This is a genomic window from Duganella caerulea (genome assembly GCF_040362985.1).
Classification (GTDB): Bacteria; Pseudomonadota; Gammaproteobacteria; order Burkholderiales; family Burkholderiaceae_D; genus Rugamonas; species Rugamonas vulcania.
This window is the reverse complement of sequence record NZ_BPWJ01000006.1, coordinates 1-54544: the sequence shown is the minus strand read 5'-3', so window position 1 is coordinate 54544 and position 54544 is coordinate 1. Positions and strand designations below refer to the sequence as shown.

Below are 54544 nucleotides of genomic sequence, written 5' to 3'. Positions count from 1 at the left end.
GCCGCGTCGACCACAAAGCGCAGCCGCAGCCCCCACTCCGGCGCCGAGGCGAATGGCGTCAAGTGCACCGTGTACGGCCCAGGGTGAAAGCACAACGCCGTCTCGCCCTGCTCGCAGGCCACCTTCCCTGCGGGTACGCGGCGCGCATGGCCGCCGGCATTGAACACGACAACCGTGCTGCCAACCGGCGCGGAGTCGCCCGCATCGAGCCTGAGCGCGATGAGCGTGACTCCCAGTCCATCGGTGTCGATAGCTGGCTTGCGGCGCCGGGAAAATATACCCATGGTCTAAGGCGTCACCGGCTCGACGGCGAAACCCGCGCCGTACATCTGAAAGTGCCGCGCCGGTGCGGTGGCGAAAGGCCAGCCGCACTCGCATTCGCCGTCCGAGTCCAGCCGGCCCTGCAGGACGATCGCCCCGCCGCCGTCGATCACGCGTACCATCACGTGCTCGCGCAGCAGGCGGGCGGCGAACGGCGCCTCGGCGGACAGGCTAAGAATCACTTGCCAGCCTTCGCCTTGCGGCAGGAAGTGCAGCGTCCAGCAGCCGTCGTCGGTGGCCAGCGATTCCAGCTCGGTGGCGCTGGAGGCCGCGCGCAGCATGCCGCTGCTGCCGCTCCATACCGGATCGTTGGCGGCCTGCGGCAAGCGCGCCGACGCCTGCCGCTCCAGCGACAGTTGACGAAAGCGCCGCAACGTCAACGGCGACGCGGACAGCGTTTGCCGCTCGTTCGACGTCAGCACCCGGCTGCCGTCCAGCGCCGCCAGCAGCGTGGCGTCGGCCAGCATCAGGCGGTCGCCTGGCACGGCGCGGGCCAGCAGCGCGCGCTCGCGCAGCCGGGCGTCCAGCTTATCTTGTGCGGATTTCAAATCGTTCTCCTTCATTTCGCCGGCGCGGTGTTGGCCGCGTACAGCTTGTCGATCGCTTCGTTGCGGCGCTTGCGCAGCGTCGGCATCGAAATCTGGTCCAGCGCCGCCAACTGCTGCAGGGTCGGCAGCTCACCGGTGGCCGGGTCCAGCCAGGCGTCCGGGTAGGTGTCGTCGGCTGCGCCCAGCAGTTTTTGGTAGACCGCCAACCGGATCGGCAGCGATTCACCGCCCAGGATACGCAGCGTCCAGCTACCGGCTTCCTGCGCGGCCCGCGCCAATTCCAGATAGCGGGGGGGCAGGGAAAGCGCGCCGGCCAGCGACTGTTCCACCGCCAGATCGTGTGCCTCCAATTCAGGTTCCGGCCCGGCGGCGCCGTCCATCGCATCGTCGGGCACGTCGTCCGCCAGGTCGGCTTCGCGGTCCTCCGCCGGCTCGGGCAGGATACGGTCCTCGTCCAGCGCCTCGCCCTGTTCGGACTCGCCGATCACGCGCCAGTAGTCTTCCAGCCACAGGGCCGCCTCGCCGGCGTCGCCCGACCAATCGTCGGCGCGGTCCATGTTGGCGGACAGCTCCTCATAGTCGCCGATTTCCGCCAGCATCGCCGCGATCTTGTCCGGACTGTTTTTCAGGCTGGCGAAACGCTTTGATTTGGTGTGCAGCGGCCCGGGCGAGCCGGCATAACGCTCCTGCGACTCGCTCCAGCGGATAATCCATTCCGCCTTGCAGCCGCCGATGGACTTCATCTGCCGCGTCTCAATCGGGCTGCCGTCGATCGTCCGTCCGAGGATGGCGCCCACCTGCTCCGCGTGCTGCTGCCAGTCCGCGAACAGGCCGGCGATCTCGCGGTAGGCGGTATCGAGCATACGGTATGTATAGATTTTGTTGGGCGAGCAGTCGCGGCCCGTGGTGACGATGTAGTTGTCGGCGTCCACCTTGTCGCGCAGGCCGGCGTACATGTCGTTGACCTTCTTGCGCATCACGCCTTCGGCGGCGGCGTCGAGCCAGAAGGCGCCGCTGCGCGCATACTCGGCGGCGACGGCGGCGGCGAACGCCAGCCAGAACGCGGGCTGCGCCTGCAATTCGAACAACAGGCTAAGCGACAATTCATAGACGCTGTCGCCGTAGCTGTTGCCCTCGGCCTCGGCGCGGGCCGAGCGCGCGCCTGCGCGCAGCGCCGCAGCCACCGCGTCGGTGTAGCAGTCGAGCAGCGCGGCGTGCTGTCCGGCGTCGGCTATCTGGTGCATCTCAAGCCGCCGGAACGCCTGCAGCGAGCAGTGTCCCAGCAGCTTGCGCACTTGTTCCCAGCCGTGCTCCTGATACCGGGTTCCTGGCAAGCGCATACAGTCCTGTCAATAATAGAAAAACGAAAATGGGCGCGCTATGGCGGACGCCTCGAAATCATGCCACAAAAGCGGCGATTTCATTATCCCGTTTACAAGCCTATTTCCCCTTCTGTTCGCGGTTCTGCGCCGCCAGCGTGGACAGCACCGCCGCCAGCACCGGCGCAGCGTGCTCGCCGCCGGTGGCGTCGGAGTGGCTGGCGAAGGCCGCCATCGCCAGCCGGTGCGTCTGGCCGGGCAAGGTGCCCGGTTCCAGCCAGCCGGTGAACCAGACGGTGGCCGTGTCGTCGCCGCTGGGCGCGGTGCCGGTCTTGCCATACAGGCCGCGCCGGACGCCGGCCAGCGCCGCGCCGCCGAACGCGCCGGCGCCGGTGCCGACATCGACCACGCCTTTCATGCCGGCCTTGATGCGATCAAGGCGTATGCCGACCGGTTTCATCTCCGGCACCACGCTGTCGGTGCGGCCCAGCGTGAGCAGCATGCGCGGCGCCACCACCTTGCCCTGCCCGACCGCCGCCGCGGCCAGCGCCATTTGCAGCGGCGTGACCTGCATGCGCAGGCCGATCGACATCTGCCGCAGCTCGTGCCGCGTATGGATAGGATCGATGTGCGCCGGCGTCGCCTGCAGCGCATCCCAGCTGCGCCAGTTGAAATCGGCCGGCAGCAGGCCGCCGTCCAGGCGCAGCGTTTGTTCGAAGCCCAGCCGGTGCGCGGCGGCGACGATGGGGCGCACCGCGTCGAGCGCGTCGGCATCCAGCGCCTGCAAGTCCGGGGCGCCGCCGTCGGCGCGGCCGAACAGGCTTTGGTCGCTCAATTCGCCGGACCAGGCGAACCAGGTATTGAGGCTGTAGGTCAGCGCTTGCGCCAATCCCAGTCGGCCCTCCTGCGCGCGGCGGTCCAGGCTTTGCTCGTGGTAGTTGGTGATGTGGGCCAGGCGCGGATTGAGCGGGTAGCTGGCGGCGTCGGTCTGGAAGCCGAAGCCGCGCTGCCGCGCCAGGCGGTTGATGGCCGGTAGCGGCATGCCGCCCAACAGGGCATCGATCTGCGGATCGCGCTGCGCGGCCAACTCCAGTCCCAGCGCGCTGACCACCTTGAACGTGGAGCCTGGACTCTGGTGCGCGCCGCCGTCGTGCTGCAGGGCCGGGAGGCGCAGGGGGCTGCGTGCGGGGCTGGTGCGGTCGAAGTCGCGCACCTCGGCCCAGTTGGCGGCGCTGACGTTGCCCGCGCCGGCGCCGGCGGCCGCCAGCACGTCGCCGGTTTCGGTGTCGAGGATGACCAGGCCGGCATGGCGCCCTTCCGGCGCCGGCTGGCCGCCGATGCATGCCTTGCCATCCCATCGGCCGCGATGCATGCCGATGCACTCCAGCACGTGCTGGCTCAGGGCTTGCAGCGGCAGGTCCAGCGTGAGACGCGCGCCGACCGCCGCGCCGGATGCGCGCGAGACGGTGGCGTCGGACACCGGCAAGCGTGCCAGCATGCCGGCCACGCTGTTGGCATGGTCGCCGCTCACACCCAGCAAGGGCGCGAGGCCGGCGTCGATGGCGGACTGCGTCGGTGCGCCATCAGCCCACAGCGGCGTGCCATTGCGGTCCTCCAGCTGCACCGGCGACGGCGCGGCGGGCCGGGACACGCCGGGTGCGGCTTCGCCTGCGGCGGGGGACAACGCCTGCCACACCAGGCGGCCGGCGGCGATGCGCAGGTGGCGGTACTTCTGGTCCTCCGGCGCATTGAAGTCCAGCGGCTGGGCGGTGAGCTGCACGCTGTGCGCGCCCGCTTGCAGGGTGAGCGTGAGTTGCTGGACATCCGAAGCGCTGGCGCAGGCGCGGCCGGTGCAGGCAGGCGCCAGCTGCGCGCTGGCGCCGACCGTGCCGGTGACGCGGCCGGCCACCAGCACCTGCATCACCTCACCGCCGGCTGCGGCGCGGGGCAGCGCGAGGGTGAGGCGCACAATGGGGCGGGCGCCCTGCCCTTCGGCCGCCTGCGGCCAGCGGGCCACACGGGTCCACGGCTGCCAGCCTTGCGGCAGGGAGGCGAACAGGCGCGAGGCGGCGACCGGCATCTGGCTGGTGGTGGCGACCATCGACGGCACGCTGCCGGACGAGGCGTCGCTCCCGGCGCTGGCGCTCCAGTCCAGCGCACGGCCTGCGGGCGCTTTTACGCGCCAGGCCAGCAGGCGGCGCTCGCTGTTGTAGATGTCGATCTGCTGGCGGACGTAGGCGCCATCGGCCTGGTAGTAAAGGCGCTTGAAGAGTTTGTGCGTGGCGGCGCCGGGCTTGACCTGCTTCCAGTTGTCCAATTCGGCGGCGCGTTCGGCGGCGCCTGCCGCCTGCCACTGCGGCAGGTCGCGTGGCGCCAGTTCGATGGCGCCGGCGGCGGTCAGGCGCACCAGGCCCTGCTCCTGCAGCTCGTTGAACAGCGATTGGTCTTCCAGCGCGGCCGGTGCGGCGGCGGGCACTTGATACGAACCGGCAGCGAGCGTCGTACTCACCGCCCTGCCGCGCGCAGGGAAGGCAACCACCAGCGCGCCGGTGGGTACACCGGTGGCGCCAGCGGACATGCTGGCGGCAGCGGCAGGCGGCGCAAGGCGATACATCTGCACCACCAGTTCACCGGCTTGCGGGCACATGGCATTGGCGCGTCGTTCGATGCGCAACGCCGACGCGGTGCCCCACAACAGCCATCCCTGCTGGCGCAGCGCGACCTGGCCGCTGGCGCCCTGCTCGACCTGGCCGAAGCTGGCGTCGCTGATCCAGCGCGCGCCAGCTTGCGCGCTGCGCCAGCTCAGTTGCAGCGGCTCGCTCAGCGGATCGGCGAAGTCCGCGCGGGCGGTGCCTTCGATTTGTATTTCGGGGACGGCGTCGGCGCCGCCGTCGGCCACCAGCAGCACGTTGCGTAGCGAGATACGGGCGTCCGACTCCTCGTTGCGTTGGACCCAGCGCTTGACGTCGTCGAACCGGTAGCCGAGCCGCAGCGGCAGCAGCCGCGCATCGGTGGGGCTGCGCATCTGGCTGCACAGGTCCACGCGCACCGCCGGCGCGGCTTGCATCCCGGATGCCACCAGCATGACGCCGCCGGGATGAATGCTGGTGCTCAGGCCAGCCTGCGACGGTACGGTGAAGGCGACGCCCGGCAGTACGGATTGATAGGCGTATGCCGCGCGCACGCTGTTGAGCGCTTGCGGCGTGCTGACCGTGGCGGCGGCCAGGTGACGCGCGTGGCCGGCGATGAGCGCGCCCCCGCCCGCCAGCACGCAAACGCCCGCAATGGCGATCCACATGGCCCGCTGCCGGCCGAGCGTCCGCGCCGCGATCGCTCGGCCGTCCACCACGCCGGCTGGCGCACCGCGTGACCCACCGGCGGCTGCACCGGCTGGCGCACCCCGTGATCCGCCGACGGCTGCACCGGCTACCGCACCGCTTGACGCACCTGCCGCCGCTCCGCGTGATGCAGCGCCTGTCGCACCACTGGACGCGCCGCTTCCCCCCGGCTGGCCCCCGGCGCGTGTCGATGGCACCAGGCGCATCGACTGGCGTCCGCGCGCGCCGGCGCGCAGATTGGCCTGCCGGCGGCGCGCGCGGCAGCGGTCGGCCCAGGCTTGCAGGATGGTGGTGATGAATCGCGGCATAAGCCCCTCGCGCTGGTGGACGGTATCTGCCCAGCCTTAGCGGAGGGACCGGGAAAACCCAGCCAAGGAAGCCCCTTATCGCGCCAATCTGCATTTTGGGCCGCCAAAAGCGCGGCTCGTCGCAATCCCGTGGCGGCTTGACGGGCCTTTGCATAAAGTGAGCACATCGAAACACACTTTTAACCACCGAAAGGAAGCAAAATGAACGTCCTGAAAAACTTCGAAGCCCTGTTTGTCGTGACCCTGGGCCTGGCCTGCGCCGCCAACTACGTCCTCGACGAAAACATCGCTGCCCCAGCGCCGGTACAAGCCAGCTACACCGCGCCAGCCGCGAAGGACATGCAAGTGATCGTCGTCAGCGCAAAGCGCCTGAGCGCCGAAGAGAAAAAACAATCGCTGATCGACGAAAGTAAATCCGTGCTGGCCGCCGACACCACCGCAGCGAGCAAAATTTGAAGGCCCGTGAACCCTTCGCCTGTACGCGCTTCCGACATGCCGCGTAACAGGCGAAGCCTTTCCCCGCCTAGCTCCGTTTCAAGCACCGCCCCCGCCTCGCTGTCCTCTGTGCGCCATCGCACATAACACCATCCTCGTTTGTGTCAGATGTAAAAAGTTGCATCTTCGGGAGTCATCCGAGACGCCCCTTGCTATAGTTCGTTCCAAGCGTTGTACCAAAACGCGCAAACGGAGAACATCATGATCAAGCGCTCGCATACCATCTACGCCGCCGCCATGCTCGCCATGAGCGCTGCCGCATTCGCTCCCGCCATCGCGTCCGCGCAGGTCGGCGTCAGCATCGTGATCGGCAATGCGCCGCCTCCGCCGCGTTTCGAAAGCATCCCCGCGCCACGCCGTGGCTACGTCTGGGCGCCGGGCTACTGGAACTGGGACGGCTATCGCCATGTGTGGCTGGCCGGCCGCTGGGAGCAGGAGCGCATCGGCGCGCAATATCGCCCCGCCGAGTGGATACGCGATGGCGGCAACTGGCGCCTGAGTCCCGGCGGCTGGGTGACGGTCGACGCAGGCCCGGGCCGCGTGGACTATGTGACCGTCGCCCCGCCGCCGCCACGTTATGAGCGCGTGCCGGCTCCGCGCGTCGGCTATGTCTGGGCGCCGGGATATTGGGATTGGCGCGGCAACCGCCACGAATGGATAGGCGGCAGCTGGGTGGCTGAACGGCCGGGCTACGTGTACGCGCAGCCGCATTGGGTTCAACGCGAAGGCCATTGGTGGCGCGAGGAAGCACGCTGGGAGCGCGGCCCTTACGGCGACCGCGATCATGACGGCATCCCCAATCGCTACGACCGGCACGACAACCGGGGCCACGGCCGTGGCGACAGGGACCACGACGGCGTCCCGAACCGCTACGACCATGATCGCGACGGCGACGGCGTGCCTAACCGCTACGACCGCCATCCGGACAATCCACGGCGCGATTGATGAGCGAAACTGAATTCGAAATGCTGGCCACGGCCGCCTACAAGGGCGAGCGCGTGGCCGCTCGTCGTCTGGCGGCGCGTTCCAACGTGAGCGAGGCGCAGGCGCTGCATCAGGTGTTGACGCAAGTGGCCGGCGCGCAGGGCCTGCCGATGCTGCTGGCCGGGCGCGAGGCCTTGCGTGTGCGCGAGCAGGAACGGCGTTCGGCACGGATCGCGGAGAAGGCGCGGTTGCTGGAGCAGCGTGCCGCGCGCATGCGGCCGGCCGCCGATGGCTGGCGTGGATGGTTCGACGGTTCGGCGCATCCGAATCCGGGGCAGATCGGCATCGGTGCGTTGCTGTGCGGGCCGGGTGGCGAGCGGGTCGAGATCAGCCGCCGCGCGGGCCACGGCAATAGCGGCGAGGCGGAATACCTGGCGTTGACGGCTTTGCTGGAGGCGGCTGGACGGCTCGGCGCCACCGGCCTGGTGGTGCATGGCGATAGCCAGGTGGTGGTCAACGATGTGAACCTGAGTGCGCAGGCGGTGGCCGCCGGTCGCGGTGCGAAAGGACTGGAGGCGCATCGGCTGCGCGTGATGGCGTTGCTGGAGCCGCTGGGCGATGTGAGCCTGCGCTGGGTTCCGCGCCACCGCAATGGTGACGCGGATCGCCTGTCGCAGCAGGCGATCGCGGGATCGCCTGCGCCAAGCGCCCCCGGGATGCCTGCGGAGCGGGAGTCCGTTTAGCGCCGCGTCGCCGGTGGCTTCGTATGCGATCCCGCCTGCGCAGGAATGACGCGGTTCAGGCGGTGCTGGTCAATCGCAGCGCCGAACGGCCAGCCGTTGCGCGCGCCGGCGTGGCGCGCGAACGCGAGGCCGATCCATCGACCTTGAACACGCTGACGGCCTGCGCCAGCGCCGCCGCTTGCTGCTGCATCGATTCGGCCGCCGCAGCCGCCTGCTCGACCAGCGCCGCATTCTGCTGCGTCACACCGTCCATCGCACCGATGGCCTGATACACCTCGTTGATGCCGGCACTCTGTTCGTTGCTGGCCGCCGTGATCTCGGTGATGATGTCGCTGACGCGATGCACACTGGTGACGATTTCGTCCATCGTCGAACCGGCATCGGCCACCAGCTTGCTGCCCTGGTTGACCTTCTCCACCGAGTCGCCGATCAATTCCTTGATCTCCTTGGCCGCCGAAGCGCTGCGCTGCGCCAGGTTGCGCACTTCGGTCGCGACGACCGCGAAGCCACGTCCCTGCTCGCCGGCGCGGGCGGCTTCCACCGCCGCGTTCAGCGCCAGGATATTGGTCTGGAAAGCGATGCCGTCGATGACCGCGATGATGTCCACGATCTTGCGCGACGACTGGTTGATCGAATCCATCGTATCGACCACCTGCGACACCACCTGCCCGCCCTTCACCGCCACCTGCGCGGCCGATGCCGCCAGTTGGTTGGCCTGGCGCGCGTTGTCGGCGTTGTGCTTCACGGTCGACGTCAGCTCCTCCATCGAGGACGCGGTTTCCTCCAGCGCGCCGGCCTGCTGCTCGGTGCGGCGCGACAGGTCCTGGTTGCCCGCCGCGATCTCGCTCGACGAGGTGGTGATATGGTCCGTACCGCTGCGCACCTCGGTGACGATGCCCAGCAGGCTGGCGTTCATCTCCTTCAAGGCGGTCAGCAGCTGGCCGGTTTCGTCGCGCGCGCTGTCGTCGATATGGCCGGTCAGGTCGCCGCCGGCGACGCGGCGCGCCGCCGTCACCGCCTGCTGCAACGGCCCGGTGATACCGGTGGTCAGCAGCCACGAACTGACGGCGCCGAAGGCCAGCACCAGCAAGGCCAGCACGTACAGCAGATTGCGGCTGCTGGACGCCACCTCGTCGATGTGGAGGGCGCTGGCGTCGATCTTCGCGCGCTGCATCTTCAACAGTTCCTGCATCAGCGCCAGGTAGCTGGTGGAACCAGGAACGAACACGCTGGTGAAGACCTTGTCGGCAGCCTCCGGATCGCCAGCGCTTTTCAGCTTGGTCACCTGGTCGCGCGACGACAGGTAGATCTTGCGCTGCTCGCCGATGCGCTTGAACAGCTCCATCTCGTCGGCATCGACGATCAGGGCTTCCACCTTCTTCTGGTATTCCGCCGAGATGGCCGACGAAGCCTTCGCCTCGTCCGCGAAGAAGGCCGCCAGCGAGGGATCGCTGCTGCGGGCGATGGCGGTGGTGCGGCGGATCGCGCTGTCGATTTTGCTGGACCAGTCGGAGATCATGCGCTCCTTGGCCAGCGGTACCTGCATCATGTCGCTGGTGGCGGTGGCCACGCCCTGCAGGCGCCACACGGAGATCCCGGTGATCAGCATGGCTAACGCCAGGATGATGGAGAAGCCCAGCGCCAGGCGCTTGCCGATACTTATATTGGCCAGCATGCCCATTACGCGGCCAGCGCGGTGGTTTCGACCAGGCCCATGTCGGCGCTCGACATCAGCTTGTCGATGTCGATCAGGATCAGCATGCGCTCTTCCAGCGTGCCCAGGCCGACGATATGGTCGCTCTTCATGGCCGCGCCGATTTCCGGCGCCGGCTTGACCTGCTCGGGCAGCAGCGTGGTCACGTCGGAGACGCGGTCCACCACCATGCCCACCACGCGGTGGCCGATGTTGAGGATGATGACCACGGTGAACTGGTCGTACGACGGCGTGCCCAGGTTGAACTTGATGCGCATGTCGACGATCGGCACGATGATGCCGCGCAGATTGACCACGCCCTTGACGAAGTCGGGCGCGTTGGCGATGCGGGTCGGGGTTTCGTAGCTGCGGATTTCCGCTACTTTTTGTATGTCAATGCCGTACTCTTCCTGGCCCAGGGTGAAGGCCAAGTACTCGCCGGCGGGGTTCGTTGCGTGCAGTTCGCTTACATTGCTAGACATGGGGTTTCCTTCATTGCTAAAGTGACTGGCAGCAATGTTACCTCAAGTAAAGTTATTAAGCACTAAATAAATGCACCACGGAAACAAATTGAATTAACGCAGTTTCCAGTTTGATTTTTCGACCAGACGGTCGGCGGAGGAAGGCAGCGGGCGCAGCACGGTGGTGATCACGGCGCGTGGATTCGTGGGCTCGCGTTCGGGCCGGGCGGCCTCGTTCTCGGCTTGCGCGCGCCGGGGCGCCGACGACGCGGACGCCGCGGCGGTCGGACGCGTGCCGGCCTGGCGGCTGTCTTCCCCTTTGATCTGGAAATGGGGCGCCACGGTCGGGGTGTCGTCAAGCGCCAGCGCGGGGGCACTGAGCAGGCTCAACAACATCGGTGCAAGCGCCAGGAAGTTACGCATCATAGTGCCTGTGATTATCAAATATGGTTGCATTTTGCATAATCTCGTCCTACTTGGCAAGCAAACAATTGTTAATTGCCGCCAAGTTCCACTGCACAAGGGCTGTATCAGGCTGTATGATCTGAAAAAAAGCACGTCGAGACAGACATCACGGGAGAACAATGAACAGCTTGCTCAACAGCTGGCACCCGCGCCTGGTCCGCCTGGCCAGCGCCGCCGCCGGAGCCGACGGCGCCCACGACACCAATCACCTGCACCGGGTCTGGCGCAACGCCAGCCTGCTGCTGGACGACTATCCCGAGGCCGACGCGCTGGTCGTGCTGGCCGGCTGCTACCTGCACGACCTGGTCAACCTGCCCAAGAACGATCCCGAACGCCACCTGGCCTCGCGCAAGGCGGCGCTGCTGGCCAGCCGCCAGCTGGCCGAACTCGATTTCCCGTCCAACAAGCTGGCCGCCGTCGCGCACGCGATCGAGAGCCACAGTTTTTCGGCCGCCATCCGCCCCGAGACCATCGAGGCCAAGATCGTGCAGGACGCCGACCGCCTCGACGCCTTGGGCGCGGTGGGCCTGGCGCGGCTGTTCTACACGGCCGGACGCATGGGCAGCGGCCTGGCGCACCCCGACGATCCGATGGCGCTGCACCGCGAGCTCGATGAAAAGGCCTATGCGCTGGACCATATCGACACCAAGCTGGCCACCCTGCCCGGCAAGATGCAGACCTCCGCCGGCCGCCACCTGGCGCAGACCCGCCTCAACGAGCTGACCGCCTTCCGCGACAGCTTCATCGCCGAATGGGCCGCCAGCCCGGCCGCGCCCTGACCTTTTGCATTCATCGATCACATGACCACCCCCGATACCGCAGCACCCGCCCTGCCGGCCGCCCCGGCGCCGGGCAACCTGAACTTCATCCTGATTTGCGTCTTCATCGACATGCTGGGCATCGGCCTGATCGTGCCGGTGCTGCCGATGCTGGTCGGCGAATTCACCGGCTCGCGCGAGAACCAGGCCTACTGGTTCGGCATCATGAGCGCGGTGTTCGGCCTGATGCAGTTCATCTTCATGCCCATGCTGGGCGCCCTGAGCGACCGCATCGGCCGCCGCCCGGTGATGCTGTATTCGATGGCCGGCATGTGCATCAACTTCCTGTCCACCGCGTGGGCGCCCAACCTGGCCTACCTGTTCATCGGCCGCGTGGTGGGCGGCATGTCGTCGGCCAGCATGTCGGTGGCGTCGGCCTACGCGTCGGACATCTCGACACCGGAGAACCGCGCCAAGAGCTTCGGCAAGGTCGGCGCGGCGTTCGGCCTGGGCTTCATCTGCGGCCCGATGCTGGGCGGCCTGCTGGGCAGCGTCAACCTGCACCTGCCGTTCTACGTGGCGGGCGGACTGTCGGCCGCCAATTTCGTCTACGGCTATTTCGTCGTGCCGGAATCGCTGCCGGCGGAGCGCCGCTCGCCGTTCAATATCGCCAAGATCAATCCCCTGTCCGCGCTGCTCAAGCTGGCGCGCCGCACCGACATCCGCGGCCTGGTGGTCACCTTCTCGCTGGTCACCTTCGCGCAGATGATGCTGCAGACGACCTGGGTGCTGTACACCCACTTCCGCTTCGCCTGGACGCCGGGCCAGAACGGCGCTGCCATGTTCTGCGTCGGCCTGACGGCGGCCGTGGTGCAGGCCGGCCTGCTGGGCATCCTGATCAAGCGCTTCGGCGAGGTGCGGCTGTCGCTGCTGGGATTGTGCTCGGGCGCCATCACCTACCTGCTGTACGGCTTGGCCACGCACGGCTGGATGATGTATGTGCTCATCCTGTGCAATGTGCTGGCGTTCGCGGTCGGCCCGGCGCTGCAGGCCATCGTCTCGAAGGCGACGCCGCCCCAGGAACAAGGCGAGTTGATGGGATCGATGCAATCGGTCAGCAGCCTTGGGGTGATCTTCATGCCGCTGCTGGGCACCGCCATCCTCGGTGAGGTCAGCCACCTGCCGGCCGACGACTGGCGCATCGGCAGCACCTTCTACCTGTGCGCGGCGATGCAGGCGGTGGCCATCCTGGTGGCGCAGCGCTACTTCCACCAGCACCATATGCGGACGGCCAAGCCATGAAACGATACGCCATCGCCGCGCTGCTGGCGGCCTGCGTGGCGCGTGCCTGGGCCGGCGACTGTTCACGCGACATCTCCGTGCCGGTGTCGGCCAGCGGCGCCAGCGTGCAGATCGAGGGGACGCACGTGGGCGGCATCTATCCCGACCTGCTGCGCGGCGCGAGCGGCAAGAGCGGCTGCAACTTCGTCTTCACCGTGGTGCCGCGTGCGCGCCAGGTGGCCATGTTCAAGGCCGGCAAGGCGGACCTGCTGCTGCCGGCTTCGCGCACGCCGTCGCGCGACCTGGCCGGCACGTTTGTGCCGATGATAGGCCATCGCGCCATGCTGATTTCGGTGGTCGGCCCGCGCGCGCCGGTCACCGACGCGAAGAACCTGCTGGAGCGCCGCGAGCTGCGCGTGGCCGTGGTGCGGGGCTTCGACTATGGCGAGCAATACACCGCGCTGGTGAACGAGCTGGCCAAGCAGGGGCGCCTGTTCATCGAGGTGGACGTGGTGGCGGTGGCGCGCCTGCTGCACGCCGGCTCGGCCGACCTCACCATCATGGGGCCGACGCTGATGGCCGGCGCGATCCGGCGCGATGCGCGCGTCAACGACTTGCAGGACAAGCTGCGGCTGGAGCCCATCCCCGAACTGCCGTGGAACGACAGCGGCGCCTACGTGTCGCACGCCCTGCCGCCGGCGGACCAGCGGGTGCTGATCGACATGCTGGAAAAGATGGGCAAGTCGAACCAGGTGCTGGAAGGCTACCGCCGCCACTTCCGCGCGGACGTGCTGACCGACAGCGTGCGTCCGCGCTAAACGGTTTATTCCGTTTGGCTTATTTCGCCTCCACGACCGGCAGCTCCAGGGCGCTGCTCTCCGCGCCGGCGTGGTACACGCGCAGCGTCGCTTTCTTGTAGTCGGCCGGCTTGGCGTAGAAGATGTTCGGCACGTAGGTCTGCGGGTTGCGGTCGTACAGCGGGAACCAGCTGGACTGGATCTGCACCATCACCCTATGGCCCGGCTGGAACACGTGGTTGGCGTTCGGCAGCGCGAAGCGGTACTTCTCCACAGCGCCCGGCGTGACCGGCGACGGATGCTCGAAGCTGTTGCGGTAGCGGCCACGGAAGATGTCCATCGCGATGCCCAGCTGGTAGCCGCCCAGCTCCGGCTGCGACGGCACTTCGTCCGGGTAGACGTCGATCAGCTTGACCACCCAGTCGGTGTCGGTGCCGGTGGTCGAGGCGTACAGGTTGACCATGGGGGCGCCGGATATCTGCAGGCGGGCCTTTAGCGGCTCGGTGACGTAGCTCAGCACATCGGTGCGGTCGGAGACGCCGCGCTGGTCGCTCACCAGCCATGGGCGCCACACGCTGGCGTCGTTCATGTGCACCGGACGCGGGACGAACGGTACCGGCTTGGCCGGGTCGGACACGTATTCGTCGAAGCCGGCGCCCTGCTGCGGCGCGTCGAAGTCCAGCTTGAAGTCGGGCTTCAGGTAGATCGGCTTGAGCGGCGCGGGGCAGCCGGTTTCGCACGCCAGCGGCCAGCGCTGCAGGCGCTGCCAGCGATTGACGCCGGTCTGGTAGAACAGCACGGGCGGCGTGTCGGCGGCCGGCGCGCCGTCCTTCAGGTATTGGTCGAGGAAGGGTTGCATCACGTCGCGGCGGAATTCCAGCGCGGTGTCGCCGGTGAACTTGAACGGGCCCAGGCTGGAGCCGTCGTAATTGACGCCGCTGTGGCGCCAAGGCCCCACCACCAGGAAGTTCTTGTTGTTGTCCTTGTCCTGCGGTTCGACCGCGGAGTAGAAGGCGTGGGCGCCGTAGATGTCTTCCTGGTCCCAGTAGCCGACCACGGTCATGGTGGGCACCTTCATCGGGCGCTTGGCCAGGATCTTGTCGAGCGCCTGCTGCTGCCAGTAGTTGTCGTAGGCCGGGTGCTCGAACAGCTTGCGGACGAAGTTGAGCTGGTCCAGGCCGAACTGGTGGGCGTAATCGGCGGTGGAGCCGCCGCGCAGCACGCCGTCGTAGTCATCGTAGACGCCGGTGGCCAGGGTCTTGCCGCTGCCCTTGGCGGCGGTCTGGCCGGCGATGTAGCTCAGGTTGGTCACGCGGAAGGCGCCGTTGTGGAACCAGTCGTCGCCGCGCCAGCCGTCCACCATGGGGCTCATCGGCACGGCGACCTTGAGCGCCGGGTGCGGGTCGACCAGCGCCATCAGCACGGTGAAGCCTTCGTAGGACGAGCCGATCATGCCGACGTTGCCGTTACTTTCGGGGACGTGCTTGACCAGCCAGTCGATGGTGTCCCAGGCGTCGGTGCTGTGGTCGGTGCGGGTGTTGTTGAGCGGGCCCTTGACGGGGCGGGTCATCACGTATTCGCCCTCGGAGCCGTATTTGCCGCGCACGTCCTGGTAGACGCGGATGTAGCCGTTTTCCAACATCACCTCGTCGCCCTGCCCGACCGTGGCCAGCACGCTGGGGCTGACGTTGCGCTGGGCGCGGCCGCTGGCGTTGTACGGGGTGCGGCTCAGGACCATGGGCGCGTGGACGGCGCCCTTGGGGATGACGATCACGGTGTGCAGCTTGACGCCGTCGCGCATCGGGATCATGACGTCGCGCTTGACGTAGTCGGCGTTGGGGATGGCGGTGTCGAACTTGGCGGGGATGTCGGGCGCCATCGGCGGCGTGGGCGTTTGCGCCGTTGCGGCGGAGGCCATCAGGGTGGAAAGCACTGCAACAGCAAGAACACGCATATCTGCTCCGGTAAGGGGTATCGCTCAGGATCGGCAATACTACCTTATCGTTTAGATTAATGCATAAGCTTGAAGAGCAAGGCGGTGACCCCGGTCTGCACGACCATCACACCGACCATCCACTGGATCAATTCAGACTTGAGCTGCGCCAGGCGCATGTCGAGATAGTTCTTGGTCACCAGGTGGGTGTCGATAAGCTGGAACATCGCCGAGGCCAGCGCTTTGGCCTGCTTCTCTGGCATGCCGCCTTCAGTCAGGGTATCCATAAACGCGACGGAATCGAAGTTATCGGCCATTTTAATCTCCTTTGTGTCAGACCGCGAACATTCAATCTAGTTCCGAATCCCGCCGCAGGGCTTGCGGCGCCTCACACCTTGACAGACCGGCGCTGAACTGCAACCATACGCGGATGACTTTTTACACCACACTTCACGCCTGCCTGAATTGGCGCCGCTCCTAGCGCGCGGCCACTGTCTACCCATAGTGATGTGATATTTTTATCAACGCCGCCCTTTTCTGGTGGCGTTTTTTACATTCGTCGCGCCGGACCGGGGCAACGTAAAGGAACCCCTGATGAGCCTGACCGAACAGTCCGAAGTAATCGCCACCGCACCCGCCGCGTCCAAAGGCCCGACCGTGATCCTGACCGGCGACCGCCCGACCGGCCCGCTGCACCTGGGCCACTTCGTCGGCAGCCTGCGCAACCGCGTCACCTATCAGCACGAATATAAACAGTTCATCATGCTGGCCGACGCCCAGGCCCTGACCGACAACATGGACGACACCGGCAAGGTGCACCGCAACGTGGTCGAGGTGGCGCTGGACTATCTGGCGGTCGGCATCGACCCGGCCAAGTCGACCATCCTGATCCAGTCGCAGATCCCGGAACTGGCCGAGCTGACCTTCTACTACCTGAACATGGTGACCGTGGCGCGCCTGGAGCGCAACCCGACCGTCAAGACCGAGATCGCGCTGCGCGGCTTCGAGCGCGACATCCCGGCCGGCTTCCTGACCTACCCGGCCTCGCAGGCGGCCGACATCTCGGCGTTCAAGGCCTCGCTGGTGCCGGTCGGCGAGGACCAGATCCCGATGATCGAGCAGACCAACGAGATCGTGCGCCGCTTCAACCGCATCGCCAACAAGGACATCCTGGTCGAGTGCAAGGCGCTGGTGCCGGAGATCGGCCGCCTGCCGGGCACCGACGGCAAGGCCAAGATGAGCAAATCGCTGGGCAACACGATCAACCTGGGCGCCACCGCGGCAGAGATCACCGCCGCCGTGAAAAAGGTTTATACCGATCCGCTGCACCTGCGCGTGGAAGATCCGGGCCACCTGGAAGGCAACGTGGCCTTCATCTACCTGGACGCCTTCGATCCTGAAAAAGACAAGCTGGCCGAGATGAAGGCCCACTACGTGCGCGGCGGCCTGGGCGACTCCATCGTCAAGAAGCGCCTGGAAGTGGTGCTGCAGGAGATGCTGGCGCCGATCCGCGCCCGCCGCGAAGAGCTGGCGCAGGACAAGGGCTACATCATGCAGATGCTGAAGGAAGGCACGATGCGCGCGCGCGAAGTGGCCGCGCAGACCGCCGACGAAGTCAAGGCCGCCCTCGGCCTGAGCTACTTCTGAATCTGAACGCGCAGGCCCTGCCCGCCTTCCAGCTGGCGCTGTGGCTGCTGGCGGCGGCGTATGGCCTGGCCAGCATCGCCTGCTTTATCGCCTACGCGGTCGACAAGTCGGCCGCCATCGGCCGCCGCCGGCGCATCCCGGAACGCACGCTGCTGCTGATGGGATTGGCCTTCGGCTGGCCCGGCGGATGGCTGGCGCAGCGCTGGCTGCGCCACAAGTCCATCAAGACCAGCTTCCTCGTCAAATTCTGGCTGACCGCCGCGCTGAACCTGATGGCGGCGGGCGGGCTGCTGGCCTGGCTCTAAGTCCTTCCTACAGCCCGGACGGATAGGTTTCGGGCAGCTCGTCCAGGCGCCAATGCGCGGACGATTCCAATGGCTTGACGGCGGTGGAACGGTCGATATGGATCACGGCGTCGAACTGACGCGCCACTTCTGCATCGAAATAATGGCTCTGGCGCTCGGTCTCCGGCCGGTAGACCACGCCGATCGCGCGCTCCAGCAGCTTTGCCGGCAAGGCCGCGCGGGCGTTCGCGCAGGCGCGCAGCGGCAGCAGGAAACGCGCCAGCCGGGCCGGATCCTCCTCCGTCACCTGGTGCAGCAAGGCCTCCAGGCTGCCCGGCAGCGATGGCCGCACGCGCTTGAGCTGGGCCGGCCCGTCCCATTCGCTGGCGGCGGTCACCGTGCCGTCGTGGGTGCTGAAACCCAACAGGTAGACCGCCGCCTCGCCGTGCCGCTCGCGCGCCAGCTGGCCAAGGTTCAGTTGTCCCCCATGGCCCATTTCCGTCGCCCGCGCGTCGCCCAAGTGCGAGTTGTGCGCCCACACCACCAGCCGTGCCGGACCGCTCCGGTTCGCGGACAGGTGGGCCAGCAAGGCATCCAGCGTGTCGGCCATGTGGGTGTCGCGCACATTCCAGGACTCGTCGCGGCGGCTGAACATGGCACGGTAGTAGCGCTCGGCGTTCTGCACCACGCGGGCGTTTTGCTGCGCGTAGAACAGCTCGTCCGGCACCGTGCCGCCGGCCGCGTCCAAATGCCGTTGCGCCTGCGCGGTCAGCTCGGCCAGCTGGCGCACCACTTCGGCCTCGCAGTCCTCGCGCAGGCCCAGGCTGGCCAGGTAGCCGTAACGCAGCGGATCGGCGCCGACGTGGTCGATGCAGCTGTAGCGTTCGCGCGCGCGCCCGGCGGCCGGTGGGTCGGCCTGCTCCAGGTAGCGCACCACCAGGCGCATCGACTGGTGCAGGCTGTATAGATCCAGGCCGTAGAAGCCGATGCGGCGCGCCGGTTCCCGCACTTGCTGGTTGTGCAGCCGCAGCCAGTACAGCAGCTCGACCATCTCCTCGTTGCGCCACATCCATTGCGGAAAGCGCTGGAAGCCGGACAGCGCCTGGTCGGCGGTCTGGCCGGCGCCCTTCAGCTGGACGAAGCGGCTCGCTTGCAGCGCGTCCGGCCAATCCGCCTCGACGGCGATGGCGTCGAAGCCGTGTTCGACGATCAGCCGCTTGCTAAGGGCGGAACGCAGTTGATAGAACTCGCGCGTGCCGTGGGTGGCTTCGCCCATCAGCACCAGCCGCGCCTGGCCGATGAGGCTCAGCACGGCGTCGAGGTCATCGTCGGTGCGCAGCGGCAGCACTTGCTCCCGCAGCCGCGCCAAGGCTTGGTCGGTCATGACGGTCTCCCAAACAAATCCACGCAGGTATGCAATACTCTAGGTCGATTTTTATTTTTGTGCTTTGGAAAGAGTGTGCGATGTGGACTGGTATCTTGTGCGGCTTGCTGGCGGGCGCGATGTGGGGCATGGTGTTCATCGTGCCGGAATTGCTGACGGCCTTCACGCCGCTGGAGATGGCCTGCGGACGCTACATCGCGTACGGCGTGATCGCGGCCGGCCTGATGGCGCCGCGCCTGCCCGCCCTGCTGCGCCGCCTGGACCGCGGCGATGTGGTCGCGATGATCAAGCATGCGCTGACCGGTAACATCGTCTACTACATGCTGCTTGCGCTGGGCGTCAAGCTGGCCGGCGTGGCGGCCACCTCGCTGATCATCGGGGTGCTGCCGATCTCCGTCACGCTGATGGGGAGCAAGGACCATGGCTCGGTGCCGCTCAAGCAGCTGACGCTGCCGCTGCTGCTGGTGGCGGCCGGCATCGCCTGCATCAATATCGATGTGTTCTCCCACGACGCGGGCAACGGCGCGCCGCTGCCGGACAAGATCCTCGGCGTGCTGTGCGCGGCCGGCGCGCTGTTGTGCTGGACCTGGTATTCGGTGGACAATGCGCGCTACCTGAAGCGCAATCCGCATTTCAGCAGCGGCGAGTGGTCGGCCTTGTATGGCGTGTCGAGCGGCTTGATCTCGCTGGCGATCGCGCTGGTGGCGCTGGCGCTGTTCCATGCCGACGTGACCGGCGCCGGCGCCGTGGCCAGCGGCCGCGATTGGACGCTGTTCTGGTTCGTCAACGCGCTGATGGCCCTGGGCGCCTCGGTGATCGGCAACCATCTGTGGAATGTCGCCAGCCGCAAGGTGCCGCTGACCTTGTCCGGCCAGCTGATCCTGTTCGAGACCTTGTTCGCGCTGCTGTACGGCTTTATCTACAAGCAGCAGCTGCCGCGCGCGCTGGAGATCGCCGCCATGCTGCTGCTGGCGGGCGGCGTGCTGTGGTCGATGCGCGTGCATGCGCTGGACGAGGCCAGCGAGGCGCATGCCGGCTAGCGCGCCGGCCAGTTCGCCGTCTATTCGGGCTTGAGGCGCTCGGCCACCAGCTGCGCCATCGGATCGTCGCCCAGGCCCGCCACCACGCCGCGCTGGTCGGCGGCGCTGCGGTTCTGGTTGACCTTCCATTTGCCCACCAGGCTGTCGATCGGGATCTCGATGCCGATGATGGCCTTCATGGTCGCGGCCATGAAGTCGGCGGGCGCGTCGTCCAGCTCCCACGGCTGCGGCATGCCGCCTTCGTGGACGGCGGTAAGGTGGTCCAGCAGGCGGCGCAGCCAGAACGGATCGTCCACCACGCGGCCGGTGCCGCGCGCCTGCACCATCACGTAGTTCCAGGTCGGCACCACCTTGTGCGTGGTGCGCTTGGTTTCGTACCAGCTCGGGCTGATGTAGGCCTCCGGTCCCTGAAAGACCACCAGGCACGAGGTCGCCGTCTCCAGCTTGCGCCACAGCGGGTTGGCGCGCGCCACGTGGGCGCGCAGCACGCCCAGGCCGCTATCGCCCTCGTCGGCGTACAGCATGAAGGGAATCAGGTCGGCGGTGACGCCGCCGGCATCGGCCAGGATCAGCGTGGCCAGCGGAAAGGCGCGCATCAGGCCGTGGCGGACTTCGAGACGGTCTTCGGCGAAGGCGGGTTGCAGATACATGGCGGCTCGGGTGGCGTGAACGATGAGGCCAGTGTAGCAGCGGCGCGCACGGGCGGACAGTGCCAGCGCGGCCTGCCCGCGTGGGGCCAAGGATTAGTCCAGCAGGCCGTTCTCGCTCAGCACGTCCTGGATCAGCTCCAGGCGCAGCACGGGATTCTCCTGCAGCAGCAGGCGCTGCTTCTCGCTCACGTCCAGCCGCAGCAGCTCGCACCAGCGGTTCGCCACCCAGCCGGCTTCGTCCAGCCGGTACGGCGGCGCCAGCGGCATGTTGGCGGTGGAGATCTGCTTCTTCTGCAGCGAGCGGATCAGCGAGCCCAGCGCATTGGCGACGTCCTGCTGCTCGGTGGGAACGGGCACCACCATGTCTTCGGGGACCCGGTCGACCTCGGCCATCCACAGGCCATGCTTGAGCTTTTCGGCCGAGCGGATCTGGAAGCGCGTGGTGCCAATGCAGGAGATTTGCAGCAGCCCGGGCAGCGGCGCGGTCCAATCCAGGATGCGCGCCATGGTGCCGGCGTCGGACAGGGTTTCCTGCATGTCGGGAATGCGCGTTTCACTGCCTTCGAGCAGGGGGACCACGCCGAATTCTTCGCCATTGGCGATGCAGCGCTTGATCAGGTCCAGATAACGTACTTCAAACACCTGCAATGGTAAATGCCCGTCCGGGAACAGGATGGTATTCAGCGGGAAAAGAGGAATTGATGCCATTCCACTATCATCTCACGAAATGGCTGTGACCGGTCTAGACAGGCGACACTAACCTTAACGCCAAGTTAAGGGCGGGGCTAATTTAACGCCTCTTTCAGCATAAAAGCAACGTCGCGTGGCGACAGGAGATATAGAACCGCAATCAAAGCGGAGAATAAGATTCGCGGGGACTCGGGATGTATCGCGCCCCGAAAAAGAGAAAAGCCGGGACCGGGGTTTATAAAAACATATAAACCCCGCTCCCGGCTCCCGGCAAACCGGCGGTGCGGCTTACTTAATCAGATACTGCTCTTTGTCCTTGCCTTCCAGCCATTTCGGAGCACGGCCACGGCCGGTCCAGGTCTGGCCGGTGGCGTCGTCGCGGTATTTGGTCGGCACCGGCGCGCGGGTTTTGACCGTCTTCACCTTGGCTACGCCGCCCAGATCCGCCACGGTCAGGCCGTATTCACGCATGATGGCCGTGACTTTCTCTTTCGCCTGCGCGATTTCATTTTTGCGGGCGGTTTCGGCCAGATTTTCCAGTTCGGCGATCTTTGCTTTGTATTCCTGGTAAGTCGTCATCTTATTTCCTTCTATCGGCAGGTTAGATTCTAAAAAAACCACTGGTGACAATGTGTGAGATTTGATAGCCGCAATTTACCATACCTTTGCACCAATTCTCCAGAGATATACGCGACAAATACCAATATAGCTATAAAAACGAATATTTTCCACCACTGTTGTTCAATTGAAGCGCGTATCGGACGGTTTTACGACGGCACGGCAATATGCTCCGCTTCGGAGAATAGCGCCCGGTGGATTAACTGTTTTCTATTCAGCCGCACAGCGGCCGGTGGACGATGCCGTCCTTCACCACTTTGCGGATCAGGTTGGCCAGGCGGCAGGTGGCCGGGCCGGCCACCTCGGGGTTGGCGACGATCAGCGACAGCGACTGCTTGCGGCGCTGCCCCACGCGCAGCGGCAGCGGCTTGAGCAAGCCTTGCTCCAGCTGGGTTCGTATCTTGTGCTCGGGCAGCCAGCCGAAGCCCAAGCCGTTGCAGATCATCTCCAGCCGCGTGTGCGGACTGGTGACGGTCCAGCGCTGGTTGCTGCTGAGCCAGCCGTGGTCGCGCGGATTCAATGTGCCCGAATCGCGCACCACGATGTGCAGGTTGCGGCCCAGGTCTTCCACCTCCAGCTCGCGGCCCAGCTCGTGCAGCGCGTGGCAGGGATGGGCCACGGCGATGAATTCGATATCCATCAGCACGTCGCCCAGGAAGCCCGACGGGATGCGGCTGGCGATGGCGATGTCGACCCGCTGTTCGACCAGCGCGTCCTCGGAGCCGGACAGCACGGTCTCCTCCAGGTTGACACGGGTGTGCTTGGCCCAGGGCTCGAAATCGCGCAGCACCTGCACCAGCAGCTCGACCGGGAACAGGCTGTCGACCGCGATCGAGACCTGCGGCTCCCAGCCCTCGGCCAGGCTGGTGGCCAGCTGCTCGAGCTGGAAGGCGCCGCCCAGCAGCTCGCGCGCCTTGGCCAACAGGGCCGCGCCGTTCTGCGTCAGGCGCGCGCGGCGGCCGTCGATTTCCAGCAACTCCACGCCCAGTTGTTCCTGCAGCTTGGCCACCATGTAGCTGACCGACGACTGGCTGCGGTGCAGCGCCTCGGCCGCCTGTGCGTAGCCGCCGCATTCGACGATCGCCTGCAGGACCTGCCACTGCTCCAGCGTGCTGCGAGGGATCTTCACTTCGATTCCATCACGAAGGTGCCGTCCCAGTCGTCCGGCGGCGGATTGGCCGCCATGTGCAGGCCGCGCTCGATGTACAGCGCGGCCACACGGTCGTGCGGATTGAGCGACAGCACCTCGTTGAACAGCTTGCCGGCGGCCGACCAGTTGCGCTTGCGGTAGCTTTGCAGCGCGTTGCGGAACAGGCCCATGGCCTCGACCAGGTTGGGATAGCTGTCCTCGCTGTGGTAATCCATCACCTCGTAGATCGACACCGGCCGGGTCTTGCCCTTGACCACCACAATGTCGACCTCGCGCAGGCGGTAAGTGCCCCGCAGCGCCCGGTAGGTGAACTCACTGATGAGGATGTGGGCGCCGTACTGCTTGCAGGCCGATTCCAGCCGCGCCGCCAGGTTCACGCCGTCGCCGATGATGGTGTAGTCCATGCGCTTCTTGGAGCCGATGTTGCCGGAGACGACCAGGTCGGTGTTGAGGCCGATGCCGATCTCCACCGGCGGCTTGCCCTCGCGCGCGCGCAGCTGGTTCCAGGCGCGCAGCTCGGTCATCATGGCGATGGCGGTGCGCAGCGCGCGGTCGGCGTCGTCGTCGTGGCCGACCGGGATGCCGAAGGCGGCCATGATGGCGTCGCCAATGAACTTGTCGAGCATGCCCTCCTCGCGCTGGATGCAGTCGACCATCATCGTGAAGTATTCGTTGAGCAGTGTGACCGTGCCCTGCGCGCCCAGCTGTTCAGTGATGGTGGTAAAGCTGCGGATGTCCGAGAACAGCACTGTGGCCGGGACGTTTTTACCGCCCAGCATTTCGGCGCCGTTGGCCACCATCTGGTCGGCGATGCCGGGGTCCATGTAGCGCGACATGGTCGAGCGCAGGCGCTTCTCGCTGGAGATGTCCTCCAGCATCAGCATCCAGCCGATGCGCTTCTTCTCCATCGACAGCAGCGGCTGCACACTGAAGTTGACCGACAGCGTGGCGTCGTCCACCACCAGCTCGGCGTCCATCAGGTGTTCGGCGCCCTGGTTTTCCTCGACCTGGCGCAGCTTGTCCATCACCCAGCTGTTGGCGCCACCGAAGAAATCCTGCGCCGGGCGGCCGAGGATGGCTTCCGGCCCGGTGCGCAAAATCCGCAGGCCGGCGGCGTTGCAGGTGACGATCTTTTCCTGCCCGTCCAGCGTGATGACGCCGTTCGACATCGACTCCAGCATGGCCTCGTTGTAGTTCTTGATTTGCTGGACGTCGGCGAACAGCTTGGCGTTCTCCAGCGCGATCGAGATCTGCGCGGTGAAGGCGCGCAGGCGCGATTCGTCCTCGTGCGTGAACGGCCCGCCGCGCTTGTTGAGCACCTGCGTCACGCCGATGATCTTGCCGGCCTTGTTGACGATGGGGACGCACAATATCGAGCGCGTGAAGTAGCCGGTGCGCTTGTCGAAGGCCGGGTTGAAGCGCAGGTCGGCGTAGGCGTACGGGATGTTGATGGTCTTGCCCGACGTGAAGACGGCGCCCGCGATGCCGGCCGTGTTGGGCAGGCGGATCTGCAGCGACTCCAGGCCCTGCCCCACTTCCGACCACAGCTCGCCGGTCTTCTCGTCGTTCAGGAACAGCGTCGAGCGCTCGGCGTTGAGCAGGCGCGTGGCCTCGCCCATCACCTTTTGCAGCAGCGAGCCGAGCTTGATGTCGGCCGTGACCTCGGATACCACGTCGATGAATTCCATCTCCTGGCGCCGGATCTTCTTCATGCTTTCGAGGAAGCGCGCGCTTTGCAGCGCCAGCGTGCCCTGCGTGGTGAGCGCCTCCAGCAGCTGCAGGTCGGCGCGGGTGAACTTGCCGCGCCGCTTGTTGAGCGTCTGCGATACGCCGATGATCTCGCCCTTGAAGGTCTTGATCGGCACGCACAGGATGTTGCGGGTGACGAAGCCGGTCTGCTCGTCGATGGAGCGGTTGAAGCGCGGATCGGCGTAGGCGTCGGCGATGTTGAGCGCCTCGCCGGTGGTGAACACGTGGCCGGCGATGCCGGTGTGGTTCAGGAAGCGGATCTCGCGCTGGATATTGCCTTGCGCGACGCGGGAGAACAGCTCGCCGGTCTCGGCGTCGTTGAGGAACAAGGTGCCGCGCTCGGCGTCCAGCTCCTCGGTGGTGACGTCGATCAGCGCGGTGAGGATTTCGTCCAGCGTGTCGTAGGCGGCCATGCGGCGCGACACTTCCAGCAGCAGCTCGACCTGGCGCAGCCGCTTGCGTTGGGCGCCGGCGACCGCTTGCGCCGACGCCGCCTCGCTTTTTGCGGGCGGCTTGACCGGCACGCTGCGGATCGCGGGCTTGGCGCTCATGCGCGCGTCTCCAGCGTGTCGCGCAGCGCGCGGATGGTGTCGTGCAGCTGGGCGACTTCGCCGTGGTGGAGCGTGCTGGCCTGTTGCAGCGCGTCAAGCTTATCCTGCGTCATCCGCTCCAGGCTGGCGCGCAGGGCGGCGACGGTCTCGCGCAACTGGGTGATCTCGCTGTGGGCGAAGGACAAGGCGTCCTGCACCGCGTGCTGGCGTTCCTGGTGGGACAGCTCCAATTCCGAGCGCAGCACGACCACGGTGCGCTGCAAATCGCGCACTTCGGCCAGCGCCAGACGCAGGGCTTCATCGTCCGGCTGGTTGATCTCGGTAACTTTAGGCTTTTTCAGAGGGGGCCCGCGGCAATTAAGTACACCGAAGAATCATATCACCTCGGAATCATGCCATCAAAAACGCTTTTCGACCGTGACGCGCAGCTGGGTTTCGCCGGTGGCCACGTTCAGCCGGTTCTGCGTGCCGTTGGCGTCGCTGTACAGGCTTTCCGTGACGTAGTCCTGCGCCAGCAGGTTGGAGACGGCGACCCGCAGGTTGTTCTGGGTGTCGATTTTCCACAACGCGTACACGTCCAGGTCGCGGCGCACGCTAGTGTAGCCGCCCTGCGTGCCGCTCAGGCGCGCCAGCCCGCCGTTGCGGAAGCTGAAGCTGCCGCCGGTGCTGAGCGCGCCGCTTGGGCTCTTGTAGTCGACGCCCAGCGTGGCGCTAAGCGGGGTCTGCTGGTCGAGGCGGTTGTCCGGGCCGGGCACGCTTTCCACGCGCGACCAGTTGCGGCTGACGCTGGCGCGCAGGTCCAGCGCCGGCGCGTGTTCCAGCACCGCGCGCACCGGGAACTTGGCTTCCAGCTCGATGCCGCGGGTCTCGGCGCGGCCGTCGTTGATCGAGGTCGAGACCCAGCGATCATCTTCATACAGCAAGCCCTGGTGGGTGTAGTTCTCGATGCGGCGCATCGAGGCGCTGGCGCTCAGCAGGCCGCCCTCGCCCCAGTAATGCTCGAACGAGGCGTCCAGGCCCAGCGCCAGTTCCGGCTTCAGGTGCGGATTGCCACGGCGGTCGGGATCGGTCGGGCTGTTGTTGGTCGAGGTGAACTTGCGTGGAATCAGGCTGGCCGTGGACGGCGCCTTGTAGGTGCGGGTCAGCGCCAGGCGCAGCTGGTCCTTCTTGTTCGGGAATTTGTACAGCGTCTGCATCAGCGGGCTGAGCACGCTGGAGCGCTGCTGCACGGCGTCGAAGGTGTTGCCGTCGCTGCGGGTGTCCAGGCCTTCCCAGCGCAGGCCGGTGTAGAGCGACCATTGCGGCGTCAGGTTCCACTCGTCCTGGCCGTACAGCGCCAGCCGCGTGACCTTGGCCGAGAAGTCTTCGTCGCTGTTGTCCGGCGTGGCGCCCGGCAGCGCGGCCTCGCGCTGCATGCGGGTGTCGTCGCGCTTGGTGACGCCGGCGTCCCAGCCCATGGCCAGCGCGTGCTCGGTCGGCGCCTCGCCCTTGCCGTCGGCCGGCGCCGCGCCGAAGGTCAGCGGCCGCGAGTACTTGCCCTGGGTGCTGAAGCCCTTTTCGCCGCTGGTCGAGATGACGGTGCGTTCCAGCGTGGCCGGCAGGCCGTTGTTGCCGCCGAACTGCAGGGAATCGCTGGTGTTGCGGTTGTCGCTGACGCCGGCCTTCATGTCCAGCTTGGCACCGCCGCCGAACTTGTGTACCCAGTTCAGGTCGGTACGGCCGAAGGCGTTGTGGCTGCTGAAGGTGCTGTCGATGCGGTCGTAGTCCGGGCCCCGGCCCAGCGTGGTGCTGGTGCGGCCGTGGCTGTTGTTGGCGAAATGGTTCAGGTTGACGAAGGTTTGCGAGGTCAGCGTGTCGCCGTTGTCCAGCGTCCAGTTGATGCGCGGCGACAGGTTCAGGCCGTCGGCGCGGCCCTGGTCGCCCCACGTGGCAACACGGTCCAGGTTGGGCTGGCCGTTGGCGTCGGTGCCGGTGTCGTACGACGGCGACGTGCGGTTGTACATGTAGCGCCAGGCGTTGCCGCCAAACGAGTAGGAGGTGCCGCCGAGCTTGTCCGACATCTGCAGGCTGAGGGACGGCGAACTGAACTTGCTGCCCTTGGCCTCGCTGAGCTTGACTTCGCGCTGGGCGGACTTCAAGGCTTTCTTCAGCACGATGTTGATGGTGCCAGCGATGGACTGCGTGCTGAACTCGGCGCTGGCGGCGCGCAGGACCTCGATGCGTTCGATCACCTCCGGTGCCAGGCTGTCGATGGCGAAGCCGGCCGGGGCGCGCTCGCCGTTGATCAGGATCTGCGTGTAGCCGCTGCCCAGGCCGCGCATGCGGATCTCGCCGCCGCTGCGGCCGGCCGCGCCGCTGACCGTGATGCCGGGCACGCGCTTGAGCACGTCGTTGACCGAGGTGTCGCCGTATTTCAGGATCTCCTCGCTGGTGACCACGGTCTTGCTGGCGGTGTCGTCGCGGCGCGGGTCGTAGCTGGCGGCGGCACCCTTGATCTCCACCTTCTGCATCGGCGCCGGCTTGGGCTGCCCGGCGGGCGGCGTTTCGGCCTCGGCGCGGACGGCGCCGGCGTAAAGGGACAACATGGCGGCGGCGAGCTGGGTCAGGCGGAATTGGCGGGCAGGCATAATTCTGGAAGGCAAGTTATCGGACAAGTGCGCGCATTATGCCTTGTTTTAAACAAAATGTTCCGGATTTGGCAAGTTGCGCTCCTTGTTTAGTCCATTTTTCTAAACCGCGCCGGCGGCCGGCGCTATAATGCGCGATCGTTCATTGTATGGATACCCTATCGTGTCTCGTCTTGCTGTCCTGCCACACTACCTGCTTCCCAAGGGAGCGCTGACCAATTTTGCCGGCCGCGTGGCCGGCGCCAAATGGGGCGGCAAAACCACCTGGCTGATCCGCTGGTTCGTCGGCAAGTACAACGTCAACATGGACGAGGCGCTCGATCCGAACATCGAGAACTACGGCAGCTTCAACGAGTTCTTCACGCGCGCGCTGCGCCCGGACGCCCGCCCGATGGCGGACGCCGACTACATCTGCCCGATCGACGGCCGCATCAGCCAGTTCGGGGCTATCAAGGACGACCAGATTTTCCAGGCCAAGGGCCATAATTTCACGACCACGGCGCTGGTGGGCGGCGACGCCGAGCTGGCCGCCAAGTTCCAGAACGGCAGCTACGCCAACCTGTACCTGAGCCCGCGCGACTACCACCGCATCCACATGCCCTGCGACGGCAAGCTGACCCGCATGATCTACGTGCCGGGCGAGCTGTTCTCGGTGAGTCCGGCGGCCGCGCGCGGCATCCCCGGCCTGTTCGCGCGCAACGAGCGCGTGGTGTGCGTGTTCGACACCGCGCACGGGCCGTTCGTGATGACCCTGGTCGGCGCCACCATCGTCGGCAGCATGGCGACCGTGTGGCACGGCGTGGTCAATCCGCCGCGCATGCCGCATGTGTGCGAATGGCAGTACGACGACCAGAATATCGTGCTGAAAAAAGGCGAGGAACTGGGCCGCTTCCTGCTCGGCTCGACCGTCGTGATGTTGTTCCCCAAGGATGTGCTGAGCTTCAATCCTTCGTGGCAGCCTGCCGGCGCGGTCCAGCTGGGCCAGGCGATGGCCAACCTGAAGAAGTAAGCTTCATCGCTCCACCGGACGGCCGTCCTCGAAGGCGGTCTCCAGCATGTCGAGGAACACCCTGGTCTTGGCCGGCATCAGCCGGCGGCCGGGGAACACCGCCCAGCCCGTCACTATCGGGAACGACCACTCCGGCAAGACCCGCACCAAGTCCCCACCCTGCAGATACTCGCGCGCGATCAGCTCGGTCGAGGCGGCGATGCCGACGCCGGCCGCCGCCATGCGCACCAGCATTTCCGGCGAGTTCGCCATCAGGCGCACCGGCAGCTCACGTTCCCATTCCACCTTGCCGCGCAGGAGCTTCCAGCGCGTGAGGCCGTTCAGGCGTGGCGGCAAGCTGAGCAGGTCGTGCTTGAACAGGTCGTCGGGATGCTCGGGCAGTCCGCGCAGCGAGGTGTACAGCGGCGACGCGTACAGCGCGATCGTGCTCAGCGTGACGCGGCGCGCGGCCAGCGAGGCGTCGTCCGGCAGGTTGCCCATGCGGATGGCCAGGTCGAAATTCTCCGCCACCAGGTCGACCCGGCGCGGCGACAGGTCCAGCTCCAGCGAGATGGCCGGGTACTGGTTCATGAAGCGCGCCATCATGCGGCCCAACGTCAGGTTGGCGAAGTCGGCCGGCATCGACACCCGCAGCAAGCCGCTGGGCGCGCCCTGCCGGTGCTGCGCCAGCGCGCCGGCCATCTCGGTTTCGTCGGCCACCCGCCGCGCGTGCTCCAGCAGGCTGGCGCCGAACTCGGTCAGCACCAGCTTGCGCGTGGTGCGCTGGAGCAGGCGTTCGCCCAGTTGCGCCTCCAGCAGCGAGATCCGGCGCGAGACCGTGGATTTGGGCAGCTGCACGCGCTGCGCCGCCAGGCTGAAACTGCCGCATTCCACGATGCGGGCAAACAAAAGCAGGTCGCCAGGGTCGATTTCCATAGGATTGTTCCATCAGTGGACTAATGTTATCCATTTTAACGGCTTCCGGAATGAATTTGAAACGATTAAAGTAACTCCATCGCAGCACAAACCCAATATCAGGAGCAACACCATGAACATCTTGCAAATCAACTCCAGCGCCCGCAGCACCGGTTCCGAATCCACCCGCCTGGCCGACGCCATCGTCGCCAAGGTCCGCGCCGCCAATCCGGCCGCCACGCTGCTGCGCCGCGACCTGGCAGCCGATCCGCATCCGGTGATCGACGAGCCGACGCTGCAAGCCCTGTTCACCCCGGCCGACCAGCGCACCGAAGCCCAGGCCGCCCGCGTGGCGCTGGATGATGCGCTGATCGCCCAAGTCCAGGCTGCCGACGTGATCGTCATCGGTGCGCCGACCTATAACTTCGGCATCACCGCGCAGCTGAAAAGCTGGTTCGACGCGATTGCCCGCGCCGGTGTGACGTTCAAATATGGTCCGACCGGCCCGGTCGGCCTGTTGACCGGCAAAAAAGTGTATGTGGCGCTGGCCCGTGGCGGCATGCACCGCGATGCGCCGACCGATACGCAACTGGCGCACATCAAGATGTTCCTGAACTTCGTGGGCCTGACTGACGTGCAGTACGTGTTCGCCGAAGGCATGGGCATGGGTCCGGAAGCCGTGGCCAAGGCGCAGGCTCAAGCGGAAGCTGAGATCAACGCAGTACTGGTGTAACACTAGCAAACAAGGAGAATGCCATGACCGACCAAGTAAGCAGCCCTCGCGGCGTAGAACGCATCATCAGCGGCCAGGCCGTCATGGACGGCGCCGGCGTCAAGATCAACCGCGTGCTGACCCAGCCGCTGCAGCGCCGGCTGGATCCGTTCCTGATGCTGGATAATTTCGGCAGCGACCAGGCCAACGACTACATCGCCGGCTTCCCCAGCCATCCGCACCGGGGCTTCGAGACCGTGACGTACATGCTGGAAGGCCGCATGCGCCACAAGGACAGCGCCGGCAACGAAGGCTTGCTGACCAACGGCGGCGTGCAGTGGATGACGGCCGGGCGTGGCGTGATCCACTCGGAAATGCCGGAGCAGGAAGCGGGCGTGATGGAAGGCTTCCAGCTGTGGCTGAACCTGCCTGCGAAGGACAAGATGCAGGCGCCCTGGTATCGCGATTTCAACGGTGCCGATGTGCCGGCCTTCACCACGGCCGACGGCGTGGACGTGAAAGTCATCGCCGGCAGCAGCCACGGCGTGGCGGGCGCGGTGCAGCGCGAGGTGACGCAGCCGATTTATCTCGACATCCATCTGCCCGCCGGCGCCAGCTTCAGCCAGGCGCTGCCGGAGGGCCATAACGCGTTCATCTTCACCTATCGCGGTGAGGTGAATGTGGGCGACAAGGCGGTGGCGTCGGGCCGCATGGCGATCCTGGCCAACACGGCAGGCGCCGATGGTGTGACGGTGCACGCGGCGGAAGCCAGCCGCCTGATCCTGGTGGCAGGCCAGCCGCTCAACGAGCCAATCGCGCAATACGGCCCGTTTGTGATGAACACGCAGGCCGAGATCTTCGCCGCCGTCGAGGATTTCCGCGCCGGCAAGCTGGGCGAGGAAGCCCACGCTTGACGCTGCGATAGCCGTGGCAACCGCCGCCGGACAGCCAGACTGTCCGGCGGCGCGCCCGTTCAGGGCATGCTGATGCGCTTGGTTTGATACGCCGGGTCGGCCGTGATCTGCGCCTCGGTGTAGGGCTGGGTGATCCATGCCTTGCGCGAGAAGCGCTCGGTCTGGTCGGCAAAGTACGGCGACGACGGCTCGCTCGATTGCGAATAGCTCAGCATGGCCTGCGCCACCGGGCCGTTCTTGTCGAAAGTGACGGCCTGGATATAGCTGGTGCCGTCGGTGACGTCGCGCAAGCCGCCGCCGATGTCGACGCTGGTGATGGCGTTGTACACGCCGTACACATCCTCGCCGCCGTGGATCGGGATCTTCTTCGCGCCGCGCACCGCCACCTGGATGTCGCCCCACTTCGCGTCCGGCGACCAGCCTTTGGCGGCGGCCGCGCGCACCGTGTCCTGCAAGGCCAGCCGCACCGCCGACGCCACGCCGGCGTCGGCCAGGTTCAGGCCGCGCGGCGTGTGCACCGGATCGGCCGGGTCGAACGGCACGGCCCACACATCCTGGTCGCGCACCCGGTCCCACATGCCGGCGAAATACGCGTAACCGATGTTCGCATCCAGGTTGGCGCTGCGGTCCCACGCGCCCAGCTTGGCGCAGGCCACCGCGAGGTCGGCGCCGCTACACACTTTCAGCACATCGTCCATGACCTGCTGCGCCATGTAGACCTGGTTGTTCAGGGCGATCTGCTGCAGCTGCGCCAGGCTCATGCGGTTGCCCGGCAGGCCGTCGGTGCCGGCCAGGCGCGCTTGCAGCTGGCTGATGCCGATGCGGGTGCGGCCGCTCTGCTCCGTCCCCTGCTGGCTGACAATGGCCGGGAACGACACCAGCGGCGCCGCCGGGTTGGTCAGCCAGGCGCTGTCGTTGGAGTTTTGCACGAAGTCGCTGCGCGTCAGCGTCGGCAGGCTGGCGCCGGAGAAGATGCCGGCCTGCGGCGCGGCCGGGTCGACGCCCCACGCGCAATCCGCGCGGCTGCCGTCAAGGATGATGATGCCGAAGCCGGCCAGCTGCTGATCCGCCGCCGATACGCACGCGGCCTGCTTGGCCAACGAAATGTTCGGCACCGCCGTCACGTCCAGGTACAGCGCCTGGCCGTCCTTGTCGGCCGCCAGCGTGTTCACCCACGGCAGCCCGACCGTGCGCACGATAGCCTCCTTGAACTCGGCCAGCGACGCGGCGCGGTCCATCGCGTACCACTGCGTCAGCAGGCGATGGTTGTCCTGGTTGGCATCGCCCAGCGCGTAGGCGGTGGTCCGGTCCCAGCTGGCCACGCCCGGCACCACGGCGATGCGGCCGAATTCGGTGCTGTAGAAGTCGCGCGACTGCTGCTTAACGACGCCGTCCGCACCTTTCACGTCGACCGTCACGGTGCGCTTGGTCATGCTCTTGCTCTGGCCGTCGACCAGGTACCGGGTGGGATCGGCCGGATCCAGCTTGAGCCGGTGCAGCGTGAAGTGCGCCGAGGTGTTGACGGTGTGGCTCCATGCCAGGTTCTGGTTGAAGCCGATGTTCACCAGCGGCATGCCGCCCAGCGCGGCGCCCATCACGTCCAGCTTGCCCGGTATCGTCAGATGCAACTGATAGAAGCGCAGCGGGCCCTTCCACGGGAAGTGGGGATTACCGAGCAACATGCCCTGGCCGTTGTCGGTGGCGTCCTTGCCCAGAGCGACCGCGTTGCTGCCGGTGCGCTGATGCAGGCGGCGCCAGTATTCGGGGCTCAGCACGTTCGGCTCGCCGGCCGGGGTGGCCGCTTGCGTGCGGTTACTCCGCGCCGCCGGCGCACCCGGCGGCGCGGCGCCGTACAGCGCGGCCATGAACTGGCCGGAGCTGCCTTCAACCGCGTAGCGCCGCATCATGCGTATCGCGTCAAGCTCGCTGAGCTCGCGCAGCCACGGCGCGCCCTTGCATTCGCCCGGCAGATTGGCGGCGCCGGTTTCCTTCAGATACTGGTTGTAGCCGGCCACGTAGCCCTGCACCAGCGCCTTGATCTCCGCCGGCTGGGCAGCCCAGGACTGGTTCACCGCCTCGTCGTCGTTCAGCATCCGGTAAAAATAGTCGGCCGCCAGGTTGGTGCTCTGGTAGCCGATGCGGGTTCCGTCCGGCCCGAAGAAGCGCGAGCGCTGACCGCTGGCGGTGATGACTTCCTCGGCCAGCGTGCACAGGTTGTCCTCGGCGTAGGCGTAGCCCACGCCGTAGCCGATGTCGCCTTCGCTGCTGCCTTTGATGTGGGGAATGCCGAACGCGGTGCGGCGGATTTCGGCCTGGTACTTGGGCGCCGGTTTGACCGGATCGACCGGCTTGTCCGGCGAGCTGCTGCCGCCGGAACAGCCGGACAGGGCGACCAGTGTCGGCAGCAGGACACGGGCCAGACGCAAAGTGGGAGATGTCATGGAAAGTTCCTTCATCGGATGGGGTGACAAGGTGCGCAATATTGCCAACCTTCCAAGAAAAATCCATCGGCTTTTGAAAGGGTCTGCCGCTTGGAACAGATGGTGGCGCCCGGCGATACCGGCGCCAGCAGAGTTGGTGGCGTCTGTCGGAGTTTAAGTCGCGCCGGCGGATGCACGCTCCCCGGGACGAAAGCTGATTGATGCGCATCAGGTCCGGTAGAGTCTCGCGTCTCAGGATAAAATGCCGGGATGATGCCCACTATCCTCAAATGGCTGCGCTACCTGAGCCACGTCCTCGGCTTTGAGACGGCCGAATCCTTCCCGCCCGGCCATCCGTATGAACGGACGCGCTGGAATGGCGCGTATTTCGATATCGCTTCGGACGTCAAGCCGGACCAGATCGAGAGCCGGCTGTGCGAGGCGATCAGCAATACGCCGCTGGTGTTCGGCTACATCACCAATCCGACACCGCGCATGCAGCGCGCGCTGCTGGCGATGCTGGAGGAACGCATGCGCAACAACCGCGGCCGCGCCAGCGAGTTGGCTGCATTGTTGGTGAACGCCTACGACAGTCCGCACATCACCGAAGTGGTGCCCGGCCTGCGCGCCTCCATCGCCGCGACCCGCCATGAGGACATGGGCGAACGTGCGCGCAGCGTGATGGCCTTCCTGGGTTCGATGCAGTCGCCGTTCGATGTGATCGAGCTGAATTAAGCGATAACGCCAGCCGGCGCCGCCGGCCGCGCGAAATTACCCGGCACGTAGCGGTCGCGCAGCTTCATGAACGGCGTCTCCACCAGCAGGTGCAGCAGCCAGCCGGCCAGCAGGCTGGCCGCGCTCATCAGCACGATGGCCTGCCAGCTGTTCGGCCCCCAGCCTTCCGCCTGCAGCGGCGCGCGCAGCAGCACGCATAGCGTCTTGTGCGTCAGGTAGATCGCGTACGACCACAGCGCGATGCTGGCCGCGCCCGGCACGCGCAACCGTTGCAGCAGCGAACCGGGGCTCAAGGCTGCGACCAGCAGCAGCGTAAAACTCAGGCCCAGCAGCGGATAGCCGGCCACCGTCATCGCATAGCCGTAGTGATCTTCCAGGAACAGTGACCACGTCAGTGCCAGCAACGCCGCGCCGGCCGCCAGCGCCCAGTTGCCGCGCGAGGTCAACCGAGTCCAGGCGTTTGCATGATAGTTCTTCACCAGCGCCAGCGCGACGCCAGCCACCAGCTCGTCGAAACGGCACAGCGACGAATAATAGATCAGCGTGTAGTAATGAAAACCGCCCTGCTCCTCCGGCCCCACGTATTGCGTCCACAGATGGCTGCGGATCGCCATGCCGGCCAGCAGCATGCCGACCACGGCCAGCCAAGCCAGCAGCAGCGGCTTGCGGCAAGCCGCGATCGCCAGCGCCACAGCCGGCAACAGGAAGTAGAACTGCTCCTCCACGCACAGCGACCACGCGTGCGAGAACGCCGTGCCCGGCATCAGCTGGATATTCTGGGTGAAGGTAAGGAACTTCCACAGCGGCGGCAGCACGTTGGCGCCGCGGAAAGCCGGCCACAAGGCGTACAGCGCCAGCACGAAGTAAAAATTCGGCAAGGTGCGCAGCAGGCGGCGCGCGTAGAAGCGCAGCAGCGAGAAGCGTTCGCCGCCTTCCGACTGCCGTGAACGGCGGATGCCGCCCAGGATCTGGTTGCCGATCAAATAGCCGCTGAGGGCGAAGAACAGGTCGACGCCGGTCCAGCCAACCTTGCCGAACCAGCCGAAGGTCGGGCTGGCGCTGACGAACAGCATGTAATGGTTGGTGAACACCAGCACGATGGCCAGCGCGCGCAGGGTGTCGAGGCCGGCGTTGCGGCCCTGGGATGTGGGATTCATGCCCGCATCTTAACAAATCAGGGCGAGATCACCATGTTGAGGACGTTGTTGGTCACGTTCAGCACGGCCGTGCTGCCGGCCGCGATCGCGAAGTTATGGCTGTGGCCCGAATAATAGTCGACGGTGCCGAGCCGGATGCTGTCGATCGCCGCGCTGACGCCGTTGCTGATGGTATAGGCCGCCAGCAGCAGGTCCGGCGCCGTGACGAACTTGAGCACCAGGTCCTGCCCCGTGTTGTTGAGAAAAATCGTCTTGGCCGGCTTGACCGTCTTCAGCGACACCGTCTCGGTGAATTGTATTATTTGCATCACAGCACCCGGAACAGGCCCGCCGGATAGCCGTCGTTGGTGCGGGTCAGGTCGACGCTGATGCGCTTGCCGTCGTCGACCAGCAGGCTGGCGGACGCCAGTTGCTTGAGGTTGAAGCCGACATAGTCGCGCGAGCCGTGGTATTCCGGCGACGGCGACAGCCAGCTCAGCGCCGCCAAGCCCCTGAGCAGCATCGTCTCGCAGCAGGCGCCGGAGCCGTACACGCCGACCTGATACTTGGGCTCGCCCGGCCCGGCCGCGCGGAACGCCTGGTTGACGCCCTCGAAATAGGCGCTGACCGGGCCGGTGATCGCCTCATCGGACGGATTGAAATCCACCGCGAAATAAATCGCCGAGCCGGACGGCTGGGTGATGACCTGCTGCGCCATCAAATACGCGGCGGCACCGTCGGCGCAGCCCTGGGCGCGGCTGAAGTAATTCAGGTGGTCGCCGCCGGCCTGCCACAGCGCGCCGATCTGGATGCTGGCATCCGTCAGCGAGCGGGCCTCGGCCAGCGACAGGCTCTTGCCCGCCTGATGGCTGTAATACCGGATCGCGAAATCAATCCCTTGTTGCTTAATTGCTATTGCGTGCTGCGTCAGTTCAAATGGCGCTTTCAGGCCAGTCAGAACAACCATGACATCTCCGATAGAAAGGGGTGTGGTTTCCCCGCGTTAATGTTAATATTTGCAAAAGATGTAGATATGAAACAACTGTAGTCAATCCGCATGGAATTGGCCTTCGGAAAACCTTCCGGCATCCAAGTCATTGATTACAAATAACTTATCGCTGAACCAAGAAGGTCCGTGTGAATCACAAAAGCTTTCGTTTCGGGCAGTGGCGGGTCGATCCCGCCACCAATACACTCAGCTGCGGCGACCTGAACCGCCAGCTCGAACCACGCGCCATGGATGTTTTGTTGTATTTGTGCAAACATCCGCACGTGGTCGTGTCCGCCGAAACCTTGCTTGACGCGTGCTGGGGCGACGTCTCCCCCAGCGACAACGCGGTCCACAAAATCATCACCCAGCTGCGCCGGGCGCTGGACGACTCGGCGGTCGAGCCGCGTTATATCGAAACCATCCGCAAGCGCGGCTACCGGCTGCTGGCCGAGCTGAGCTACGATGACGACGTCAGCAACGGCAGCTGGCTGCACGCCTCGCCGTTCCGCGGCCTGGAAGCGTTCGAGGAACAGCACGCCGCGATCTTCTTCGGCCGCAAGCTCGGCGTCGACCAGCTGGTGCAGGTGGTGCTCAGCCAGGTCCAGGCCGCGTGCGCGATGGTGCTGGTGCTGGGGCCGTCCGGCGCCGGCAAGACCTCGCTGGTGCAGGCCGGCCTGATCCCTGCGCTGAAGGCGGGCGCCGCGCCGGCCGAATCCGGCCTGGCCATCGCCAGCCATGTGCAGCTGGACTGCGCCGACATGGGCCAGTCCGGCCTGCTCGAAACGCTGGCCAGCGTGCTGCTCGATGCCGAGCTGGATGGCAATCTGCTGTTTGAAAACACCAGCGCGGTGGCGCTGGCCCAGCGCATGGCGCAGGACCTGCCGGGGCTGATCGAGCACTTGCAGGCGCGGCTGCCGACGATACGGCTGATGCTGTTCATCGACCGTTTCGAAGCCATCTTCCGGCTGCCGCATATCAGCGAGCAGGAGCGCGCCGCGTTCATCCACGTGCTCGACCAGCTGGCGCGGTCCGGCTGCATCCTGATCGTGCTGGCCTGCCGCAACGACTTCTACCCGCACCTGAGCGCCTATCCCGCGCTGATGAGCATGAAGCTGCGCGGCGGCCACTTCGACCTGGCGCCGCCCGGCGCGGCCGATATCGCGCAGATCATCCGCCATCCGGTGCAGGTGGCGCAGCTGCGCTACACGGTCGACGCCGAGACCGGCGAATCGCTGGACCAGGTGCTGATCGACGCCGCCAAGGCCGGACCGGACACGCTGCCGCTGCTGCAATACTGTCTGCAGGAGCTGTACCGGCTGCGCAGTGCCGACGGCGAGCTGAGCCACGCCAGCTTCCACGCGCTGGGCGGGCTGGAGGGCGCGATCGGCGCGCGCGCGGAACAGGTCATCTCGGCGCTGGGCAGCGCGCAGATCGCCGCCTTGCCGCATGTGCTGTCGCAACTGGTGCTGGTGGCCGAGGATGAATCGACAGTCACCTCGCGCCGCGTGCCGTGGTCGGCGCTGCGCGACGAGGCGGACCATGGGCTGGTGCAGGCGCTGGTTGACGCCCACTTGTTCGTCAGTGATTTGCATGGCGGCGCGCCGGCGTTTGGCATTGCGCACGAAGCGCTGCTGCGGCGCTGGCCGCGCGTGGTGGCGTGGATCGAGGAGCATCGCCAAGCTTTGCAGGTGCGCAGCCGCATCAGCGCGCAAGCCAGGCGCTGGCAGGACAGCGGCCGGGCGCGCGACATGCTGCTGCCGTCCGGCACGCAGGTGAACCAGGCGCGCCAGCTGCTCAAGACCAGCGGCTTCAGCTTCACGCCGCAGGAGCAGGCTTTTGTGCAGGCATCGCTGCAGGGCGTGCAACGCGGCGAGCGGCTGCGGTTGACGATCACCATCGTCATGGCCGGCCTGGCGCTGCTGGCCGGCGCCCTGTTCCTGATGGCGCGCTCGGCGCAGCAAGCGGCCGAGCAGCACCGCACCGAGGCCGAGGAGCTGATGGGTTATATGCTGGGCGACTTCGTCGACAAGCTGCGCCCGCTAGGTAAGCTGGACTTGCTCGATAGCGTGAGCAACCGAGCGTTGAAGTACCTTTCGGATAAAACCAATTTCAACGACAGCTATGCGGCCCTAACTCAGCGAGTCAAAACTTTACAACTAATTTCCGAAGTCAAGACCAAACGGGGAGATCCCACCGGCGCCTATGCCGCATTACAAGGCGGACGAGATATTCTGCACCAACAGCTGAATTCCAAACCGAATGACACCGTCTTACTGAAAAGCGCGGGGGAGAATGCTTTTGGACTGGGACAAATCCACTTCGACCGCAAGGAGTGGGAACAGGCACAGCATTATTTTGAAGAATATCGGACATTTAGCGACCGCTTTGCCGAGGTAGCGCCCTCGAATCCCGACAGCTGGATAGAACAATCGTATGCACACAATACCCTGGGCACGCTCGCCTTGAGACGTAGCGATGTGCGGCAAGCGACCAAAGAATTTATGCTGTCGGTAAATTTGAAAACTCGCGCATTTAACCAAGCTCCAAAGGATAAGCAACTAACGGCAGGCTTAGCTGATAGTCTATCTTGGCTTGCAAGCGCCCAACTGCAATTGGGACAGTTGACTGAGGCTGAGGCGCTATTCACGCGACAATTGGCACTCTTACAGTCACTTCGTCAGGCTAACCCGAATGATGTACTTTGGCTAAAGCCCCTCGCAGCGGCATGGCTACATCAGTCGGAAGTAAAATTGGCAGTGGGTGACATCAACAATAGCGCTAGCGCCCTGAGCAATGCACAAGAGTTGCTCACTTCTCTGGTCGCACAAGATCCAAGCAACCGCTCTTGGCAACGAGACCTCTTTATTGCTCAACTGAAAATACTGGACCTTAAAGGTGCCGATATGGACCAAACGCAGGCATTTCTGCAATTGGACCGCCTTCACGAGGGGTTATCGGCACTCAGCAAATTAGAGCCGAAGAAGCTAACACTACAAATGTTGGTGGCAGCAGTCAAACAACGCAAGGCCGCAATTGAACTCCGTCATGGCAAGGTTACCAACGCGGCTACAACTCTGCGGTCCTCTATCGATCAATTACGGCAAATTTATGCAAAGGCACCAACCGACCAGATAATTCGTGGCTACTTACTGGAGGCGTTAATGTTAAGTGCAGAAATCAATTTTTCATCGAATGACACCGCCGCCGCGCACCTCGACTGCAAGGCAGCCCAAGATATTCTGTCGCCACTGATAACCGGTACCGCTGATTTCCGAGTCCTGGCACCGTGGGTAAAAACCCATGCCTGTCTAAATGTTCATGTAGAAGCAACCGCAGCACGCAAGCAATTGGAAGTAATGAACTATAAAGACCCGACTTACCTGCAATACCTTGTTACTCACCCACCAAAGAAAGAAAATTCATGACTACATCGGTACCAGCAACCACCTTTCAAAACATTCAAGTTTGGGTCAAACCAAAAGAAAACAAACCAGGGCACTATGACGTCGTCACCGACCCGATCAATCCGAAGATAACTAATCCAGATACGGTTATTAACTACCAGATCGTGGACACCGGTGGCTATGAGATTGTCTTTACCGGTATGTCCGTCAAGCCAAATGACAATAATCAATTGAGCGAGGCAAGCGTGAGTATCGATGGAAAATTATTGACCTTTAGCGACGCCAACACCGTCAAAATGGCACTGGCGATCACATTAAAATTCAAAGATAAAGACAAAGTGGAGTTTTCACACGATCCGCAAATCGAGAACGACCCCGAATAAATTGTGTCTTTGTAGATGATATCTACCTACTTACGGCAGTCGGAGCAGCGCGAAGATTATATATTCAGTGCGAGGCACATCTCCTCAATAACCACAGGAAAAAATCATGAACCATACATTATTAAAGAAAATTAAAAAATCCTTGTCAGCCTCAGCATTAGAAATTAATTCGACAGCGGCCGAGAAAAATCCAAGCGGCGGTACTTTGATCAAGATTCAGCCTCTGACAATTGAGGAATACTCAGCTGTTGCCGGTGGTCCGCAGGTAGAAAACGAGCCGGAATAATCAGACATCGATACAGCGTAGCCTTTCCTCAAGGGAGCGACTTAAGGCTCCATTTTATAACCTACTAAGGAACTAACTCATGAACAAGCGGCTCGTTACAAAACTCAAGAATGCGGTCTCCAAATGCGCGAAAAATGTTAATTCGGAAGCTGTGAAGGAAAATCAGCACTCAAATACGGCCGGAATGCAACAACTTAGCGTTGAGGAATACTCGGCTGTTGCAGGCGGTCCGCAAGTGGAAAACGATCCACAAGGCTAACTTAGGAAAATCATGAACAATACGATTTTCGCCAACATCAGAAAGGCTATGCCCAAGCCTATAAAAGCTGTTGATTCGGCACTTAGCGGGAAAAACTCTGGCGCCACTGCCTCGCACGAAATCCAACATCTTTCGATCAGAGAATGCTCAGCTGTCGCTGGAGGCCCACAGGTTCAGAACGAACCTCAGCCTAGTTAACCTATGAGTATTAAAGTACATTGAAGGTTCACTGGCCGAAGCATGTTTTTATATAACGGCTATCGAGGAAAATCAAGACATCATTGCCCTTGCCGACATTCAGGACCTGCTGTTCAATGAATACTCGGCAATTGCAGCAGATTCACAAGTCGACCTGCTCAGGAATTAAATCATGAACAAGCTACTCGTTACAAAACTCAAAAATGCGGTGTCCAAATCCGCGAAATACGGTAATTCGGAAGCTGTGAAGGAAAACCTGTACCCAAATATAGCAGGAATACAACAACTTATCGTGGAGGAATACTCGGCTGTTGCCGGTGGTCCGCAAGTAGAAAACGATCCACAAACCTAAACTGGGAAGATTATGAACAATACGATTTCGCAAAAGCAAAAAAGGCTTTGTCCATATCGCTGAAAGAAGTTCATTCAGTATTTATCGAAAAAAGTCCAGGGGTCACCGCTCAGACCGAAATTCGCCACCTTTTGGTCAACGAATATTCGGCTGTGAGCGGTGGTCCTGAAGTCGAAAACGAGCCAGAAGGCGGCTAACTTAGGATAAATTATGCGCAATACGATTTGCACCAACATCAGAAAAGCTATGTCCGTATCGCTGAAAAAAGTTCACTCAGCAGCTATCGAGAAAAGTCCCAGCGTCACTGCTCCAACCGAAATTCAACACCTGTCGATCAGCGAATACTCGGCTGTGGCTGGCGGTCCGCAAGTAGAGAACGAGCCGGACTAATCTGAAATCGATACGGCGTAGCCTTTTCCTTAAGGAAGCGACTTAAGGCGCCATTTCACAACCTGCACAGTAATTAAATCATGAACAAGCTGCTCGTTACAAAACTCAAAAATGCGGTGTCCAAATCCGCGAAATACGGTAATTCGGAAGCTGGGAAGGAAAACCTGCACCCAAATATAGCCGGAATGCAACAACTTACCATGGAGGAATACTCGGCTGTTGCCGGTGGTCCGGAAGTCGAAAACGAGCCAGAAGGCGACTAACTTAGGATAAATTATGCACAATACGATTTTCACCAACATCAGAAAAGCTATGTCCGTATCGCTGAAAAAAGTTCACTCAGCAGCTATCGAGAAAAGTCCCGGCGTCACTGCTTCAACCGAAATTCAACACCTTTCATTCAGCGAATACTCGGCTGTGGCTGGCGGTCCGCAAGTAGAAAACGAGCCGCAGCAGTAAGCAAGCTCAGTCCGACGCCGCCAAGCGGGGCGTCGGACTACAGGCCCGCAACGCGCAAGTCGGTAGACTCCCCTGAAGCGATCAGCCTTCCATCCCTTAGTACAACCACTCTATCTGCACTAGCAATCGTCTCCGCCCGATGAGCCACGACAATCCGCGTGAGTCCCATCGATTTGACTGTGGTGTTGACGTTCTTTTCGTTGTCGATATCCAGTTCGCTGGTCGCTTCGTCAAGAACCAGTATTCGCGGCTGCCGGTACAACGCACGCGCCAACAATATCCGCTGCTTTTGTCCACCGCTGATGCCTACGCCGCTATCGCCAGTAATGGTGTTGTACCCCATCGGCATGCTGTCAATTTCCGTCGCGACCGCAGCCAGCCGCGCACACTCCTTGATGCGCTTCCATTCGGGCATAGGGTCGAAGAAACTGATATTTTCCGCGATAGAGCCGGAGAACAAACGGTCCTCCTGCATCACCGTGGCAACCATGTTCCGATAAGTGGTCAATCCGAGTTTGCGAATTGGCTGGCCACCGACCAGCACTTCTCCATGTGTAGGTGTGAGCAGGCCCAGCATGACCTTGACCAGGGTGGTCTTTCCGCCGCCAGAGATGCCGGTAATCGCAATGCTCTCCCCTGGTTCTATTTTGAGATCGATATTCTCAAACACATAGGGCTCGGTCGGCGAATAACGGAATGAAATCCCTCTCAACTCGATACTCGGCAAGATGTCCTCAATATCGACTTCATCGGCATCATGGTTCCCTGCCAATTCGACCTCGGCCAACACGATGTCAGCCACACGCTCGCCGTGCAGCTTCAACATCTTGAACTCCACGATCTTGTCGACCAACGCCGCCAGTCGCGTTGAGAACTGATCCTTGTAAGCGACGAACGCGAACAGCATGCCTGTCGTGAACACGCTGTTCATAACAGCCGTGGCAGCAAGCCAGACTATCAGCACACGCTCCAGGCCAAAGAGCAAGGTCTGCGCCGTTTCATAGCTGATACGGATACGCTGGATGCGTAGTTCGGCATTGAATTGTTCGGCGAGAATATTCAACCAGCCCGAACGCCGTTGCTCACCCTTGCCGAACAAGCGCACACTCTGAATGCCATTTGCGGTTTCAAAAAAATGGGTGGTTTGTTTCGCGGCATGAACGATCTGCTCGGCGGTCGCGGCTCGTAAGCTGTGGAACAAAACCCAGCGCATCAAGGCGTACAGCGCTACCGCGATCAAGGAAATACAAGCCAGACGCCGGCTATACAGCAGCATCATGCCGAACGTGCCTGCGACCATGACGCCATCAACCATCGCTTGCACAAAGCCGCCCGTCAGGGTTTTCTGGATGGTGGTGATGGAACCGAAACGCGACATGATGTTGCCGACATGCCGCTTCTCAAAGTACTCCAACGGCAGCTTGACCATGTGCCCAAAGACATTCCCCAGCCATTGGAAATTCAGCTGCGTACTGATCGCCACGACCGACCACCCGCGCACAGCGCCAATCGCGCCCTGTATCAGTATGAGCAGGCCGAAGCCCAGTGCCAGCGTCGTCAGCAAATCCCGATCTGCCGAGACCAGGGCATGGTCCACCACCCACTGCAAGAAGAACGGCAATGAGATCGATACGATTTCCAGCGCCAATGCCAGTAGCAGAATCTGCGTCAGGCCTCGCTTCAAACCGGTCACGTTTCCCATCAAACCGCGCAATGTAAATTGCAGCTTGTGATCGGCCGGCGCGAAGTCGGAAGCGGGGCTCAGTTCCAGCGCGACACCTGTAAAGTGTTTGCTGAATTCAGCCATTGTGAAGCTGCGCACACCGATAGCCGGATCATGAATCACCGCGCGGCGGGAAGATACCGACACCAGCACGACGAAGTGGTCCATGTCCCAGTGAATAATGCACGGCAGCCGAAGCTGCGGCAGATTGTGCATGTCCAATTTGACCGGCCGGCTGTCCAGCTTTAGCACCTGCGAGATGCGGATCAGACTTTCCAACGTCGCGCCCTTGCGCGAAATGGGGAAGCGCAGTCGCAGGGATGCCAGGTCTGTGCGGTAGCCGTGGTAGTCGGCAACCATCGCCAGGCTGCATAGACCGCATTCGCTGGCCTCAGTCTGCAAATAAATCGGCACGCTACGGTGCAGTCCTATCCGTTCCATTCAGTACAGCTCCATCATAAGCGGCCGGAAATGCCGAGCAAGGGTTCCAATACCCACTCCACCAATGTGCGATGCTCCAGCACGAGCGTGGCCGACAATTGCATTCCTGGCTTCAGTGCGTGCACGCCTCTCGATGATTTCACCTCCTGAGCATCCAACTGTACGCGTACACGGTAGACCGGCTCGGATGAAGCGGCAGCGTTCGGCTGTAAGTCGCCGAGCGCGACAGTCGTCAAAGAGACGTCGCGTACATGGCCATGGAATTGTCCAAATTTTTGATAAGGGAATGCGTCGTAACGGAGCAGCACTTCAGTACCAGGTCGGACAAAACCGGCCGCACGCGTAGGGACATAAAGTTCCGCTTCAAGCTGGCTGTCTTTCGGCAGCAGGGAGGCCAGGCGCTGTTCGCCCGAAACGGCTTGTCCCTGGTCTACGACGATTCCTGCCAGTTTGCCGCTTTCATTGGCGCGCACCACCAGTTGGCGCTTGGCTTCGTTTTCGCTGGACTGCTGCTTAAGCTCTTCAAGGCTGCGCTGGAGTTCGGAAGCTTCACGGCTTCGTTGCAACGGCAAGTCGCTGCGCAGTGCCGAAAGCGCGGCGATGTCGCGCAAGATGCCCAGACGTTGGCCTTCGGTGCTCGACATACGAGCTTCCTGCTCAAGCAGTTCGGCGGTCTTTTGGCTGGCGGCGTTCTTTGAAACGCTTCCTTCTGCCGCAAGGCTATTCAAACTTGCCGACAAGTTGCGTGCGATTTCTATTTTGCGGCGCTGCAGGGACAGCTCACCATCCAGTTGCTTCAAGCTGGCGTTGAGGCTATCCAGTCGCACAGCGATGTCCTGTCCTTTGTTGTTGGTCTGGAGGCCCTGCTGTTCGATTTCCTTGCGCAGATGCGCCATTCGCGAAGACAGCGCATCGTTAATGGAAGCTTGAGTATCCCCTTTTGTGCTGGTGCGCTCGCTGGTCAGCACAAATACGGGATCACCCGCCTGAAGCAACGCACCTTCCTTCGCCTGGATATTCGTCACAACGCCGGATTGGGGTGCCACCAGACGTATCACTCCACGGTCGGGGACCACTACTCCATTGACCGTCTCCTTGCGGGTGAAGCCGTGGGTACATGCAAACACCACAATGGCTATCACGATCGAACAGAAAAATGCCGTCAATACCGTGTTCGACCAGGTGTGCGCCAAGATCACTACTCCATGCAGACGCTGGTTCTTATGAGCGACCGCTTCGGGTCGAAACAATCGACTCATCAAAGTTCTTTCATCGAATAAAAAAATGGGCGCGCAAGCGTCCATGGCGAAGAGGTTCAGAATGGACATACCAAGCAAGCTTGGTAATGTTCGATCGGTAACATGCTACTGGACGCGATCTGATTAGGCAACGCCAAAAGGTCATGTGCCACAAAAGCATTCTCAATCCCAAACGCCCGATGAGCACAAATTAATATAAAACGTATAGACTAAGGCCGAATTTAACCAAACCGGACCTCAGCATGACCGAAGCAAGCCATATCCAGTTCAAATCCCACCAGTACACCGGCCAGCATCACGGGACGCGCCTGATCGTCACCGGTGCCGTGCATGGCAACGAGACTTGCGGCACCAAGGCCATCACGCGCGTGATGCAGGAGCTGGACAGCGGTACGCTGACAATCCGCAACGGCAGCGTCACCTTCGTCCCCATCGCCAATCCGCTGGCCTACGCCAAGGGCGAGCGTTCCGGCGAACGCAACCTGAACCGCAACCTGTTCCCCAACCCGAACCCGCAAGACTTCGAGGACCGCGTGGCCAACTGGCTGTGCCCGCTGTTGGCGCAGCATGATGTGCTGCTGGACCTGCACTCGTTCAACGCCGCCAGCGAACCGTTCGTCATGGTCGGCCCGCGCAACAACGACGGACCGCTGGAGCCGTTCCGGCACGAGCAGCAGGAGCGCGCGATGGCGCGCCGGCTCGGCGTGCGCCGCTTTGTCGATGGCTGGCTGCGCACGTACGGCGCCGGCGTGCAGCGCCGCCTGCGCGACGACAGCCAACTGGAAACCGTGCTGCGCTACGGCATGGGCACCACCGAATACATGCGCAGCACCGGCGGCTACGCGCTGACGCTCGAGTGCGGCCAGCACGCCGATCCGCAGGCGCCCGAGGTCGGCTATCGCGCGATCCTCAATACCCTCGCCTTCCTCGGCCTGATCGATGCGCCGTCGCCGCAGCCCATCGCGGACGAGGCGATGGAGGCGCTCAGCATGGTGGCGGTCTACGACAAGCAGCACGCCGACGACCGCTTCACGCGCGCCTGGTCCAGCTTTGACCCGGTGCGGCAAGGCGAACAGATCGGCACGCGCGCGGACGGCACGCCGGTGCTGGCCGAGTTCGACGGCCGCATCCTGTTCCCCGACGCGGCGGCCGGCGCCAACAGCGAATGGTATTACCTCACGCGCGCCAATCCCGGCTTCTGATCAGACGGTCGACAGCTTCAGGCCGACGATGCCGCCGATGATCATGGCGATGCAGCCCAAGCGCAGCGCGCTGGCCGGTTCGTTGAGCACGACGATGCCGAAGATGACCGTGCCGACCGTGCCGATGCCGGTCCAGATGGCGTAGGCGGTGCCGAGCGGCAGCGTGCGCAGCGCCAGGCCCAGCAAGGCGACGCTGCCGGCCATCGCGCCCAGCGTCAGGACGGTCGGCAGCGGCTTGCTGAAGCCGTCGGTGTATTTGAGTCCGACCGCCCATGCCACTTCCAGCAGGCCGGCCAGGATGAGAATTATCCAGGTCATCTGTGTCTCCAAAGTTGGCGCAGACTATAGCACCGGCGCTAAATCTCTGCCGATGGCTTCCCGCCGCGCCCGCCTCAGGCCATAATGCCCTTTCAATAATAACGAGGAGCACCCATGCAATTACTGGCGCAGATCGTCACCGGACTGGTGGCGCTGATTCATGTCTACATCGTCCTGCTGGAAACCGTGCTGTTCCAGTCGCGCGGGCGCCGCGTGTTCGGGCTGAGCAAGGAGAAGGCAGACATCGTCCAGCCAGCCATGTCCAACCAGGGTTGCTACAACGGCTTCCTGGTGGCGGCGCTGGTGGTGGGCTTTGTGCATCCGAATCCGGCGATCGCCTCGGCGTTCACGGTGTTCGGCCTGGCTTGCGTGGCGGTGGCCGGCGTGTGGGGCGGCGTGACGGTCAAGCGTTCGATCCTGTTGATCCAGACCCTGCCGGCCGTCATCGCGCTGGCCCTGCACTTCGCCTGAGCCTAGCTGCCGGCGGCCTTGGTCACCGTCAGGCTCGGCAGCACGATGGTGTCGACCACCACCGGGGCCGTCTCGGTCGGCGCCGGCTTGGCGCCGGTGCCGCGCAAGGCCAGCAGCCAGCCGATGCCGTCGAACCAGAACGGCGATCCCAGCGACGAGGCGAAGGCGGTGATGATCCAGCCCATCAGCGCGAACGCCAGCGCGGCCATGAAGGCGCCCGCGCCCTTGCCGTGCGCGCCGTCGAAGCGCGCGGACGGCCAGCCTATCGGCAGCGCTTGCACGGTTTGCAGGTCTTTCTTGGCTTCCATCGCCTGGCTGAGCGGCGTGGGCGCCAGGGTACCGGGCGCGGCGGCAACGGGCGGTTTCATGCCGCCGGCCGCGATGGCGTCGGCGCTCTGTTGCGCCAGGGCGCTGGCGGCGGCGTTGTCGCGCCACAGGCGCTGGCTCAGCTGCAGCGCGTCGATGTTCATCGCGCACGCGTAGAACAGGCCGACGCAGAACAGCACCAGCTGCGAGCGCCGCTTGTACCAGCCGGTGATGCGGTCCATCACCGTGTCGTACCAGATGCGCACGGCGTTTTCCAGCGCCGCCAGGTCGTCCGGCCCCTCCCCCATGATCGCCAGCAGCGTGCGGCTCAAGCCCTCGTTGCCAACGTTGGCCAGCAGCAGCGCGGCAGTATGTCCCTTGCCGTACTTGGCCGTCAGCGTCGACACGAAGGCGCGCGCGAAGATCGCCGACGGAATGTAGGACGGCATGCGGCCCTGCTGCGCCATGCCGGTGATCAGCGGGTGCGACATGACGGCGGCCGACAGCGAATCGGGCCCGAGCTTGGCCACGTTGAAGCCGCTGTCCATGCGCAGCAGGCGCTTGATCGACGCTCCGATGCCGCTCAGGCGCGGCTTGCCGGCCGACTCGTGCAGGATCGTCAGCACGCCGTCCAGCAGCACCTTGGCGCGGGTCTGGAACAGCGAGGCGATGGCTTCGCGCGTGGCGCTGCACAGCAGGCTCACGGCCAGGAAGGTGTAGGACAGCCCGATGGCCACATCCAGGTAATGACTCGTCATACGGCCCTCATTAAACTTCGAACAATGTTCCAATAACATAAATGATTTTCGGGCCGCCAGCACGTTTTTCTTTTATATCGTAAGATCACGATATTGAAATCGGAAAAAGACGATCCATATATCGTTACATGGCAATGGACATAGACGCTATCCACAAAGCCCTCGCCAACCCGGTGCGGCGCCAGATCCTGGCGTGGCTGAAGGAGCCCGAGGTGTATTTCGCAGAGCAGCAGCACCCGCTGAGCCTGGGGGTGTGCGCCGGCCTCATTGACCGCCGCTGCGACTTGTCGCAATCGACGGTGTCGGCGCATCTGGCCACGCTGCTCAAGGCGGGGCTGATCACGTCCCACCGCGTGGGGCAATGGAATTATTTTAAACGCGACGAAGCCACCATCCAGGCCTTCATCGATCAAATGACCTTATAGGAAACTCATCATGGCAAATCTTTTCGACCCGCTCACCATCGGCGACCTCACCCTGAAAAACCGCATCGTCATGGCGCCGCTGACCCGCGCCCGCGCCGTCGGCGGCGCCCGCGTGCCGAACGCGCTGATGGCCAAGTACTACGTGCAGCGCGCCAGCGCCGGCCTGATCCTGAGCGAGGCGACCGCCGTCACGCCGCAGGGCGTGGGCTACGCCGACACGCCGGGCCTGTGGTCGGACGAGCAGGTCGAGGGCTGGAAGCAGGTGACGGCGGCCGTGCATGAGGCCGGCGGTCTGATCTTCGCTCAGCTGTGGCATGTGGGCCGCATCTCCGACCCGAGCTTCCTGAACGGCGAGGCGCCGGTGTCGGCCAGCGCCATCGCAGCCAACGGCCATGTCAGCCTGCTGCGTCCGCAGCGCGCCTACCCGGTGCCGCGCGCGCTCGATACCGAAGAGCTGGCCGGCATCGTGGCCGCCTACAAGCTGGGCGCGGAAAACGCCAAGAAGGCCGGCTTCGACGGCGTGGAAATCCACGGCGCCAACGGCTACCTGCTCGACCAGTTCCTGCAGGATAAAACCAACCAGCGCACCGACAACTACGGCGGCTCGATCGAGAACCGCGCGCGCCTGATGCTGGAAGTGACCGACGCGTGCATCGCTGTCTGGGGCGCCGGCCGCGTCGGCATGCACCTGGCGCCGCGCCGCGACGCGCACGACATGGGCGATTCGGATCCGGCCGCGACGTTCGGTTATGTGGCGCGCGAGCTGGGCAAGCGCAAGATCGCCTTCATCTGCGCGCGCGAAGCGGTGGGTGAGGACAGCCTGGGACCGTTGCTGAAGAAGGAATTCGGCGGCGTGTATATCGCCAATGAAAAGATGGACAAGCAGACCGCGCAGCAAGTGCTGGATGCCGGCACGGCCGACGCCATCGCTTTCGGCAAGGCCTTCATCGCCAATCCGGACCTGCCGCGCCGCCTGCAACTGGACGCGCCGCTGAACGAGTGGAAAGCCGAAACCTTCTACGCGCCTGCGGAAGAAGGCTATACCGACTATCCGGCGCTGGCGTAAACACTGGGATCAAACCATTGGGGTCAAGTCTGACATTCGGACACGAGCTCTTCCGTAGCTGGCTGCTAGGGAAGAGCTCGTGTCCGAATGTCAGACTTGACCCCAAATTTTAGCGCGGCAACGCGTAATTGACCGGCACGAATTCGTAGCCTTTGCCACCGTTGCTGCGCACGTGGCCCAGCGCCGGGAACGACAGGTGCGGCGCGCCGATCAGGTAGCCGTCCTTGGCCGCCGCGGCGAACGCTTCGCGCCGCTCTGCAATCGCCACCTTGCTGTCGGTGTCGAAGGCGATGCCGACGCCAGGATTCTCAAACTGCACCGCCTGCACGTGCAGCAAATCCCCCAGCAACACCAGCTTCTGCCCCGCGCTCTCGACCACGTAGGTGATGTGGCCTGGCGTGTGTCCGCCGTTGAAATACGATTTGATCCCCGGCACCAGCTCGCTGTTGGCGATGATGGGCTGGAACTTGCCGGCCTTGACGTAGGGATTCAGGGACATCATGACGCCGCGGAAATCCTCCTTGCCGTCGCCGGTCGCCTTGTCCATGTTGCTTTGGCTCAGGTAGTGGTCGGCGTCGAGCTTGCCGGCGCGGACCACCGCGTTCGGGAACACCCGCTGGTCGTTGGCGCTCAGGCCGCCGACGTGGTCGCCGTGCATGTGGCTGATGTAGATCTCGTCCACCTGCTCCGGCTTGTAGCCCGAAGCCTTGAAGTTGGCCAGCAGCTTGCCGGCGGTCGGCCCGAACAGGCTGGCGGCGCCGGCGTCGATCAGCACCAGCTTGCTGCCGGTGTTGATCAGGAAGGCGTTGATCGAGGTTTCCACCGGCGTTTTGAGGAAGGCGCGGGCCAGCGCGGCGTTGGTCTTGGCGGCCGGCTGCTTGAGGATCTGGTCGACCGGCAGGTCGATGGTACCGTCGTTGAGCACGGTGACCTCGAACTCGCCCAGCGTGGTGCGGTAGAAGCCCGGCGCCTGGAACTTGGCCATCGGCGCGGCCGCGTGCGCCAGCGAACAGGCCGCCGCCAAGGCGAGCATGGCGGCGGAGCGGGTCAAGGTGGTCATGGTCATAGCGTCCCTGAATGTGATTATCGAGAAACGCTACGATACCGCAAAATCAACTTTGTTGCTCAAGCACCTAGAAGGTGAACGGCATGCGGAACGACAGCTGCACGTCGGGCGTGTCGCGCGTGAGCCCGGCGCCGACCGCGACGTTGATGGTGCGCTTGTCGCTGAGGCGGTACGACACCCCCATCAGCAAAGTGCCCAGCTGGGTCCGCACCGAACCCGGCACCGGCACGCCGTTCTGGCGCGTGCGCGCGATCGAGCTGTGGTCGTAGCCCAGGCTGACCAGGACTTTGTCGTTGATCGCCAGGCCGATGCCGAAATTAAAGCCCAGCACATCGCCCGGCGCGACCGTCCCCAGCGGCTCCCAGTCGCCGGCCAGCACCTTGCGGCTGACGTTGCTGCGCTTGACGTTGACCAGGTAGCTGACGCTGCCGAACAGGATGGCCGGATCGCTGGCGTACAGCCACGTCAGGCTCGGCTGCACCGCATAGAAGCCCGAGCCGGTGGGCAGTTCCAGCGGCAGCCCGGTGCCGGTGGCGTTGGGCCCGACGCAGCGCTTGCTGCAATCGGTGACCACGCTGAACGGATCGGTGCCGGTGCGCGATTTCACGCGCAGCCCGGCCACGTAATACGGCTGGTCCGGCCCGCCCTGGTTGAGCTGGTAGCGCAGCGCCAGCTCGGCGTCGCCCACGCCCCTGCCGCTGGTCTCGAACACCCTGTCGACGCCGGTGCCGGTGAAAATCTCGCGGCTGACGGTGGAGTCGGAGCGGTACACATACGGCAGCTTGAGCTCCAGCTCGGCACGGTTGCTCAAACCGTAGCGCAGGCTGACGGCGCCGGTCAGCGTGTTGCGCTTGACCTCGCGCACGTCGACCAGGCCGATCAGCAAGGCCGGGATGATGGTGTAGCCGACCAGCACCACCCGGTTGCTCGACGAGTAGCCGAACTGCGCCGACGGCTCCAGCACCAGCCTGCCGCGCGGCGTGAGTACGCCGGGCTGCTCGAACAAGGGCGCCACCGCCGGCGGCTGCACCGCGCCGCCCTGCTGTTGCGCCTGCGCCGCCGCGCACGCCAACACCCACAGCGCCACCGCGCCGCCCTGCCATCTTGCACCTCGCATCGCCGCCCTCCTGAGTCGCGTTCATTTCGGTCCCACCGCACCGCTCAGGGCATCGCGCAACAGGGTTTCAAAGTTGGCGGCCTTGAGCAACGCCAGGTTGCTGACGCTGGTGCTGATCGTGGTCTGGCTGCGGATGGCCTGGTCGCTGACGCTGTTCTGGATCAGCAAGGCGCCCAGTCCCGGCGCGGCCGGTAGCGCGTCGACCGCGTTGCCCGCGCCGTTGCGCACCACCACGGCGGCCAGCGCATCGCCGGCCATCTGTGCTTCCGCAGCGCTCAACTTTGTCACATCGGCGATCGCGAAACGACTATTCGCTACAACACTGCCATTGATCGAAACCAAACGTTCGACACCTAGCGAGACAACCAGGCCACCGCCCAGCTCGTAGCCGCCGCGCGCCTGGTCCAGCCGCGCATCGTCGACGGCGGTCCAGCCGTCGGTCGGTTCCGGCAAATCGCCGGCGTGGGCCGCCGCCGCGCAGGCCAGCAGCAGGCTCAGGAAACTGGTGCGCATGCGCGCCTCCGTTCAGTAGTTGCCGCTGCCGTTCTTGGGCAGCGTGAGGTCGGTCAGGCTGGCGCGGTTGATGCCCTCGCCCAGCGGCGCGCGCGGCGCCACGCGCCAGTCCGCCGCCTGGTTGAAGCGCGGCTTGCCCGGCCAGTTGTGGATCACGAACAGCAGCCGGTCCTGCCACAGCGTCTCGAAGTCGGTGCGCCGCACGGCGCGCGTGCCGCCGGCCGGATCGCCCAGCAGCACACGCGTCTCGTCCAGACCCTTGATGACGACGAAATGGTCATAACCGTTTTCGCGGATGCGCACGATGGCCGGAAAGGCCGCCTCGGCCAGCTTGTGCAAGGGTTGCTGGTAGCCGTCGGCGATGAAGCCCAGCGTGGCCAGGTAGCGCTTCATGTCCAGCAGCGAAAAGCCTTCGCGCCGTATCTTCTGCTGGTCGCCCTGCGCGTACATGGCGTCGAATACCTGGCGCTCGCTGACCGGCGTGTCGTAGTGGTAGCTGAGCAGCGTGGCCACCGCCGCCGAGCCGCAACTGAAATCGAATTGCTGGCGCACGGTGGCGCGGAAGCGCGCCTCCTTCAGGCTGGTGACGTGCAGCGCGTAGCTGCCGCCCGCCACGCCCGGCAGGTCCGCCGCGCCGGCCTGGCCGCCAGCGAGGGCAGCCAGTACGATGATGCGTGCATAGGTGTTCATTGCACCCTGACGTTGATGATGGTGGCGTTCTGGATCAGCACATTGGCGCCCGTATTCTGTATCGCCACCGGCAGGCCGGAGGCATTGCTGAACGAGCCGCTGCTGATCGCGTTGGCGCCGGTGGTGACGTTGATCGCCGTGTTGCCGCTGACGGCGCCGTTCAACTGCATATCGTTGTTGACCACCTCCGCGCCCGCGCGCTTGCCGGCCAGTGTGGCGGCCGGCACCGGGGCGGCGTCAAAGCCGGCGGGATCGACCGCCGTGATGACGATGGCGTCCGGCAGCAGCGCCGGCCGGGATGGCGCGGGCCGTTGCGCCAGCGGTGGAATCACCGGCGCCGCCGCGGCCTGGCCGGCCAGCGCCAGCGCTGCGCATAAACTCAAGACTGGTCTGTGCATACCGTACTCCCTGTGAATGGCGGGATGCGACCGCACCCCGCCACCGTGTTACCTGCCGACCGACAGGTTGGACTGGACGTTGACGCTCTGCTGCACCAGCGAGGAGATGCCGCTGTTCTGCGACATGACCAGGATGCCGGCAGCCGACTGGCCGACATTGCTCATGGTGTTGGACATGTTGAACGTGCCCGCCGACACCGAGACATCGCCGCCGGCACCGCCCGTTCCGCCAGCCGCCGCACCGCCAGTGGCCGCGCCACCGGTGGTGGTGCCGCCACTGCCGCCCGCACCTGCCGTGTTGCCGCCACCACCCGCACCGCCTGCCCCGCCGGCGCCGCCGGTCGAACTTCCATTGGTGGGATTGCCATTGCTGGCCGTGCCGCCGGTGGCCGCGCCGCCCGCCGCACCGGCGCCGCTGGTGTTGCTGGCCGCGCCGCTGCTGCCGCCGTTGCCGCCGGCCGCGCCCGTGCCGCCC

The 54544-nt window shown here is 64.4% G+C and carries 56 protein-coding genes and 1 pseudogene (1 of these 57 cut by a window edge); 25 read left to right on the top strand and 32 right to left on the bottom strand.

Going from position 1 to position 54544, the window contains the following annotated elements; translation table 11 throughout:
* The 4 genes from ACUJB0_RS18975 to ACUJB0_RS18960 all read right to left on the bottom strand — a co-directional run.
* Nucleotides 1–284, bottom strand: partial view of a hypothetical protein gene (locus tag ACUJB0_RS18975; RefSeq protein WP_444846563.1) — the beginning only. 964 nt of this gene lie to the left of the window's left edge; 284 of the gene's 1248 nt are visible here — the first part of the coding sequence; its start codon is at nt 282–284; the stop codon falls past the left edge of the window.
* A 3-nt stretch (nt 285–287) separates the two neighbouring features.
* Nucleotides 288–869, bottom strand: a complete 582-nt coding sequence (locus ACUJB0_RS18970) for a hypothetical protein (RefSeq protein ID WP_444846562.1) — start codon at nt 867–869, stop codon at nt 288–290.
* A gap of 11 nt (nt 870–880) precedes the next feature.
* Nucleotides 881–2209, bottom strand: coding sequence for a hypothetical protein (locus tag ACUJB0_RS18965; protein ID WP_444846561.1), 1329 nt, complete (start codon nt 2207–2209; stop codon nt 881–883).
* A 100-nt stretch (nt 2210–2309) separates the two neighbouring features.
* A complete protein-coding gene (locus ACUJB0_RS18960) occupies nt 2310–5834 on the bottom strand; it encodes a penicillin-binding transpeptidase domain-containing protein (RefSeq protein WP_444846560.1) in 3525 nt (1174 codons plus the stop codon).
* Nucleotides 5835–6035: 201 nt separating this feature from the next.
* Here ACUJB0_RS18960 and ACUJB0_RS18955 point away from each other — a divergent pair, with 201 nt between their 5' ends.
* The 3 genes from ACUJB0_RS18955 (at nt 6036) to ACUJB0_RS18945 (ending at nt 7996) form a co-directional block, all read left to right on the top strand.
* Nucleotides 6036–6290, top strand: coding sequence for a hypothetical protein (locus ACUJB0_RS18955; RefSeq protein WP_444846559.1), 255 nt, complete (start codon nt 6036–6038; stop codon nt 6288–6290).
* Between the two features lie 240 nt (nt 6291–6530).
* Nucleotides 6531–7274 carry a thrombospondin type 3 repeat-containing protein gene (locus tag ACUJB0_RS18950; protein WP_444846558.1) on the top strand — a complete coding sequence of 248 codons (744 nt, stop codon included), beginning with the start codon at nt 6531–6533 and terminating at the stop codon, nt 7272–7274.
* Nucleotides 7274–7996, top strand: a complete 723-nt coding sequence (locus tag ACUJB0_RS18945; protein WP_444846557.1) for a ribonuclease HI family protein — start codon at nt 7274–7276, stop codon at nt 7994–7996. The genes ACUJB0_RS18950 and ACUJB0_RS18945 overlap by 1 nt, the downstream gene beginning before the upstream one ends.
* Before the next feature lie 55 nt (nt 7997–8051).
* Here the strand turns inward: ACUJB0_RS18945 and ACUJB0_RS18940 are convergent, their stop codons facing one another.
* The 3 genes from ACUJB0_RS18940 to ACUJB0_RS18930 form a co-directional block, all read right to left on the bottom strand.
* Entirely contained in the window at nt 8052–9677 is a 1626-nt protein-coding gene (locus ACUJB0_RS18940) for a methyl-accepting chemotaxis protein (protein WP_444846556.1), read from the bottom strand.
* On the bottom strand, nt 9677–10171 hold the full coding sequence (locus ACUJB0_RS18935) for a chemotaxis protein CheW (RefSeq protein WP_444846555.1): 495 nt from the start codon (nt 10169–10171) through the stop codon (nt 9677–9679). Before ACUJB0_RS18935 ends, ACUJB0_RS18940 begins: the two co-directional genes overlap by 1 nt.
* Before the next feature lie 93 nt (nt 10172–10264).
* Nucleotides 10265–10576, bottom strand: a complete 312-nt coding sequence (locus ACUJB0_RS18930) for a hypothetical protein (RefSeq protein ID WP_444846554.1) — start codon at nt 10574–10576, stop codon at nt 10265–10267.
* Nucleotides 10577–10734: 158 nt separating this feature from the next.
* Between ACUJB0_RS18930 and ACUJB0_RS18925 the strand changes: the two genes are divergently transcribed.
* Genes ACUJB0_RS18925 through ACUJB0_RS18915 form a run of 3 tightly spaced genes read left to right on the top strand, consistent with a single transcriptional unit; the run spans nt 10735 to nt 13472 of the window.
* Nucleotides 10735–11394, top strand: a complete 660-nt coding sequence (locus tag ACUJB0_RS18925; RefSeq protein ID WP_161091087.1) for an HD domain-containing protein — start codon at nt 10735–10737, stop codon at nt 11392–11394.
* A 21-nt stretch (nt 11395–11415) separates the two neighbouring features.
* Nucleotides 11416–12675 (top strand): TCR/Tet family MFS transporter, encoded by a 1260-nt coding sequence (locus tag ACUJB0_RS18920; protein ID WP_444846553.1) that lies wholly within the window; start codon nt 11416–11418, stop codon nt 12673–12675.
* On the top strand, nt 12672–13472 hold the full coding sequence (locus ACUJB0_RS18915) for a transporter substrate-binding domain-containing protein (protein WP_444846552.1): 801 nt from the start codon (nt 12672–12674) through the stop codon (nt 13470–13472). The genes ACUJB0_RS18920 and ACUJB0_RS18915 overlap by 4 nt, the downstream gene beginning before the upstream one ends.
* A gap of 19 nt (nt 13473–13491) precedes the next feature.
* Here ACUJB0_RS18915 and ACUJB0_RS18910 read toward each other — a convergent pair whose 3' ends face one another.
* Complete coding sequence (locus ACUJB0_RS18910; protein WP_444846551.1) at nt 13492–15405, bottom strand: CocE/NonD family hydrolase; 1914 nt, start codon at nt 15403–15405, stop codon at nt 13492–13494.
* Nucleotides 15406–15461: 56 nt separating this feature from the next.
* The gene (locus tag ACUJB0_RS18905; protein ID WP_444846550.1) at nt 15462–15701 is read right to left on the bottom strand and encodes a CCDC90 family protein; all 240 of its coding nucleotides are present in this window, start codon (nt 15699–15701) and stop codon (nt 15462–15464) included.
* A 277-nt stretch (nt 15702–15978) separates the two neighbouring features.
* Between ACUJB0_RS18905 and trpS the strand changes: the two genes are divergently transcribed.
* Together trpS and ACUJB0_RS18895 are read left to right on the top strand one after the other, a co-directional pair.
* Nucleotides 15979–17031, top strand: coding sequence for a tryptophan--tRNA ligase (gene trpS, locus ACUJB0_RS18900; protein ID WP_444846549.1), 1053 nt, complete (start codon nt 15979–15981; stop codon nt 17029–17031).
* A complete protein-coding gene (locus ACUJB0_RS18895; RefSeq protein WP_444846852.1) occupies nt 17028–17336 on the top strand; it encodes a DUF1294 domain-containing protein in 309 nt (102 codons plus the stop codon). Before trpS ends, ACUJB0_RS18895 begins: the two co-directional genes overlap by 4 nt.
* Nucleotides 17337–17343: 7 nt before the next feature.
* Here the strand turns inward: ACUJB0_RS18895 and ACUJB0_RS18890 are convergent, their stop codons facing one another.
* On the bottom strand, nt 17344–18699 hold the full coding sequence (locus ACUJB0_RS18890; RefSeq protein ID WP_444846548.1) for an erythromycin esterase family protein: 1356 nt from the start codon (nt 18697–18699) through the stop codon (nt 17344–17346).
* An 80-nt stretch (nt 18700–18779) separates the two neighbouring features.
* On the opposite strand from ACUJB0_RS18890, the gene ACUJB0_RS18885 reads away from it, so the two are divergent.
* A complete protein-coding gene (locus tag ACUJB0_RS18885) occupies nt 18780–19739 on the top strand; it encodes a DMT family transporter (RefSeq protein WP_444846547.1) in 960 nt (319 codons plus the stop codon).
* 20 nt (nt 19740–19759) lie between these two features.
* Here the strand turns inward: ACUJB0_RS18885 and ACUJB0_RS18880 are convergent, their stop codons facing one another.
* The 7 genes from ACUJB0_RS18880 to ACUJB0_RS18850 form a co-directional block, all read right to left on the bottom strand.
* On the bottom strand, nt 19760–20389 hold the full coding sequence (locus ACUJB0_RS18880) for an FMN-binding negative transcriptional regulator (RefSeq protein ID WP_444846546.1): 630 nt from the start codon (nt 20387–20389) through the stop codon (nt 19760–19762).
* A 93-nt stretch (nt 20390–20482) separates the two neighbouring features.
* Nucleotides 20483–21097 carry an LON peptidase substrate-binding domain-containing protein gene (locus ACUJB0_RS18875; RefSeq protein WP_444846545.1) on the bottom strand — a complete coding sequence of 205 codons (615 nt, stop codon included), beginning with the start codon at nt 21095–21097 and terminating at the stop codon, nt 20483–20485.
* Between the two features lie 270 nt (nt 21098–21367).
* The gene (locus tag ACUJB0_RS18870; protein ID WP_161085055.1) at nt 21368–21658 is read right to left on the bottom strand and encodes an H-NS histone family protein; all 291 of its coding nucleotides are present in this window, start codon (nt 21656–21658) and stop codon (nt 21368–21370) included.
* 253 nt (nt 21659–21911) lie between these two features.
* Entirely contained in the window at nt 21912–22826 is a 915-nt protein-coding gene (locus tag ACUJB0_RS18865) for a LysR family transcriptional regulator (protein WP_444846544.1), read from the bottom strand.
* Nucleotides 22823–25147, bottom strand: a complete 2325-nt coding sequence (locus ACUJB0_RS18860; protein WP_444846543.1) for a GAF domain-containing protein — start codon at nt 25145–25147, stop codon at nt 22823–22825. The genes ACUJB0_RS18865 and ACUJB0_RS18860 overlap by 4 nt, the downstream gene beginning before the upstream one ends.
* Complete coding sequence (locus ACUJB0_RS18855; protein ID WP_444846542.1) at nt 25144–25419, bottom strand: hypothetical protein; 276 nt, start codon at nt 25417–25419, stop codon at nt 25144–25146. Before ACUJB0_RS18855 ends, ACUJB0_RS18860 begins: the two co-directional genes overlap by 4 nt.
* A 126-nt stretch (nt 25420–25545) precedes the next feature.
* Entirely contained in the window at nt 25546–27774 is a 2229-nt protein-coding gene (locus ACUJB0_RS18850) for a TonB-dependent receptor plug domain-containing protein (protein WP_444846541.1), read from the bottom strand.
* Nucleotides 27775–27934: 160 nt separating this feature from the next.
* On the opposite strand from ACUJB0_RS18850, the gene asd reads away from it, so the two are divergent.
* The gene (gene asd / locus ACUJB0_RS18845) at nt 27935–28783 is read left to right on the top strand and encodes an archaetidylserine decarboxylase (RefSeq protein ID WP_444846851.1); all 849 of its coding nucleotides are present in this window, start codon (nt 27935–27937) and stop codon (nt 28781–28783) included.
* A gap of 3 nt (nt 28784–28786) precedes the next feature.
* Here the strand turns inward: asd and ACUJB0_RS18840 are convergent, their stop codons facing one another.
* Nucleotides 28787–29698 (bottom strand): LysR family transcriptional regulator, encoded by a 912-nt coding sequence (locus ACUJB0_RS18840; protein WP_444846540.1) that lies wholly within the window; start codon nt 29696–29698, stop codon nt 28787–28789.
* A gap of 112 nt (nt 29699–29810) precedes the next feature.
* Here ACUJB0_RS18840 and ACUJB0_RS18835 point away from each other — a divergent pair, with 112 nt between their 5' ends.
* Both ACUJB0_RS18835 and ACUJB0_RS18830 read left to right on the top strand, forming a co-directional pair.
* Entirely contained in the window at nt 29811–30410 is a 600-nt protein-coding gene (locus tag ACUJB0_RS18835; RefSeq protein ID WP_444846539.1) for an FMN-dependent NADH-azoreductase, read from the top strand.
* Between the two features lie 23 nt (nt 30411–30433).
* Nucleotides 30434–31303, top strand: coding sequence for a pirin family protein (locus ACUJB0_RS18830; protein ID WP_444846538.1), 870 nt, complete (start codon nt 30434–30436; stop codon nt 31301–31303).
* 59 nt (nt 31304–31362) lie between these two features.
* Here ACUJB0_RS18830 and pvdQ read toward each other — a convergent pair whose 3' ends face one another.
* Nucleotides 31363–33744, bottom strand: a complete 2382-nt coding sequence (gene pvdQ, locus ACUJB0_RS18825) for a bifunctional acylase PvdQ (protein WP_444846537.1) — start codon at nt 33742–33744, stop codon at nt 31363–31365.
* A gap of 249 nt (nt 33745–33993) precedes the next feature.
* On the opposite strand from pvdQ, the gene ACUJB0_RS18820 reads away from it, so the two are divergent.
* Complete coding sequence (locus tag ACUJB0_RS18820) at nt 33994–34458, top strand: hypothetical protein (RefSeq protein WP_444846536.1); 465 nt, start codon at nt 33994–33996, stop codon at nt 34456–34458.
* On the opposite strand, the gene ACUJB0_RS18815 is transcribed toward ACUJB0_RS18820, so the two are convergent.
* The 3 genes from ACUJB0_RS18815 to ACUJB0_RS18805 are packed head-to-tail and all read right to left on the bottom strand — an operon-like array spanning nt 34455 to nt 36561.
* The gene (locus tag ACUJB0_RS18815; protein ID WP_444846535.1) at nt 34455–35615 is read right to left on the bottom strand and encodes an acyltransferase family protein; all 1161 of its coding nucleotides are present in this window, start codon (nt 35613–35615) and stop codon (nt 34455–34457) included. The genes ACUJB0_RS18820 and ACUJB0_RS18815 overlap by 4 nt on opposite strands.
* A gap of 17 nt (nt 35616–35632) precedes the next feature.
* Nucleotides 35633–35923 (bottom strand): hypothetical protein, encoded by a 291-nt coding sequence (locus ACUJB0_RS18810; protein ID WP_444846534.1) that lies wholly within the window; start codon nt 35921–35923, stop codon nt 35633–35635.
* Nucleotides 35923–36561, bottom strand: coding sequence for a DUF1906 domain-containing protein (locus ACUJB0_RS18805; protein WP_444846533.1), 639 nt, complete (start codon nt 36559–36561; stop codon nt 35923–35925). Before ACUJB0_RS18805 ends, ACUJB0_RS18810 begins: the two co-directional genes overlap by 1 nt.
* Nucleotides 36562–36731: 170 nt before the next feature.
* Between ACUJB0_RS18805 and ACUJB0_RS18800 the strand changes: the two genes are divergently transcribed.
* The 8 genes from ACUJB0_RS18800 (at nt 36732) to ACUJB0_RS18765 (ending at nt 42316) form a co-directional block, all read left to right on the top strand.
* Complete coding sequence (locus ACUJB0_RS18800; protein WP_444846532.1) at nt 36732–40010, top strand: nSTAND1 domain-containing NTPase; 3279 nt, start codon at nt 36732–36734, stop codon at nt 40008–40010.
* On the top strand, nt 40007–40372 hold the full coding sequence (locus ACUJB0_RS18795; protein WP_444846531.1) for a DP-EP family protein: 366 nt from the start codon (nt 40007–40009) through the stop codon (nt 40370–40372). Before ACUJB0_RS18800 ends, ACUJB0_RS18795 begins: the two co-directional genes overlap by 4 nt.
* A 106-nt stretch (nt 40373–40478) precedes the next feature.
* Entirely contained in the window at nt 40479–40658 is a 180-nt protein-coding gene (locus ACUJB0_RS18790) for a hypothetical protein (RefSeq protein WP_444846530.1), read from the top strand.
* A 79-nt stretch (nt 40659–40737) separates the two neighbouring features.
* Nucleotides 40738–40917 carry a hypothetical protein gene (locus ACUJB0_RS18785; protein ID WP_444846529.1) on the top strand — a complete coding sequence of 60 codons (180 nt, stop codon included), beginning with the start codon at nt 40738–40740 and terminating at the stop codon, nt 40915–40917.
* Between the two features lie 370 nt (nt 40918–41287).
* Nucleotides 41288–41467: a hypothetical protein gene (locus tag ACUJB0_RS18780; protein WP_444846528.1), complete on the top strand. Its 180-nt coding sequence runs from the start codon at nt 41288–41290 to the stop codon at nt 41465–41467.
* A 210-nt stretch (nt 41468–41677) separates the two neighbouring features.
* Nucleotides 41678–41857: a hypothetical protein gene (locus ACUJB0_RS18775; protein ID WP_444846527.1), complete on the top strand. Its 180-nt coding sequence runs from the start codon at nt 41678–41680 to the stop codon at nt 41855–41857.
* A gap of 80 nt (nt 41858–41937) precedes the next feature.
* Nucleotides 41938–42120 (top strand): hypothetical protein, encoded by a 183-nt coding sequence (locus tag ACUJB0_RS18770; protein WP_444846526.1) that lies wholly within the window; start codon nt 41938–41940, stop codon nt 42118–42120.
* A 13-nt stretch (nt 42121–42133) separates the two neighbouring features.
* Nucleotides 42134–42316, top strand: coding sequence for a hypothetical protein (locus ACUJB0_RS18765; RefSeq protein ID WP_444846525.1), 183 nt, complete (start codon nt 42134–42136; stop codon nt 42314–42316).
* A 37-nt stretch (nt 42317–42353) separates the two neighbouring features.
* Here ACUJB0_RS18765 and ACUJB0_RS18760 read toward each other — a convergent pair whose 3' ends face one another.
* Both ACUJB0_RS18760 and ACUJB0_RS18755 read right to left on the bottom strand, forming a co-directional pair.
* Nucleotides 42354–44480, bottom strand: coding sequence for a peptidase domain-containing ABC transporter (locus ACUJB0_RS18760; protein ID WP_444846524.1), 2127 nt, complete (start codon nt 44478–44480; stop codon nt 42354–42356).
* Between the two features lie 14 nt (nt 44481–44494).
* Nucleotides 44495–45808 carry an HlyD family secretion protein gene (locus tag ACUJB0_RS18755; protein WP_444846523.1) on the bottom strand — a complete coding sequence of 438 codons (1314 nt, stop codon included), beginning with the start codon at nt 45806–45808 and terminating at the stop codon, nt 44495–44497.
* A 173-nt stretch (nt 45809–45981) separates the two neighbouring features.
* Here ACUJB0_RS18755 and ACUJB0_RS18750 point away from each other — a divergent pair, with 173 nt between their 5' ends.
* Nucleotides 45982–46941 carry a M14 family metallopeptidase gene (locus ACUJB0_RS18750; RefSeq protein WP_444846522.1) on the top strand — a complete coding sequence of 320 codons (960 nt, stop codon included), beginning with the start codon at nt 45982–45984 and terminating at the stop codon, nt 46939–46941.
* Here the strand turns inward: ACUJB0_RS18750 and sugE are convergent, their stop codons facing one another.
* Entirely contained in the window at nt 46942–47259 is a 318-nt protein-coding gene (sugE, locus tag ACUJB0_RS18745; RefSeq protein ID WP_444846521.1) for a quaternary ammonium compound efflux SMR transporter SugE, read from the bottom strand.
* A gap of 114 nt (nt 47260–47373) precedes the next feature.
* Between sugE and ACUJB0_RS18740 the strand changes: the two genes are divergently transcribed.
* Nucleotides 47374–47730, top strand: a complete 357-nt coding sequence (locus ACUJB0_RS18740; protein WP_161085041.1) for a DUF1304 domain-containing protein — start codon at nt 47374–47376, stop codon at nt 47728–47730.
* Nucleotides 47731–47732: 2 nt separating this feature from the next.
* Here ACUJB0_RS18740 and ACUJB0_RS18735 read toward each other — a convergent pair whose 3' ends face one another.
* Nucleotides 47733–48794, bottom strand: a complete 1062-nt coding sequence (locus ACUJB0_RS18735) for a hypothetical protein (protein WP_444846520.1) — start codon at nt 48792–48794, stop codon at nt 47733–47735.
* A gap of 128 nt (nt 48795–48922) precedes the next feature.
* Here ACUJB0_RS18735 and ACUJB0_RS18730 point away from each other — a divergent pair, with 128 nt between their 5' ends.
* A complete protein-coding gene (locus tag ACUJB0_RS18730) occupies nt 48923–49219 on the top strand; it encodes an ArsR/SmtB family transcription factor (RefSeq protein WP_444846519.1) in 297 nt (98 codons plus the stop codon).
* A gap of 10 nt (nt 49220–49229) precedes the next feature.
* Nucleotides 49230–50285, top strand: coding sequence for an alkene reductase (locus ACUJB0_RS18725; RefSeq protein ID WP_161091061.1), 1056 nt, complete (start codon nt 49230–49232; stop codon nt 50283–50285).
* Nucleotides 50286–50394: 109 nt separating this feature from the next.
* On the opposite strand, the gene ACUJB0_RS18720 is transcribed toward ACUJB0_RS18725, so the two are convergent.
* The 6 genes and pseudogenes from ACUJB0_RS18720 to ACUJB0_RS18695 form a co-directional block, all read right to left on the bottom strand.
* Nucleotides 50395–51351 (bottom strand): MBL fold metallo-hydrolase, encoded by a 957-nt coding sequence (locus ACUJB0_RS18720; RefSeq protein ID WP_444846518.1) that lies wholly within the window; start codon nt 51349–51351, stop codon nt 50395–50397.
* Nucleotides 51352–51418: 67 nt separating this feature from the next.
* Nucleotides 51419–52468, bottom strand: coding sequence for an acetate kinase (locus tag ACUJB0_RS18715; RefSeq protein WP_444846517.1), 1050 nt, complete (start codon nt 52466–52468; stop codon nt 51419–51421).
* Between the two features lie 21 nt (nt 52469–52489).
* Nucleotides 52490–52981 (bottom strand): hypothetical protein, encoded by a 492-nt coding sequence (locus tag ACUJB0_RS18710; RefSeq protein WP_444846516.1) that lies wholly within the window; start codon nt 52979–52981, stop codon nt 52490–52492.
* A 12-nt stretch (nt 52982–52993) separates the two neighbouring features.
* Entirely contained in the window at nt 52994–53671 is a 678-nt protein-coding gene (locus ACUJB0_RS18705; RefSeq protein WP_444846515.1) for a C39 family peptidase, read from the bottom strand.
* Complete coding sequence (locus ACUJB0_RS18700) at nt 53668–54069, bottom strand: hypothetical protein (protein WP_444846514.1); 402 nt, start codon at nt 54067–54069, stop codon at nt 53668–53670. Before ACUJB0_RS18700 ends, ACUJB0_RS18705 begins: the two co-directional genes overlap by 4 nt.
* 48 nt (nt 54070–54117) lie before the next feature.
* Nucleotides 54118–54544 (bottom strand): annotated as a pseudogene (locus tag ACUJB0_RS18695) (hypothetical protein); the annotation flags it as partial.

What these genes read in the sequence shown, in the direction of transcription:
- ACUJB0_RS18965 (WP_444846561.1), bottom strand. Translation starts at nt 2,209, where the DNA reads ATGCGCTTGCCAGGAACCCGGTATCAGGAGCACGGCTGGGAACAAGTG.
- ACUJB0_RS18960 (WP_444846560.1), bottom strand. Translation starts at nt 5,834, where the DNA reads ATGCCGCGATTCATCACCACCATCCTGCAAGCCTGGGCCGACCGCTGC.
- ACUJB0_RS18955 (WP_444846559.1), top strand. Translation starts at nt 6,036, where the DNA reads ATGAACGTCCTGAAAAACTTCGAAGCCCTGTTTGTCGTGACCCTGGGC.
- ACUJB0_RS18950 (WP_444846558.1), top strand. Translation starts at nt 6,531, where the DNA reads ATGATCAAGCGCTCGCATACCATCTACGCCGCCGCCATGCTCGCCATG.
- ACUJB0_RS18945 (WP_444846557.1), top strand. Translation starts at nt 7,274, where the DNA reads ATGAGCGAAACTGAATTCGAAATGCTGGCCACGGCCGCCTACAAGGGC.
- ACUJB0_RS18940 (WP_444846556.1), bottom strand. Translation starts at nt 9,677, where the DNA reads ATGGGCATGCTGGCCAATATAAGTATCGGCAAGCGCCTGGCGCTGGGC.
- ACUJB0_RS18935 (WP_444846555.1), bottom strand. Translation starts at nt 10,171, where the DNA reads ATGTCTAGCAATGTAAGCGAACTGCACGCAACGAACCCCGCCGGCGAG.
- ACUJB0_RS18930 (WP_444846554.1), bottom strand. Translation starts at nt 10,576, where the DNA reads ATGATGCGTAACTTCCTGGCGCTTGCACCGATGTTGTTGAGCCTGCTC.
- ACUJB0_RS18925 (WP_161091087.1), top strand. Translation starts at nt 10,735, where the DNA reads ATGAACAGCTTGCTCAACAGCTGGCACCCGCGCCTGGTCCGCCTGGCC.
- ACUJB0_RS18920 (WP_444846553.1), top strand. Translation starts at nt 11,416, where the DNA reads ATGACCACCCCCGATACCGCAGCACCCGCCCTGCCGGCCGCCCCGGCG.
- ACUJB0_RS18915 (WP_444846552.1), top strand. Translation starts at nt 12,672, where the DNA reads ATGAAACGATACGCCATCGCCGCGCTGCTGGCGGCCTGCGTGGCGCGT.
- ACUJB0_RS18910 (WP_444846551.1), bottom strand. Translation starts at nt 15,405, where the DNA reads ATGCGTGTTCTTGCTGTTGCAGTGCTTTCCACCCTGATGGCCTCCGCC.
- ACUJB0_RS18905 (WP_444846550.1), bottom strand. Translation starts at nt 15,701, where the DNA reads ATGGCCGATAACTTCGATTCCGTCGCGTTTATGGATACCCTGACTGAA.
- trpS (WP_444846549.1), top strand. Translation starts at nt 15,979, where the DNA reads ATGAGCCTGACCGAACAGTCCGAAGTAATCGCCACCGCACCCGCCGCG.
- ACUJB0_RS18890 (WP_444846548.1), bottom strand. Translation starts at nt 18,699, where the DNA reads ATGACCGACCAAGCCTTGGCGCGGCTGCGGGAGCAAGTGCTGCCGCTG.
- ACUJB0_RS18885 (WP_444846547.1), top strand. Translation starts at nt 18,780, where the DNA reads ATGTGGACTGGTATCTTGTGCGGCTTGCTGGCGGGCGCGATGTGGGGC.
- ACUJB0_RS18880 (WP_444846546.1), bottom strand. Translation starts at nt 20,389, where the DNA reads ATGTATCTGCAACCCGCCTTCGCCGAAGACCGTCTCGAAGTCCGCCAC.
- ACUJB0_RS18875 (WP_444846545.1), bottom strand. Translation starts at nt 21,097, where the DNA reads ATGGCATCAATTCCTCTTTTCCCGCTGAATACCATCCTGTTCCCGGAC.
- ACUJB0_RS18870 (WP_161085055.1), bottom strand. Translation starts at nt 21,658, where the DNA reads ATGACGACTTACCAGGAATACAAAGCAAAGATCGCCGAACTGGAAAAT.
- ACUJB0_RS18860 (WP_444846543.1), bottom strand. Translation starts at nt 25,147, where the DNA reads ATGAGCGCCAAGCCCGCGATCCGCAGCGTGCCGGTCAAGCCGCCCGCA.
- ACUJB0_RS18850 (WP_444846541.1), bottom strand. Translation starts at nt 27,774, where the DNA reads ATGCCTGCCCGCCAATTCCGCCTGACCCAGCTCGCCGCCGCCATGTTG.
- ACUJB0_RS18840 (WP_444846540.1), bottom strand. Translation starts at nt 29,698, where the DNA reads ATGGAAATCGACCCTGGCGACCTGCTTTTGTTTGCCCGCATCGTGGAA.
- ACUJB0_RS18835 (WP_444846539.1), top strand. Translation starts at nt 29,811, where the DNA reads ATGAACATCTTGCAAATCAACTCCAGCGCCCGCAGCACCGGTTCCGAA.
- ACUJB0_RS18830 (WP_444846538.1), top strand. Translation starts at nt 30,434, where the DNA reads ATGACCGACCAAGTAAGCAGCCCTCGCGGCGTAGAACGCATCATCAGC.
- pvdQ (WP_444846537.1), bottom strand. Translation starts at nt 33,744, where the DNA reads ATGACATCTCCCACTTTGCGTCTGGCCCGTGTCCTGCTGCCGACACTG.
- ACUJB0_RS18820 (WP_444846536.1), top strand. Translation starts at nt 33,994, where the DNA reads ATGATGCCCACTATCCTCAAATGGCTGCGCTACCTGAGCCACGTCCTC.
- ACUJB0_RS18815 (WP_444846535.1), bottom strand. Translation starts at nt 35,615, where the DNA reads ATGAATCCCACATCCCAGGGCCGCAACGCCGGCCTCGACACCCTGCGC.
- ACUJB0_RS18810 (WP_444846534.1), bottom strand. Translation starts at nt 35,923, where the DNA reads ATGCAAATAATACAATTCACCGAGACGGTGTCGCTGAAGACGGTCAAG.
- ACUJB0_RS18805 (WP_444846533.1), bottom strand. Translation starts at nt 36,561, where the DNA reads ATGGTTGTTCTGACTGGCCTGAAAGCGCCATTTGAACTGACGCAGCAC.
- ACUJB0_RS18795 (WP_444846531.1), top strand. Translation starts at nt 40,007, where the DNA reads ATGACTACATCGGTACCAGCAACCACCTTTCAAAACATTCAAGTTTGG.
- ACUJB0_RS18790 (WP_444846530.1), top strand. Translation starts at nt 40,479, where the DNA reads ATGAACCATACATTATTAAAGAAAATTAAAAAATCCTTGTCAGCCTCA.
- ACUJB0_RS18785 (WP_444846529.1), top strand. Translation starts at nt 40,738, where the DNA reads ATGAACAAGCGGCTCGTTACAAAACTCAAGAATGCGGTCTCCAAATGC.
- ACUJB0_RS18780 (WP_444846528.1), top strand. Translation starts at nt 41,288, where the DNA reads ATGAACAAGCTACTCGTTACAAAACTCAAAAATGCGGTGTCCAAATCC.
- ACUJB0_RS18775 (WP_444846527.1), top strand. Translation starts at nt 41,678, where the DNA reads ATGCGCAATACGATTTGCACCAACATCAGAAAAGCTATGTCCGTATCG.
- ACUJB0_RS18770 (WP_444846526.1), top strand. Translation starts at nt 41,938, where the DNA reads ATGAACAAGCTGCTCGTTACAAAACTCAAAAATGCGGTGTCCAAATCC.
- ACUJB0_RS18765 (WP_444846525.1), top strand. Translation starts at nt 42,134, where the DNA reads ATGCACAATACGATTTTCACCAACATCAGAAAAGCTATGTCCGTATCG.
- ACUJB0_RS18760 (WP_444846524.1), bottom strand. Translation starts at nt 44,480, where the DNA reads ATGGAACGGATAGGACTGCACCGTAGCGTGCCGATTTATTTGCAGACT.
- ACUJB0_RS18755 (WP_444846523.1), bottom strand. Translation starts at nt 45,808, where the DNA reads ATGTCCATTCTGAACCTCTTCGCCATGGACGCTTGCGCGCCCATTTTT.
- ACUJB0_RS18750 (WP_444846522.1), top strand. Translation starts at nt 45,982, where the DNA reads ATGACCGAAGCAAGCCATATCCAGTTCAAATCCCACCAGTACACCGGC.
- sugE (WP_444846521.1), bottom strand. Translation starts at nt 47,259, where the DNA reads ATGACCTGGATAATTCTCATCCTGGCCGGCCTGCTGGAAGTGGCATGG.
- ACUJB0_RS18740 (WP_161085041.1), top strand. Translation starts at nt 47,374, where the DNA reads ATGCAATTACTGGCGCAGATCGTCACCGGACTGGTGGCGCTGATTCAT.
- ACUJB0_RS18735 (WP_444846520.1), bottom strand. Translation starts at nt 48,794, where the DNA reads ATGACGAGTCATTACCTGGATGTGGCCATCGGGCTGTCCTACACCTTC.
- ACUJB0_RS18730 (WP_444846519.1), top strand. Translation starts at nt 48,923, where the DNA reads ATGGCAATGGACATAGACGCTATCCACAAAGCCCTCGCCAACCCGGTG.
- ACUJB0_RS18725 (WP_161091061.1), top strand. Translation starts at nt 49,230, where the DNA reads ATGGCAAATCTTTTCGACCCGCTCACCATCGGCGACCTCACCCTGAAA.
- ACUJB0_RS18720 (WP_444846518.1), bottom strand. Translation starts at nt 51,351, where the DNA reads ATGACCATGACCACCTTGACCCGCTCCGCCGCCATGCTCGCCTTGGCG.
- ACUJB0_RS18715 (WP_444846517.1), bottom strand. Translation starts at nt 52,468, where the DNA reads ATGCGAGGTGCAAGATGGCAGGGCGGCGCGGTGGCGCTGTGGGTGTTG.
- ACUJB0_RS18710 (WP_444846516.1), bottom strand. Translation starts at nt 52,981, where the DNA reads ATGCGCACCAGTTTCCTGAGCCTGCTGCTGGCCTGCGCGGCGGCGGCC.
- ACUJB0_RS18705 (WP_444846515.1), bottom strand. Translation starts at nt 53,671, where the DNA reads ATGAACACCTATGCACGCATCATCGTACTGGCTGCCCTCGCTGGCGGC.
- ACUJB0_RS18700 (WP_444846514.1), bottom strand. Translation starts at nt 54,069, where the DNA reads ATGCACAGACCAGTCTTGAGTTTATGCGCAGCGCTGGCGCTGGCCGGC.